Origin of the sequence: Antarcticimicrobium sp. (assembly GCF_029212575.1) — a bacterium.
In the GTDB taxonomy this organism is placed as follows: Bacteria; Pseudomonadota; Alphaproteobacteria; order Rhodobacterales; family Rhodobacteraceae; genus Antarcticimicrobium.
Map to the genome: position 1 here is coordinate 1 of NZ_JARGPK010000066.1, position 57,671 is coordinate 57,671.

General features: G+C 68.6%; 45 protein-coding genes (1 of these 45 running past the window's edge). 18 read left to right on the forward strand and 27 right to left on the reverse strand.

Annotation, left to right across the window (positions count from 1 at the left end):
- Window positions 1-395: 395 nt before the first annotated feature.
- Together P1U75_RS15065 and P1U75_RS15070 are read left to right on the forward strand one after the other, a co-directional pair.
- Entirely contained in the window at window positions 396-1,325 is a 930-nt protein-coding gene (locus P1U75_RS15065) for an MBL fold metallo-hydrolase (protein WP_300244865.1), read from the forward strand.
- 42 nt (window positions 1,326-1,367) lie between these two features.
- A complete protein-coding gene (locus P1U75_RS15070) occupies window positions 1,368-2,039 on the forward strand; it encodes an NnrU family protein (RefSeq protein ID WP_300244866.1) in 672 nt (223 codons plus the stop codon).
- 10 nt (window positions 2,040-2,049) lie between these two features.
- Here P1U75_RS15070 and P1U75_RS15075 read toward each other — a convergent pair whose 3' ends face one another.
- Window positions 2,050-2,715: an SDR family NAD(P)-dependent oxidoreductase gene (locus P1U75_RS15075; RefSeq protein ID WP_300244868.1), complete on the reverse strand. Its 666-nt coding sequence runs from the start codon at window positions 2,713-2,715 to the stop codon at window positions 2,050-2,052.
- Between the two features lie 98 nt (window positions 2,716-2,813).
- Here P1U75_RS15075 and P1U75_RS15080 point away from each other — a divergent pair, with 98 nt between their 5' ends.
- Window positions 2,814-4,037: an MFS transporter gene (locus P1U75_RS15080; protein WP_300244869.1), complete on the forward strand. Its 1,224-nt coding sequence runs from the start codon at window positions 2,814-2,816 to the stop codon at window positions 4,035-4,037.
- Window positions 4,038-4,096: 59 nt separating this feature from the next.
- Here the strand turns inward: P1U75_RS15080 and P1U75_RS15085 are convergent, their stop codons facing one another.
- Complete coding sequence (locus P1U75_RS15085) at window positions 4,097-5,002, reverse strand: rhodanese-related sulfurtransferase (protein WP_300244870.1); 906 nt, start codon at window positions 5,000-5,002, stop codon at window positions 4,097-4,099.
- 105 nt (window positions 5,003-5,107) lie between these two features.
- Here P1U75_RS15085 and pncA point away from each other — a divergent pair, with 105 nt between their 5' ends.
- From pncA to pncB, 3 genes are all read left to right on the forward strand, one after another.
- Window positions 5,108-5,701, forward strand: a complete 594-nt coding sequence (gene pncA / locus P1U75_RS15090; RefSeq protein ID WP_300244871.1) for a bifunctional nicotinamidase/pyrazinamidase — start codon at window positions 5,108-5,110, stop codon at window positions 5,699-5,701.
- Window positions 5,702-5,765: 64 nt separating this feature from the next.
- Window positions 5,766-8,018, forward strand: a complete 2,253-nt coding sequence (locus P1U75_RS15095) for a PAS domain-containing hybrid sensor histidine kinase/response regulator (RefSeq protein WP_300244872.1) — start codon at window positions 5,766-5,768, stop codon at window positions 8,016-8,018.
- 65 nt (window positions 8,019-8,083) lie between these two features.
- Complete coding sequence (gene pncB / locus P1U75_RS15100; RefSeq protein ID WP_300244873.1) at window positions 8,084-9,373, forward strand: nicotinate phosphoribosyltransferase; 1,290 nt, start codon at window positions 8,084-8,086, stop codon at window positions 9,371-9,373.
- Window positions 9,374-9,394: 21 nt separating this feature from the next.
- Here the strand turns inward: pncB and P1U75_RS15105 are convergent, their stop codons facing one another.
- The 8 genes from P1U75_RS15105 to P1U75_RS15140 all read right to left on the reverse strand — a co-directional run bounded on the left by P1U75_RS15105 (window position 9,395) and on the right by P1U75_RS15140 (window position 17,462).
- Window positions 9,395-10,852 (reverse strand): aldehyde dehydrogenase family protein, encoded by a 1,458-nt coding sequence (locus P1U75_RS15105; RefSeq protein ID WP_300244874.1) that lies wholly within the window; start codon window positions 10,850-10,852, stop codon window positions 9,395-9,397.
- 103 nt (window positions 10,853-10,955) lie between these two features.
- Window positions 10,956-12,548 (reverse strand): dipeptide ABC transporter ATP-binding protein, encoded by a 1,593-nt coding sequence (locus P1U75_RS15110; protein WP_300244875.1) that lies wholly within the window; start codon window positions 12,546-12,548, stop codon window positions 10,956-10,958.
- Complete coding sequence (locus tag P1U75_RS15115) at window positions 12,545-13,360, reverse strand: ABC transporter permease (RefSeq protein ID WP_300244877.1); 816 nt, start codon at window positions 13,358-13,360, stop codon at window positions 12,545-12,547. The genes P1U75_RS15110 and P1U75_RS15115 overlap by 4 nt, the downstream gene beginning before the upstream one ends.
- A complete protein-coding gene (locus P1U75_RS15120; protein ID WP_300244878.1) occupies window positions 13,357-14,304 on the reverse strand; it encodes an ABC transporter permease in 948 nt (315 codons plus the stop codon). The genes P1U75_RS15115 and P1U75_RS15120 overlap by 4 nt, the downstream gene beginning before the upstream one ends.
- Window positions 14,305-14,421: 117 nt before the next feature.
- A complete protein-coding gene (locus tag P1U75_RS15125) occupies window positions 14,422-14,826 on the reverse strand; it encodes a cupin domain-containing protein (RefSeq protein ID WP_300244880.1) in 405 nt (134 codons plus the stop codon).
- Between the two features lie 86 nt (window positions 14,827-14,912).
- Window positions 14,913-15,128: a hypothetical protein gene (locus P1U75_RS15130; RefSeq protein WP_300244882.1), complete on the reverse strand. Its 216-nt coding sequence runs from the start codon at window positions 15,126-15,128 to the stop codon at window positions 14,913-14,915.
- Entirely contained in the window at window positions 15,125-15,877 is a 753-nt protein-coding gene (locus P1U75_RS15135) for a COG4280 domain-containing protein (RefSeq protein ID WP_300244883.1), read from the reverse strand. Before P1U75_RS15135 ends, P1U75_RS15130 begins: the two co-directional genes overlap by 4 nt.
- Before the next feature lie 94 nt (window positions 15,878-15,971).
- Window positions 15,972-17,462 (reverse strand): ABC transporter substrate-binding protein, encoded by a 1,491-nt coding sequence (locus tag P1U75_RS15140; protein WP_300244884.1) that lies wholly within the window; start codon window positions 17,460-17,462, stop codon window positions 15,972-15,974.
- A gap of 200 nt (window positions 17,463-17,662) precedes the next feature.
- Here P1U75_RS15140 and panB point away from each other — a divergent pair, with 200 nt between their 5' ends.
- From panB to glpK, 5 genes are all read left to right on the forward strand, one after another.
- Window positions 17,663-18,496 carry a 3-methyl-2-oxobutanoate hydroxymethyltransferase gene (gene panB, locus P1U75_RS15145; RefSeq protein ID WP_300244885.1) on the forward strand — a complete coding sequence of 278 codons (834 nt, stop codon included), beginning with the start codon at window positions 17,663-17,665 and terminating at the stop codon, window positions 18,494-18,496.
- Window positions 18,493-19,344, forward strand: a complete 852-nt coding sequence (gene panC / locus P1U75_RS15150; RefSeq protein WP_300244886.1) for a pantoate--beta-alanine ligase — start codon at window positions 18,493-18,495, stop codon at window positions 19,342-19,344. The genes panB and panC overlap by 4 nt, the downstream gene beginning before the upstream one ends.
- Before the next feature lie 46 nt (window positions 19,345-19,390).
- Window positions 19,391-19,666, forward strand: a complete 276-nt coding sequence (locus P1U75_RS15155; RefSeq protein ID WP_300244887.1) for a type II toxin-antitoxin system RelE/ParE family toxin — start codon at window positions 19,391-19,393, stop codon at window positions 19,664-19,666.
- A 9-nt stretch (window positions 19,667-19,675) separates the two neighbouring features.
- Window positions 19,676-19,972 (forward strand): HigA family addiction module antitoxin, encoded by a 297-nt coding sequence (locus tag P1U75_RS15160; RefSeq protein WP_300244888.1) that lies wholly within the window; start codon window positions 19,676-19,678, stop codon window positions 19,970-19,972.
- Window positions 19,973-20,099: 127 nt separating this feature from the next.
- Window positions 20,100-21,584, forward strand: a complete 1,485-nt coding sequence (gene glpK / locus P1U75_RS15165; RefSeq protein WP_300244889.1) for a glycerol kinase GlpK — start codon at window positions 20,100-20,102, stop codon at window positions 21,582-21,584.
- 25 nt (window positions 21,585-21,609) lie between these two features.
- Here glpK and idi read toward each other — a convergent pair whose 3' ends face one another.
- From idi to P1U75_RS15210, 9 genes are all read right to left on the reverse strand, one after another.
- Entirely contained in the window at window positions 21,610-22,128 is a 519-nt protein-coding gene (idi, locus tag P1U75_RS15170; protein WP_300244890.1) for an isopentenyl-diphosphate Delta-isomerase, read from the reverse strand.
- A 216-nt stretch (window positions 22,129-22,344) separates the two neighbouring features.
- Complete coding sequence (locus P1U75_RS15175; RefSeq protein WP_300244891.1) at window positions 22,345-22,803, reverse strand: cytochrome C; 459 nt, start codon at window positions 22,801-22,803, stop codon at window positions 22,345-22,347.
- Window positions 22,804-22,941: 138 nt separating this feature from the next.
- Complete coding sequence (locus P1U75_RS15180) at window positions 22,942-23,967, reverse strand: P1 family peptidase (RefSeq protein ID WP_300244892.1); 1,026 nt, start codon at window positions 23,965-23,967, stop codon at window positions 22,942-22,944.
- A gap of 110 nt (window positions 23,968-24,077) precedes the next feature.
- Entirely contained in the window at window positions 24,078-24,824 is a 747-nt protein-coding gene (locus P1U75_RS15185) for an SDR family oxidoreductase (RefSeq protein ID WP_300244894.1), read from the reverse strand.
- Window positions 24,825-24,888: 64 nt separating this feature from the next.
- Window positions 24,889-25,308 (reverse strand): alternative ribosome rescue aminoacyl-tRNA hydrolase ArfB, encoded by a 420-nt coding sequence (arfB, locus tag P1U75_RS15190; protein WP_300244895.1) that lies wholly within the window; start codon window positions 25,306-25,308, stop codon window positions 24,889-24,891.
- A 277-nt stretch (window positions 25,309-25,585) separates the two neighbouring features.
- Window positions 25,586-26,215, reverse strand: coding sequence for a queuosine precursor transporter (locus tag P1U75_RS15195; RefSeq protein ID WP_300244897.1), 630 nt, complete (start codon window positions 26,213-26,215; stop codon window positions 25,586-25,588).
- Between the two features lie 94 nt (window positions 26,216-26,309).
- Complete coding sequence (locus P1U75_RS15200) at window positions 26,310-27,191, reverse strand: esterase-like activity of phytase family protein (RefSeq protein WP_300244898.1); 882 nt, start codon at window positions 27,189-27,191, stop codon at window positions 26,310-26,312.
- Entirely contained in the window at window positions 27,164-28,036 is an 873-nt protein-coding gene (mepA, locus tag P1U75_RS15205; protein ID WP_300244900.1) for a penicillin-insensitive murein endopeptidase, read from the reverse strand. The genes P1U75_RS15200 and mepA overlap by 28 nt, the downstream gene beginning before the upstream one ends.
- A complete protein-coding gene (locus tag P1U75_RS15210; RefSeq protein WP_366915052.1) occupies window positions 28,033-29,469 on the reverse strand; it encodes an MFS transporter in 1,437 nt (478 codons plus the stop codon). The genes mepA and P1U75_RS15210 overlap by 4 nt, the downstream gene beginning before the upstream one ends.
- A 105-nt stretch (window positions 29,470-29,574) precedes the next feature.
- Here P1U75_RS15210 and P1U75_RS15215 point away from each other — a divergent pair, with 105 nt between their 5' ends.
- The 5 genes from P1U75_RS15215 (at window position 29,575) to pbpC (ending at window position 40,441) form a co-directional block, all read left to right on the forward strand.
- Complete coding sequence (locus tag P1U75_RS15215; RefSeq protein ID WP_300244903.1) at window positions 29,575-29,862, forward strand: YggT family protein; 288 nt, start codon at window positions 29,575-29,577, stop codon at window positions 29,860-29,862.
- Window positions 29,863-29,980: 118 nt separating this feature from the next.
- Window positions 29,981-32,026, forward strand: coding sequence for a DNA helicase RecQ (gene recQ / locus P1U75_RS15220; RefSeq protein WP_300244904.1), 2,046 nt, complete (start codon window positions 29,981-29,983; stop codon window positions 32,024-32,026).
- A gap of 32 nt (window positions 32,027-32,058) precedes the next feature.
- On the forward strand, window positions 32,059-32,838 hold the full coding sequence (gene yaaA / locus P1U75_RS15225; RefSeq protein ID WP_300244906.1) for a peroxide stress protein YaaA: 780 nt from the start codon (window positions 32,059-32,061) through the stop codon (window positions 32,836-32,838).
- Between the two features lie 104 nt (window positions 32,839-32,942).
- On the forward strand, window positions 32,943-38,390 hold the full coding sequence (locus tag P1U75_RS15230) for an alpha-2-macroglobulin family protein (RefSeq protein ID WP_300244908.1): 5,448 nt from the start codon (window positions 32,943-32,945) through the stop codon (window positions 38,388-38,390).
- Window positions 38,387-40,441, forward strand: a complete 2,055-nt coding sequence (gene pbpC / locus P1U75_RS15235) for a penicillin-binding protein 1C (protein WP_300244910.1) — start codon at window positions 38,387-38,389, stop codon at window positions 40,439-40,441. Before P1U75_RS15230 ends, pbpC begins: the two co-directional genes overlap by 4 nt.
- Window positions 40,442-40,451: 10 nt before the next feature.
- On the opposite strand, the gene P1U75_RS15240 is transcribed toward pbpC, so the two are convergent.
- From P1U75_RS15240 to P1U75_RS15255, 4 genes are read right to left on the reverse strand one after another with little or no spacing between them, the layout of a single operon-like run.
- The gene (locus P1U75_RS15240) at window positions 40,452-42,494 is read right to left on the reverse strand and encodes a hypothetical protein (RefSeq protein ID WP_300244912.1); all 2,043 of its coding nucleotides are present in this window, start codon (window positions 42,492-42,494) and stop codon (window positions 40,452-40,454) included.
- Window positions 42,491-45,271 (reverse strand): DUF4159 domain-containing protein, encoded by a 2,781-nt coding sequence (locus tag P1U75_RS15245; protein WP_300244914.1) that lies wholly within the window; start codon window positions 45,269-45,271, stop codon window positions 42,491-42,493. Before P1U75_RS15245 ends, P1U75_RS15240 begins: the two co-directional genes overlap by 4 nt.
- Window positions 45,268-46,143: a DUF58 domain-containing protein gene (locus tag P1U75_RS15250; protein WP_300244915.1), complete on the reverse strand. Its 876-nt coding sequence runs from the start codon at window positions 46,141-46,143 to the stop codon at window positions 45,268-45,270. The genes P1U75_RS15245 and P1U75_RS15250 overlap by 4 nt, the downstream gene beginning before the upstream one ends.
- The gene (locus P1U75_RS15255) at window positions 46,140-47,147 is read right to left on the reverse strand and encodes a MoxR family ATPase (RefSeq protein WP_300244916.1); all 1,008 of its coding nucleotides are present in this window, start codon (window positions 47,145-47,147) and stop codon (window positions 46,140-46,142) included. The genes P1U75_RS15250 and P1U75_RS15255 overlap by 4 nt, the downstream gene beginning before the upstream one ends.
- A 64-nt stretch (window positions 47,148-47,211) precedes the next feature.
- On the opposite strand from P1U75_RS15255, the gene P1U75_RS15260 reads away from it, so the two are divergent.
- Complete coding sequence (locus P1U75_RS15260; RefSeq protein WP_300244918.1) at window positions 47,212-47,793, forward strand: DUF1285 domain-containing protein; 582 nt, start codon at window positions 47,212-47,214, stop codon at window positions 47,791-47,793.
- Between the two features lie 7 nt (window positions 47,794-47,800).
- Here P1U75_RS15260 and P1U75_RS15265 read toward each other — a convergent pair whose 3' ends face one another.
- The 3 genes from P1U75_RS15265 to P1U75_RS15275 form a co-directional block, all read right to left on the reverse strand.
- The gene (locus P1U75_RS15265) at window positions 47,801-48,502 is read right to left on the reverse strand and encodes a CpXC domain-containing protein (RefSeq protein WP_300244919.1); all 702 of its coding nucleotides are present in this window, start codon (window positions 48,500-48,502) and stop codon (window positions 47,801-47,803) included.
- A 21-nt stretch (window positions 48,503-48,523) separates the two neighbouring features.
- Window positions 48,524-53,626: a hypothetical protein gene (locus P1U75_RS15270; protein ID WP_300244920.1), complete on the reverse strand. Its 5,103-nt coding sequence runs from the start codon at window positions 53,624-53,626 to the stop codon at window positions 48,524-48,526.
- A gap of 127 nt (window positions 53,627-53,753) precedes the next feature.
- Complete coding sequence (locus P1U75_RS15275; protein ID WP_300244921.1) at window positions 53,754-54,782, reverse strand: OmpA family protein; 1,029 nt, start codon at window positions 54,780-54,782, stop codon at window positions 53,754-53,756.
- A 152-nt stretch (window positions 54,783-54,934) separates the two neighbouring features.
- On the opposite strand from P1U75_RS15275, the gene P1U75_RS15280 reads away from it, so the two are divergent.
- Entirely contained in the window at window positions 54,935-56,416 is a 1,482-nt protein-coding gene (locus tag P1U75_RS15280) for a caspase family protein (protein WP_300244922.1), read from the forward strand.
- 3 nt (window positions 56,417-56,419) lie between these two features.
- Here P1U75_RS15280 and P1U75_RS15285 read toward each other — a convergent pair whose 3' ends face one another.
- Window positions 56,420-57,671: the 3' portion of a DUF4384 domain-containing protein gene (locus tag P1U75_RS15285; protein ID WP_300244923.1), read on the reverse strand. The gene runs 272 nt beyond the window's last position; the window shows 1,252 of its 1,524 coding nt (coding positions 273-1,524); the start codon falls outside the window, past its right edge — the gene reads right to left on this strand; it ends in the stop codon at window positions 56,420-56,422.

Below are 57,671 nucleotides of genomic sequence, written 5' to 3' on the forward strand. Positions count from 1 at the left end.
CCGCTGCATCTGCCCCGTGGACCTGAAACACATTCTTCGCCAGATCGAGCCCGACCGTGATAATCTCTGACATGACCGCTCTCCTTTGTCGATCCTCATAGACCCACCTTGGCACATCGATGCCGTCGGGCGGCGGTCACAGCATCAACGCCTTCTGCAGCCGGTTCCGGTTGCTGCGGACCGGCGCAACCGGGGGGGCGGGTCAGGGGCTGGTCAGGATCGCCTCTGGGGCAGGTTCTCGAATAACGCCTTGGCCGCGTCGTCGCGACGCGGGCGATTCCCTTTCCCTGGGCAGGTCCGGTCGCTAAAGCTAACCTCGAACAGCGGCGCCAGTCCGGTTTCGGCACGCGCGGCGTGGTGGTGGCAGGGGGGGGAGACTTATGCCGGGGATACAATTGACAACGGGCGGCCGCATTCGGCTGGGCGCGCTCGGCGCCGTTCTGGCGCTGGCGGCGGCGCCGGCGCTGGCCGATGTGCTCGACATCCAGCCGGTGGCGCCGAACGTCTGGGCGCTGGTCGGTCCGATGCAGCAGCGCGATGCCGAGAACCTGGGCAACAACGCCACCTTCGGCGTGGTCGAGACCGCCGATGGCGTGGTGCTGATCGATCCCGGCGGCTCCTGGGCCGGAGCGGCGATGATCGACGCGGCGATCGACAAGATCACCGATGCGCCGGTCACCCATGTGATCGACACCGGCGGGCAGGATCACCGCTGGCTCGGCAACGGCTACTGGCAGGCGCAGGGCGCGACCGTCATCGCCTCCGAGGCCGCCGTCGCCGACCACAAGAACCGCGGTTCGATGCAGATGACAGCGCTGGCCAATTTCCTCGGCGACAGGCTGGCGGGGACCGTGCCGGCCTATGCGGATGTGCGGTTTGAGGAAAACCACACTTTGGAGGTAGGCGGGCTGAGCTTCGAGATCACCCATGCCGGGCAGGCCCATACCCCGGGCGACAGCTTTGTCTGGCTGCCGGCGCGCGATGTGATGTTCACCGGCGATATCGTCTATATCGACCGGATCCTCGGCGTCGGGCCGCAATCCAACGTCAAAAGCTGGATCTCGGTGTTCGAGGCGATGGCGGCGCATGATCCGGCCCACCTGGTGCCCGGCCACGGCCCGGCGACCACACTGGACCAGGCGCGGGCCGATACCTATGATTACCTCACCAACCTGCGCAGCCGGATCGGCACCCTGCTGGAGGAGGGCGGCGACATCATGGCGGCGCCGGAGATCGACCAGTCGGCGTTCTCCTATCTCGCCCAGTTTGACTCGCTGGCCGGGCGCAACGCCCAGGCCACCTTTGAACAGATGGAATGGGAATAGCGAACAGCGCCGCTTCCTGATCCGAAAGGGGGAGAGCCCGCCATGGGATGGATGGAGTTCATCGCCGCCTTCGCGGTCTTCCTGCTCAGCCACTCGCTGTTGCTGCGCCCGCCGGTCAAGGGGCCGCTGGTGGCGCGCCTCGGCGCGCGGGGCTTCACGCTGGCCTATTCGCTGCTGTCCATCCTGATCCTCGCCTGGCTGATCCGCGCGGCGGGCAACGCGCCCTGGGTCGGGGTCTGGCCCCGGGCGGCGTGGCAAACCCATGCGGCGCTGAGCGTGATGGCACTGGTCTGCCTTGTGCTGGCGCTCGGCCTCGGTCGGCCCAACCCGTTTTCCTTCGGCGGGATGCACAACGAGGCCTTCGATCCCGACCGTCCCGGCGTGGTGCGCTGGGTGCGGCACCCGGTGCTGCTGGCGCTGGCGCTCTGGGCCGGGGCGCATCTGTTGCCGAACGGGGATCTGGCGCATGTGCTGCTGTTCGGGATGTTCGCGGGATTCGCGGCGATGGGCATGGGGCTGATCGACCGGCGCAAGCGGCGCGAGATGGGGGCAGGGCGCTGGCAGGCGCTGCGCGCCCAGGTGGCGCGCGCGCCGTTGCTCGCCCGCCCGCAAAGCTGGGCGATGCTGGGTCTGCGGCTGGCGCTGGGGGTGGCGGGCTATGGCGCGCTGATCGCGCTGCATCCGGGGGTGATCGGGGTCTCGCCGCTGCCCTGACCGGGCGCGCCTACCAGGGGATCGGTTCGCCGGCCCAGTCGAGAAATCCGCCGGTGTCGTCAGGGGTCAGCCCGTCGATCACCCCAAGCAGGGTCTGCGCCGCCTGCGCCGGTGTCACCATGGGGTGACCGCCGGCGAAGCGCCGGGTCAGATCCGTCTCCACCGTTCCCGGATGCAGGCAGATGGCGCAGGCCTGCGGATGGCTGCGCGCCAGTTCGATGGCGGCGCCGTGGATCAACTGGTTCAGCGCCGCCTTTGAGGCGCGGTAGCTGTGCCAGCCGCCCAGCCGGTTGTCACCGATCGAGCCGACCCGCGCCGAGAGCGTGGCAAAGACCGAAGGCCGGTCGCGCGGGATCAGGTGCAGCGCATGTTTCAGCACCAGCATCGGCCCGATGGCGTTGACCGCGAATTGCGCCGCCAGCGCCTGCGCCGTGACCTGCCGGATGGATTTTTCCGGGCAGTGGCCATCGGCGGCCAGAACCCCGCTGGCGACAAGGATCAGGTCCTGCGGCGCGGTGAGCCGCCCCAGCACCCGTTCGATGGAGGTCTCGTCGGTAAGGTCGAGCCCGTCGGCGCGGCGCGACAGACGCGTCACGGCGGTACCGCGCGCCTCCAGCGCATTGGCCAGCGCGCTGCCGAGTCCGCCCGAGGCCCCGATGATCACAGCGTTTTTCATGACGCTCAGCTATGGCGTAACGCGGCTGTGTCAAATCCTGTGTTCGTTGGTGCACGAACGCTCTGGGCAATTCGCGCGGCGCGGTCTAGCGTGCCGCCATGAGCGACAGCGCGGATATTCACGACAGCCGTTATTCCTGGCTGCGGCTCGGCGTTACCCTGGCGATTGCCATGGTGGCCAACGTCGGCATGTGGGCGATCATCGTGATCATGCCCGCGGTGGAGGAGGAGTTCGGCGCCGGGCGCGCCGAGGCCTCCTTGCCCTATACGCTGACCATGGTGGGTTTCGGGGTCGGCAACCTTGTGATCGGGCGGCTGCTGGACCGATTCGGGGTGACGCGGGCGCTGATCGGGGCGGCCGGGATGATCGCGGTCGGCTTTGTGCTGTCGACCTTGATGCCCTCGATCCCCACCCTGGCGGCGGCGCATCTGCTGCTGGGGCTGGGCACGGCGGTGGGGTTCGGGCCGCTGATCGCGGACATCTCGCATTGGTTCATGCGCCGGCGCGGCATCGCCGTGGCGCTGGTGGCCAGCGGCAATTACCTCTCCGGCGCGCTCTGGCCGACGCTGCTGGCCGGGATGCTGGCGGGCAGCGGCTGGCGCATGGTCTACCTGACGCTGGCCGTTGTGGCGGTGGCGGTGATCGTGCCGCTGTCGCTGCTGTTGCGGCGGCGCGTGCCGCTGGAGGCGCAGGCCCATGCCGAGGCCGCCTCGGCGCTGCGGGCGCGCTCTGCCGGGCTGAGCCCGCGTATGCTGCAATACCTTCTGGGATTTGCCGGGATCGCCTGCTGCGTGGCGATGTCGATGCCGCAGGTGCATATCGTCGCCTATTGCGTCGGGTTGGGTTACGGCCCCGCCGTGGGCGCCGAGATGCTGTCGCTGATGCTGCTGGGCGGGGTGGCGAGCCGCGTCGTCTCGGGGCTGGTGGCGGACCGGCTGGGCGGGGTCTTGACGCTGCTGGTCGGCTCGGTGCTGCAATGCATCGCGCTGATGCTCTATCTGCCGTACGACGCGATGGTGCCGCTTTACGTGGTGAGCACGGTCTTTGGCCTCAGCCAGGGGGGAATCGTGCCCTCCTACGCGCTGGTGGTGCGCGAATACATGCCCGCGCGCGAGGCCGGGGCGCGGGTGGGCTTCGTGATGATGATGACTATCCTGGGCATGGCGCTGGGCGGCTGGATGTCGGGCTGGATCTATGACCTGACCGGCAATTACCAGATGGCCTTCCTGAACGGCATCGCCTGGAACCTGCTGAACATCGTGATCATCGGGACGCTGCTGCTACGCTCGCGCCCGCGCGCGCCACGGGCGGCGATGGCCTGAGCTGCCCCGGATCGGGGAGTTTCGGGGGCAAAACGTACAGAACCGGATGGCGTGCGCCTCTATTCCGCCGCGAGGTGCCTTTCGCCCCGCGCGCGGGCCAGCGCGATCTGTTTCTGCCGTTCGCGAAAGCGCATCTTGTCCGCCTCCGAGGTCTCCTCGATGCACAGATGGCAGGAGACGCCGGCCTCGTACTCGGGCCGCGCCTTGTCCTGCGGCAGGATCGGGCGGCGGCAGCCATGGCACAATTCGTGCGGCCCCTCTTTCAGCCCGTGGCCGACCGAAACCCGGTTGTCGAAGACGAAGCATTCGCCCTGCCAGCTGCTGTTCTCTGCCGGCATCTCCTCAAGATAGCGCAGGATGCCGCCCTTGAGGTGAAAGACCTCCTCCACCCCCTGCCCGAGCAGGAAGTTGGTGGATTTCTCGCAGCGGATGCCGCCGGTGCAGAACATCGCGATCCGCTTGTTGTGGAACCGCTCCTTGTTGGCCTCCCACCAGGCCGGGAAATCGCGGAAGCTGTCGGTCTCGGGGTCGACCGCGCCCTCGAAGGTGCCGATCGCCACCTCGTAATCGTTGCGGGTGTCGATCAGCGCCACGTCGGGGCTGCGGATCAGGTCGTTCCAGTCCTGCGGCTCGACGTAATGACCCACCTTGGCGCGCGGATCAACGTCCGGCTGGCCCATGGTGACGATCTCGCGCTTAAGCCGCACCTTCATCCGGGGGAAGGGGGGATGATCGCTGACCGCCTCCTTCCACTCCAGGTCGGAACAGCCGGGCAGCGCGCGGATATGGGCAAGCACCGCGTCGATGCCGGCGCGCGGCCCGGCGATGGTGCCGTTGATCCCCTCGCGCGCCAGCAGCAGCGTGCCCTTGACGTCATGGGCAAGGCAAAGCTCCAGCAGCGCCGGTTTCAGGGCGGCGGGGTCGGGAAAGCGGGTGAAGTGATAGAGCGCGGCAATCGTGTACATGGCGCGGATTTAAGCGGTCGTGTCGGCCTGAGCAAGGGCGCAGATCGGCGCGGCCATTGACTAGGGCGCAGCGGCTTTCTACCCCTTGGGCAAAGGAGAGCGACCATGACCCATGCCCTGATCGTCATCGACGTGCAAAACGACTTCTGCCCCGGCGGCGCGCTGGCGGTGCCCGGGGGCGACGCGGTGGTCGCCCCGATCAACGCGATGATGCCGGAATTCGACGCGGTGATCCTGACCCAGGACTGGCATCCGTCCGGGCATTCCTCCTTCGCCTCCTCGCACTCGGGCAAGGCGCCTTTCGACATGACCGAGATGCCCTACGGGCCGCAGGTGCTCTGGCCCGATCACTGCGTTCAGGGCACGCCGGGGGCCGATTTCCACCCCGATCTGCGGACCGAGGCCGATTTGATCCTGCGCAAGGGGTTCCGGGCGCAGATCGACAGTTACTCGGCGTTCTTCGAGAACGATCACGAGACCCCGACCGGGCTGGAGGGCTACCTGCGCAGCCGCGGGATCGACCGGCTGACCATGGCCGGGCTGGCCACGGATTTCTGCGTGCATTTCTCGGCGGTGGACGCCGCGAAGCTGGGGTTCGCCGTGACCGTGCGGCTTGACGCCTGCCGCGCCATCGACCTCGACCGGTCGCTCGCCGCCGCGCTGAGCGCGATGAAAGAGGCCGGCGTCACCCTCGCCTGAAGGAATTGTTAACGACCGGCGGGCTAACTGGACCGGGGGCAGGTTCAGCCGAAAGGGGTCGGCGATGCAATTCGGGGATGCAGCCGAGGCCGATCCGCTGGCGGAATTCAGGCACCGCAACAGCAAGGAAGGTCTGTTGCTGCGCTACGCGCGCGGGCGCGTGACGAATTTTGGCAGCCGCCAGATCATGACGGTCGCCGGCGGGCTGTTTCTATGGATGATGAACGGGCCGCTGGACGGGTTCGCCGCGCTGCTGATCTCCCTGACCGGCGAAGCGGTGGATTGCCTGTATTTGCGGGGCACCGAGCGACGGCTGAAGGAAGGCGAAGCGCTGGGGCGGGTCTATGCCATCAGCACTGTGACCGCCGGGTTCCAGGCGCTCACCCTTTCGGTCTGCATCGCGCTGGCCTGGTTCGGGGAAACCACCAGCGCGGCGCCGCTGTTTTCCATTGCCTTCCTTGCCGGCGCGGCGATCAACGGCGGGCTGGTGCTGCCCTATCATCGGGCGGCGGGGACGGTGCGGCTGTCGATCTACATCGGTCTTGCCATCCTGCTCTATGTCCTGGCCGCGGCCCTGCGCGGGCCGCCCGACACGCTGTTCTCGATGAACGCGGCGGGAACGCTGATGTTGGGGTTCATGGTGTTCTCTTTCCTCAATTACGCAGTGTCCGGGTTTCACCGGCATCGGGCCAGCACCCAGGCTGTGATCGAGAAGAGCGAGGAACTGAAGGCGCTGAACATCGAGCTTGCCGAGCGCCAGAAAGAGGCGCAAAGGCTGTCGCTGGTGGCGCGCAATGCCCATGACAGCGTTCTGCTGCTCAACCGCGACGGCCGCATCGCCTGGGTCAACAACGCGTTTTCGCGGATCACCGGGTACCTGCCGGAAGAGGCCATCGGCCAGCGCCCCGGCGACCTGCTGAACGGGCCGGAAACCGACCCGGGGGTCGTCGCTGCGCTGAACGACGCCATTGCCCGGGGGATTCCGTTCCGCGGCGAGATCCAGAACCGCACCAAATCGGGCGAGACGATCTGGATCGAGACCAACCAGGTGCCGGTGATCGACGATACCGGCGCGGTGGACGTCATCGTCGCCATCGAGCGCGACGTGACAGCGGCCAAAAAGCACCAGCGCGAGATGACCCTTGCCCGGCAGGCCGCCGAGGACGGCGCACGCGCCAAGGCGGAGTTCCTGGCGACGATGAGCCACGAGATAAGGACGCCGATGAACGGGGTGATCGGCATGGCCGACCTTCTGGTCGAGACCGGCCTGAATGCCGATCAAAGGGTCTATGCGGATACCATCCGCAGCTCGGCGCAGGCCCTGCTGACGATCATCAACGACGTGCTCGACCTGTCGCGGCTGAATGCCCGGCGGATGACGCTGGACCCGGTAGATTTCGACCTCAAGTCCTGCGTGCAGGAACCGGTGCGCCTGTTGCGGCCGCAGGCCCGCAAGAAGGGGTTGTCGCTGCGCTTCGACTACGAGGGGAAGGGCGCGCCGTGGCTGCATGGCGACGACAGCCGGCTGCGGCAGATCCTGATCAACCTGATCGGCAACGCGATCAAGTTCACCAGGCAGGGCGGCATCACCGTACGGGTCGGCTACACGCCGGACGGGGCCGGGGCGGCCTTGCTCCGGATCGAGGTCGAGGATACCGGGATCGGCATCCCCAAGGACAAGCAGGAGCATATTTTCGAGCGTTTCGCGCAGGCGGACGCCTCGACCACGCGGGAATTCGGCGGAACCGGGCTCGGCCTGACGATTTCGCGGATGCTGATCGATCAGATGGGCGGCACGATCACGGTCCGGTCCGAGCCGGGCAAGGGCGCCTGTTTCGCGATCTCGCTCCGGCTTGCCCAGGCCCGGCGCGGCCCCGGGGCCGAGACGCGAGAGGTTCGGATGCCGGATGCGGAGGCCCTCGCCCTGCTGGCGGGCAAGCAGGTGCTCGTGGCCGAGGATGCCGAGGTCAACCGCACCCTGATCGGCAAGTACCTCGACGGGCTCGGCCTGCGCGTGGGGTTCGCGCATGACGGGCTGGAGGCGGTCGAAAAGACCCTGAAATGCCGCCCCGACATCGTCATCATGGACATGTCGATGCCCGAACTCAGCGGTATCGAGGCCACCCGCCGCATCCGCGCCGAGGCGGCGGTCCAGCCGGTGATCGTGGCGCTGACGGCCAATGCCTTTGACTGCGACAGGGCGGCTTGTCTCGACGCCGGGATGGACGCGTTCCTGACCAAGCCGGTGCGCCGGGCCGAGCTTCTGGCCGGGCTGGTGACGGTGGCCGGACGGGTACAGTCGGAGCCGGCGCAATGATTCCCCCTTGGCCCGGGGGGGCGGACTGACGTATCACGGCCGGGCACAAAATTACGAGGCCGGCCTTGGACATCGCAACACGCGTCTATAATCACAAATGGAAGATCGATCCGATCGTCCGTTCGCTGATCGACACCGATTTCTACAAGCTGTTGATGTGCCAGTCGGTGTTTCGCAACAAGCCCGACACCCAGGTCGCCTTTTCGCTGATCAACCGCTCGGACCAGGTGCCCCTGGCCAGGCTGATCGACGAGGGGGAGCTGCGCGAACAGCTCGATCACATCCGCTCGCTCAGCCTGACCCGAGGCGAGAGCACCTGGCTGCGCGGCAACACCTTTTACGGCAAACGGCAGATGTTCCGCTCCGACTTCATGGAATGGTTCGAGGGGCTGCGCCTGCCGCCCTATCACCTGGAACGGCGCGGCGACCAGTACGAGCTGACCTTCGAGGGCAACTGGCCCGAGGTGATGATGTGGGAGATCCCCGCTCTTGCCGTGCTGATGGAGCTGCGCGGGCGCGCGGTGCTCAACGATATGCGCCGGTTCGAACTACAGGTGCTCTACGCCCGCGCGATGACCCGGGTCTGGGAAAAGATCGAGCGTCTGCGCGCGGCCGGCGGCCCGCCGATCGCCGATTTCGGCACCCGGCGGCGGCATTCCTTCCTCTGGCAGGACTGGTGCGTGCGCGCCATGGTCGAGGGGCTGGGCAGCAGCTTTACCGGCACCTCCAACTGCCTGATCGCCAAGAACCGCGATCTGGAGGCGATCGGCACCAACGCGCATGAGCTGCCGATGGTCTATGCCGCGCTGGCCGAGACCGACGCGGAGCTGGCTCAGGCCCCCTACAAGGTGCTCGAGGATTGGCACGAGGAGCACGAGGGCAACCTGCGCATCATCCTGCCCGACACCTTCGGATCAAAGGGGTTCCTGGACAACGCGCCGGACTGGCTGGCCGGCTGGACCGGGATGCGCATCGACAGCGGCGACCCGGTCAAGGGCGGCGAGATGGCGATCGACTGGTGGACATCCCGCGGCGAGGACCCGCGCGGCAAACGCATCATCTTCTCCGACGGTCTTGACGTGGAGAAGATCGTCGATCTCCACGCCCATTTCAAAGGCCGGGTGAAGGTCAGCTTCGGCTGGGGCACGCTGCTGACCAACGATTTCCGCGGTCTGGTGCCGAATGACGCGCTGGCGCCCTTCAGCCTCGTCTGCAAGGCGATCAGCGCCAACGGGCGGCCCACCGTGAAGCTCTCGGACAACCCCGAAAAGGCGATGGGCCCGGAAGATGAGATCGCCCGCTACAAGCGGATTTTCGGGGTGGGCGAGCAGGAGCGCATCAAGGTCGAAGTTTAGGCGCCCCGACGCTTTTCGCCCCTACCCGTGAAACGCCGCCACTGTCTTGAGCTGCGAGAACCCGTAAAGCGCCTCGAACCCCTTTTCGCGGCCGTGTCCCGATTTGCCGACCCCGCCGAACGGCAGCTCGACCCCGCCGCCGGCGCCGTAGTTGTTGAGAAACACCTGCCCGGCGTGGAGCCGTTTCGCCAGCCGCATCTGCCGCGCCCCGTCGCGGGTCCAGACGCTGGCCACCAGCCCGTAATCGGTGCCATTGGCGATCGCCACCGCCTCCTCCTCGGTCTCGAAGGGGATCAGCACCTGCACCGGGCCGAAAATCTCGTCGCGGGCCAGCGGGTGATCCGGCGGCACATCGGCGAAAAGCGTGGGGCGCACATAGGCTCCCGCCGCCGGCGCGTGATCGACGATCCGCCCCTGCGCCGCGATCTCCAGATCGGCGCCCTTGCGGAGAAAGCCTGAGACGATCTCTTTCTGCCGGGCCGAGATCAGCGGCCCCATGCGCAGATCCTCCAGCGCCGGGCCGACGGTGATCGCGCCATAGGCCTCGGCCATGCGGGCCTTTACCGCCTCATAGATCCCGCGCTGCGCCAGGATGCGGGAGGAGGCCGAACAGGTCTGCCCGGCGTTCTGGCAGCCGGCGTTGACCAGGAAGGGCAGCGCCGCGTCGAGATCGGCGTCGTCGAACACCAGTTGCGGCGACTTGCCCCCCAATTCCAGTGTCACCGGCACCACGTTTTTCGCCGCCGCCGCCTGCACCAGCGCGCCGGTGGGGACCGATCCGGTAAAGCTCACATGCTGCACGCCCGGATGCCCCGACAGCGCCGCCCCGGCCTCTGCCCCCAGCCCGGGCACCAGGTTGAGCGCGCCATCGGGCAGCCCGGCCTCCTGCGCGATATGGGCAAAGGCCAGCGCGGTGAGACAGGCCTCCTCCGCCGGTTTCAGCACCGCGGCATTGCCCATCGCCAGCGCCGCGCCGACCGAGCGGCCGATGATCTGCATCGGGTAGTTCCAGGGCACGATATGGCCCGTCACCCCGTGCGGTTCGCGCAGGGTGTAGACGGTGTAGCCGTCGAGATAGGGGATGGTTTCGCCCATCACCTTGTCCGCCGCGCCGCCGTAGAATTCCATGTAGCGGGCCAGCGCCAGCGCGTCGGCCCGTGCCTGGGTCAGCGGCTTGCCCACGTCCATCGCCTCGAGCCGGGCAAGATCCTCCACCCGTTCCAGTACCAGTTGCCCGATCCGGGTCAGGATGCGGCCGCGCTCCACCGCCGTCATCCGGCCCCAGTCTCCCCCGCGCGCGGCCTGGGCCGCGCTCACCGCGGCATCGATGTCGGCGGCCTGCCCGCGCGCGATGCGGCAGATCTCCGCCCCGTCCGAGGGGTTGACCAGCGTCAGCGTCCCGCCCCCGGCGGGTGCCGTCCACGCCCCGCCGATCAGACAAAGCCCGGGATCGAACCAGATCGGGTTTGCATCGCTCATCTCAGGCTCCTTCGACATCGGGCCAGACCGGGCCCTTCTTCTCGTTCCAAATACTCCCGCCGGAGGCCTCGGCGCCGCAGGCGGCGAATTCCCGCGACCGGCCTCACGCCGCCCCGACTTCGGGCAGGGTCGGCGCCGCCGCCAGCAGCGCGCGGGTATAGCCATGCTGCGGCTCGGCAAAGACGCGCGCGGTCTCGCCCTGCTCGACGATCTCGCCCGCTTTCATCACCAGCACCCGGTCGGTCACCGTGCGCACCACGCTCAGATCGTGACTGATGAAGAGATAGCTCAGCTGGTAGGCCGCGCAAAGCTCGGCCAGCAGGTCGAGGATCTGGGCACGCACCGAGACATCCAGCGCCGAAACCGCCTCGTCGAACAGGATCAACTCGGGGCGGATGATCAGGGCGCGGGCGATGGCGATGCGCTGGCGCTGGCCACCGGAGAATTCGTGGATGTATTTTCCGGCGTCCCCGGGCTGCAGCCCGACCGCCGTCAGCGCCTCGGCGACGGCCTCGCGCCGCGCCGCGCCGCGCGGCGGGCTGTCCAGCAGGTGAAACGGCTCGGTCACCAGCCGCTCGACCCGGTGGCGCGGGTTGAACGATCCGAACGGGTCCTGGAACACCACCTGCATGCGCCGCCGCACCGCAAGATTGGGGCGATGGCCGGACCAGACCGGCTGACCGTCCAGCAGGATCTCACCGCCCTGCAGTGGCTCCAGCCCCAGGATCGCGCGGGTCAGGGTGGACTTGCCGCAGCCCGATTCGCCGACCAGCCCCAGCCGTTCCCCCCGGTTGAGGGTAAAGCTCACCGCGTTGACCGCCCGGTGAACCCCCGGATCGCGCATCAGGTGCCGGCGCGGCAGGCGATAGTCGCGCACCGCGCCGCGCACCTCGAGCAGTGGCGCCGGCGGCGGCGGGGCCGGCAGGGTGACCCGGTGGCCCGAGGCCTCGAACAGCATCCGCGTATAAGGGTGGTGCATCCGCGCGAAAAGCTGCCGCGTCGCGCCCTGCTCCACCACCTCGCCGCGCCGCATCACCACGATGCGGTCGGCCATGTCCGAGACCACGGCAAGGTCGTGGGTGATCATCATCAGCCCCATGCCGTAGTCCTGGACCAGCCCCTTGAGCAGGTCGAGGATCTGCGCCTGGGTGGTCACGTCGAGCGCGGTGGTGGGTTCGTCCGCGATCAGCAATTTCGGGCGCAGGGCGATCGCCATGGCGATCACCACCCGCTGCCGCTGGCCGCCTGACAACTCGTGCGGGAACCGCGAAAGTGGAAAGCGGTCCTCGGGCAGGCCGACCCGCTCCAGCACCTCTCGCGCCCGCGCGCGGGCGGCGTCGCGGTCCATCGCCCCGTGGATCAGGATCGTCTCCATCACCTGGTCGCCGATGGTCCGGACCGGGTTCAGTGCCGTCATCGGCTCCTGGAACACCATGCCGATCTCGCGCCCCCGGACGGCGCACATCGCCGCCTCCGATTGCGCCAGCAGATCTCGCCCTTCGAGCATCACATGCCCAGCGACCTTGGCGCGCTCGGGCAAAAGCCGCATCGCCGCCAGCGCCGTCATCGACTTGCCCGAGCCGCTCTCGCCGGTCACCGCCACGATCTCGCCCGGGGCGATCGACAGGCTGACCCGGTCGAGGATCTTCAGCGCGCCGATGCTCAGCGTGAGGTCGGTGATCTCCAGAAGGGTCATCCGCGCGTCACCCGCAGCCGGGGATCGAGCCAGTCGCGCAGCCCGTCGCCCATCAGGTTCAGCCCCAGCACGGTCAGGATGATTGCCACCCCGGGGATCAGCGCCATGTGCGGGGCGAAACTGACCATGGTCTGGGCATCGGCCAGCATCCGGCCCCAGCTGGGCAGCGGCGGTTGCGCGCCAAGCCCGACGTAGGACAGCCCGGCCTCGGCCAGGATGCCGAGGGAAAACTGGATCGTCCCCTGCACGATCAGCAGGTTCAGCACGTTGGGCAGGATATGCTCGGCCGAGATCCGCGCCGCCCCCTTGCCCGCGACCCTTGCGGCCATGATGAATTCCCGTTCCCACAGGCTCAGCGCCGCGCCACGGGTGATGCGGGCGAAAACCGGGATGTTGAAGATGCCGATGGCGATGATCGCGTTGACCGCGCCGGGGCCAAAGACGGCGGTGATCAGGATCGCGATGACAAGGCTGGGAAAGGCAAAGACAAGGTCATTGCCGCGCATGATCAGCTCGTCCGCCCAGGTGCCCTTGCGCGCCGCCGCCGCCAGCCCCAGCGGCACCCCCAGCGCCATGCCGATCCCCACCGCCAGAAGCGCCACCGCGATCGAGGTGCGCGCGCCGACCATGATCATGCTGAACATGTCGCGGCCGAAATGATCGGTACCGAACCAATGCGTGGCATTGGGCGTCTGCAGCTTGTCGGGGATGTTCATCGCCGCGTGGTCGTAGGGCGTCCAGACAAACGAGGTCAGCGCCGCCAGCACCACCAGAGAGGACAGGATCGCGCCGAGGGCAAGATTGCGGCTCATGTCCGGGCCCTCAGCCGGGGGTCGACCAGCGCATAGGCCAGGTCGACCATGAAATTCACCGTGATCACGGCAAAGACCAGCAGCATCACCACCGATTCGACCACGATCAGGTCGCGCGCGCTGATCGCCTGGAACACCAGCCGCCCGAGCCCGGGCAGGTAGAACACCTGTTCGATGATGATCGCGCCGGCCAGCAGGAAGGAAAATTGCAGCCCGATGATTGTCAGCACCGGGATCAGCGCGTTGCGGACCGCGTGCCGCCACAGCGCCTGGCGGCGCGACAGGCCCTTGGCGCGTGCGGTGCGCATGAAATCCTCGCCCAGGATGTCCAGCAGCGCCGAGCGCATGACCCGCGCCAGGATCGCCGCCTGCGGCAGCGCCAGCGCGATGGCGGGCAGGGTCAGCGAATGCAGGCCGGTCAAAAGCCCCTTGTCCCAGCCGGCAAAGCCGCCGGCGCCGAACCAGCGCAGGTTGATGGCAAAGACCAGCACCAGCATCATGGCGAACCAGAAATTCGGCACCGCCACGCCCAGCTGTGTCGCGCCCATCACCACCGCGTCGCCGGGGCGTCCGCGGCGGGCGGCGGCGTAGATCCCGGCGGGACAGGCGATCAGCGTCGACAGCATCAGCGCGTAAAGCGCCAGCGGCAGCGACACCCACAGCCGGTCGGCGATCATCCGCGCCACCGGCGTGCGATAGGTATAGGAGGTGCCGAAATCGCCGGTCACCATGCCGCCGACCCAGGCGAGATAGCGCTCGGCCTTGGGCACATCGAGGCCCAGTTCGGCGCGGAGCGCGGCCACCGTGTCGGGCTGGGCGTTGATGCCCAGCATGAAGGAGGCCGGATCGCCCGGCGCCACCTCGATCACAAAGAAGATCACCAGGCTGGCCACGGCCAGGCTGAGGATCAGCGACAGCAGACGTTTGAGCGAATAGCGCAGCATCCCCGGCACGTTAGAGCGCAATCCGAAAAGTGGGAACCGGTTTTCGGAGCAAATTGCGCGACAGGGAACGGGGCTGACGAGAGCCGTCCAGAGCGATCCGTCCGACCATGCGGGTGGCTATTCCGGCGCGCGCAGATAATCGGCATCGCTCACCTGCTCCAGCCAGTCGGCGGCGCTGTCGCCCTGCTTCTCCTGGATTGCCAGGTGCACCATCGCGGTTTCGGGCGCGGCGCCGTGCCAATGCTCTTCCCCCGGCGGAATCCAGACGCTGTCGCCGGCGCGGATGCGGCGCGGTGCCTCACCCCGCAGCGCGACAAGCCCGGCGCCCGAGAGAATATACAGCGTCTGGCCCAGCGGGTGGGTATGCCAGGCGGTGCGCGCGCCGGGGGCAAAGCTGACGCGCAGGGCGTTGACGCGGGCCGGGCCCGGTGCATCGATCACCGGATCGAAGCTGACCGATCCGGTGAAATACGCCGGGTTCGGGCCTGTGGTCGGGCGGCTGCCCACCGGGTGGATGTCCATCATGCTCTCCTCTGTGCCGGTCGGGCCGGGGGCCCCGTCCGTTTCGAGGCAAGGCTAGGCTGTGCGCCGGGCCGGGTCCAGTGCGCTCAGCGCCCCCGGCGCCGGGCCTCGGCCCGCACGCTCAGCACCAGGATCGCCAGGCAGCCCAGCAACAGAACCGCCCCGCCGATCAGCGGTGCCACATGCGCCCCGGAGATCAGCCCGGCGGTGATCAGGACCAGCGCGCAGATCGCCGTGGTCAGCCGCGCATCGGCCACGAACATGCCAAGAAGCTCGGCCAGGACATCCTTCAGAATGGTCATTTCGCAACCTCCGATTCCGGTCTCCTGACCATCCCGGCCGCGCCCAGCCCGGCGATCAGGAACAGCGGGGCAAAGCCGAACAGGATCAGGTCATGGCCGGGCCAGTCGATGCCCAGCCCTTCGCCGGTCCAGAACACCCCGAAGGCCGAGAGCATCACGCCGACGCCGAATTTGAGCGTGTTTTCCGGCACCTTCGACAGTGGATGATGGGCGATGACGCCCACCACCAGCACCAGCGCGCAGGCCGCCCCGGCCCCCAGCGCGGCGGGCCAGAGCAGCCCGCGCCCGACGCCGACGGCGATCACGATGAACACCACCTCCAGCCCCTCCAGCAGCACCGCCTTGAAGGCGGTGATCCCGGCGATCCAGTCATGCGAGTTTTTCTTGCGCTGAGCTTCGACGGCCTGCAACGCCTCGCTCTCATGCTGAAAAATCGCGTTCTCGTCATGCAGCGGGATGACCCCTGCGGCGCGCAGCGATGCCTTGCGCAGCCAGCCGATGCCAAACAGCAGCAACAGCACGCCGATGACCAGTTGCAGCAGATACAGCGGCACCCGGTCCAGCAACGGCCCCAGCACCAGCACCAGCGCGGTCAGCACCGCCAGCGCTGCGCCAGTGCCCAGCACCGCCGGTTTCCACCCGCGCAACGTTCCGACCACCAGGACGATGGTAAAGGCTTCGACAACCTCGACCGCCGAGGCGAAGAAGGCTGCGCTGACGGCCGGGGCGGCGGTTGACCAAGCAATCATCTGTCCGGGCTCCTTTCACCCCTGTTCTGCGGCGGACTTGGCCGCGAAATGTCAAAGGCCCCGCCGTGGCGGGGCCTTCTGTCGGCTGCCGGGATCACTCCGCCCAGCTCACCGCTGTCAGGTCGGTCGCCTGGGTCGGCGCGTTGGACCACAGCCCCTGCACCCCGGCCTTGGCCACGCTCAGCGCGGCGAGCTGGAACAGGTATCCGTTGACGTAATCGTCTGCGATGATCTTCTGCGCCTGCTGCAGCATCTCGGTTCGTTTGGCCGGGTCGGTGGTGGCGTTCAGCGTCGTCATCAGCTCCTGAAACTCCGGGTTGTCGTACTGAAAATAATACTCCGGCCGGGCGTAGATGCCGATGTCCATCGGCTCGGTATGGCTGACGATGCTCAGGCCGAAATTCTTGCCGCGGAACACGGTTTCCAGCCATTGCGCCCATTCCACGTTGACGATCTCGGCGGTGATGCCGACCTGGGCCAGCTGTGCCGCGATGATCTCGCCGCCACGCCGGGCGTAAGAGGGCGGCGGCAGGTGCAGCGTGGTCTCGAACCCGTCCGGCAGCCCGGCCTCGGCCAGCAGCTTTTTCGACAGCTCAGGGTCAAAGGCCGATTGCCCGGTCAGATCCACATAGGCCGGGTTGTGCGGCGCGAAATGGGTGCCGATCGGGGTGCCATAGCCGAACATGGCGCCGTCGATGATCGCCTGCCGGTCGATGGCGTGGGCGACGGCCTCGCGCACCTTGACGTTGTCGAAGGGGGGCTGCTTGTTGTTGGTCGACAGGATGGTTTCGCCCTCGGTCGATCCGACCAGCACCTGGAACCGCGGATCGGCCTCGAACTGCGGCAGGTTTTCCGGCGCGGGAAAGCCGCTGAACACGTCCACGTCCTCGGCCATCACCGCAGCAAACGCGGCGGTGGGATCGGAGATGAACTTGAACGTCGCCTCGTCAAGCTTGGCGGGGGTGCCCCAGTAATCGGCGTTCTTCTCCAGTACGATCTTGTCGCCCTGCACCCATTCGGAGAACCTGAAGGCGCCGGTGCCCACCGGAGTCTGCTTGATGCCCTCGATGCTCTCGGGCGCGACGATCACCGCGTCACCCCAGGCCATGTTGAAGAGGAAACTGCCGTTCGGCTCGCTCAGGGTGACTGTGACGGTCAGCGGGTCCACCACCGTCACCTCCGCGATTCCGGCGAACAGCGCCTTTTGCGCATTGGCGCTGTCCTCGGCGCGGGCGCGATCGAGGCTGAATTTCACGTCCTCGGCGTCCATCGTGGTGCCGTCGTGGAACATCACCCCGTCATGCAAGTGAAACGTATAGCTCAGCCCGTCGTCGGAGATGTCCCAGCTTTCCGCCAGGCCGGGAACGACCGAGCCGTCGCCCATGAACCGGGTCAGCCCCTCGAACACGTTGGAATAGAGCACCGAGTCGATGGCGCCGGCGGCGGCGCTGGTCGGGTCCAGATGCGGCGGCTCGAGCTGCAACGCCACGGTGATGTCGGATTGCGCCAGCGCCGCCCCGGCGCCGAGCGTGGTGCTCAGCGCGACGGCCGACGCGAGGCCCCGGATGAATCGTACGTGTTTCATGTTGTGGCATCCTTCCTGTTGCCCCGGCCGCTCCGGGGCCCTCATGGGAAGTGTCCCCCCAAATGCCCCCCGTTATCAAGGGATTTGATCGGCGGGCATGTTGGCGCAATCAGGGTGGAACGCCGGGTGAGGGGTTGCTATCCCCCGTTCATCCTGCCGCCCGTGGGTCCTTCCCGGCGGCGCCAGACAGAACGAGGAAGATGAGCGCAACCGCCTCCCCCCCGGCCCTGACAGCCGATGACATCCGCGCCCGCAAGGGCGGCGATCCCGTGGTCAGCCTGACCTGCTACACAACCCCGATGGCCCGCGTGATGGATGCCCATTGCGATTTCGTGCTGGTCGGCGACAGCGTCGGCATGGTGCTGCACGGGCTGCCCTCCACCCTCGGCGTGACGATGGAGATGATGATCCTGCACGGGCAGGCCGTGGCGCGCGGGCTGAGCCATGCACTGATGGTCGTGGACATGCCCTTTGCCAGCTACGAAGAGGGGCCGCAGCAGGCGTTCCGCAATGCCGCGCGGCTGATGGCCGAGACCGGCGCCGGCGCGGTCAAGCTCGAGGGCGGGCGGCACATGGCCGAGACCATCGGCTTTCTGACCGCGCGCGGAATCCCGGTGATGGCGCATATCGGGCTGACCCCGCAATCGGTCAACACGCTTGGCGGCTACAGGGTGCAGGGCCGCGACGACCAGGCGGCGGCGGTGCTGGCCGATGCCCATGCGGTCTCCGATGCCGGCGCCTTTGCCGTGGTGCTGGAAAAGATCCCGGCCAGCCTTGCCGACCGGATCACCGCCGAGGTGCCAATCCCGACCATAGGCATCGGCGCCTCTGCCGGCTGCGACGGGCAGGTTCTGGTGGTCGATGACATGCTGGGGCTGTTTGCGGAGTTCAAGCCGAAGTTCGTCAAACGCTATGCCGATCTGGCGCAGCAGGCCGGGGCGGCGATCTCCGACTATGCCGACGAGGTGCGCGCGCGCCGCTTTCCGGGGCCGGAGCATGTGTTTGCCGACCAGGTCAAGGGCCCCGCGAAATGAGGGCGCCGATTGTCCGCAGGCTGGCGGAAATGCGGGCGCTGACGGCGCGGTGGCGCGCCGCGGGCGAAAGCATCGGCGTGGTGCCGACCATGGGCGCGCTGCACCCGGGCCACCTGTCGCTGGTCGAGGCCGCCAAGGCCGAATGCGACCGGGTCGTCGTCTGGATCTTCGTCAATCCGAAGCAGTTCAACAACGCGCAGGATCTTGAGAATTATCCCCGGACCGAGGTTGCGGATGCCGCTACGCTCGCGCCCTATGCGATCGATGCGGTCTATGCGCCAGACCTGGACCAGGTCTACCCGGAGGGTTTCGCCACCACGGTTTCCGTCGCGGGTCTGACCGACGTGCTCTGCGGCGCGCACCGGCCGGGGCATTTCGACGGGGTCGCCACGGTGGTGAGCAAGATCTTTCTTCAGACCGGCGCGGACCGGGCCTATTTCGGCGAAAAGGATTTCCAGCAATTGCAGGTGGTCCGCCGCATGGCCCGCGATCTGGACATCCCGATCGAGGTCGTCGCCTGCCCCACTGTGCGCGAAGACAGCGGCCTTGCCATGTCCTCGCGCAACCTGCGGCTCTCGCCCGAGGGAAGGCAACGGGCGGCGCGGCTCTATCCGGTGCTGCGCGATGTGGCGGCCGAGCTTGCCGAGGGTAATCGCTTTCCGCCGCTGGCCGAGCGGGCGCGCGCCCGGCGCGCCGAGGCGGGGTTCGACGAGGTGGAGTATTTCGATCTGCGCCGCGAGGACGGCCTGCAGGCGCTCGATCACCCCGACCGCCCCGCGCGCTTGTTCGCCGCCGCCTGGATCGAAGGGGTGCGCCTGATCGATAATATGGCGGTGTCGGCTGTTTGAGGGGGGGGGGTCTTGACGAATGTAAGCAGATTGCTTACATTCCTGAATGATCAAGTCGTTCAGAAACAAGCAGCTCAAGTCCCTTTGGGAGACTGGAAAATCCAGGATCGACGGGCGGCTCCACAACCGCATAAACCGGCGACTTGACCGTCTGGACTCGGCCGAGACACCAGAGGACATGAATCTGCCAGGCTTCGATTTCCACAAGTTGGAAGGCCACAACCCGCCGCGCTACACAGTTCACGTGAACGGGCCGTGGTGCATCACCTTCGAATTCCACGAGGGCGATGCCCATGTGCTGGACTTCGAGCAATACCATTAGGAGCGCCCCATGACCCGCAATCCCCAACGTTGTCCAACCCACCCGGGAGCGATGCTGCGCGAGGACGTGCTTCCCGCCATCGGCATGAGCAAGACCGAGTTCGCGCGGCTCTTGGGGATTTCGCGGCAGCATCTCTATGACATGTTGAACGAGCGCAAACCGGTAAGCCCGGAGGTGGCCGTGCGCCTCGCCAAGCTGCTCGGAGGGGCCGCAATTTCCTGGGTTCGGATGCAGGGGGCCTATGATTCATGGCACGCCGAGAGGAAAGTTGATGTATCGGGCATCACGCCGCTGGAGGCCGCCTAGGTTTTCACCCAGCCGGTGCGATCCGGCTTCGGTCCGTTCTCGGTGCCGCGCGATCCACCAGTGATCGAAGGGCTGGCACCCGCCCGCGCGGCTGATACTCTGCCCGAAAAATCGGGGAGGGCATTGCATGAGTTACATTCTGGCCATCGATGCGGGCACCACGTCGACCCGCGCGATCCTGTTCGATGCGGCGATGCGGCCGGTGCGGACCGCGCAGCGGGAGTTCACCCAGCACTATCCCCGGTCCGGCTGGGTCGAGCATGACCCCGAAGAGATCTGGCAGACCACCGTCGCCGTCTGCCGCGAAGCACTGGAGGGGGCTGGGGCGGCACAGGTGGCCGGGATCGGCATCACCAACCAGCGCGAGACCACGGTGATCTGGGAGCGCGACAGCGGCAAGCCCATCCACAACGCCATCGTCTGGCAGGACCGGCGCAGCGCGCCGACCTGCGCCGAGCTGCGCGCGGCAGGACATGGCGACATGATCAGCGCCCGGACCGGCCTGCTGCTCGATCCCTATTTCTCCGGCACCAAGGTGAAATGGCTGCTCGACACCGTGCCCGACGCCCGTGCCCGGGCCGGGCGGGGAGAGTTGCTGTTCGGCACCATCGACAGCTTTCTGATCTGGCGGCTGACCGGCGGGCGGGTGCATGCCACCGACGCCACCAACGCCGCGCGCACGCTGCTCTATGACATCCACCGCGGGGCGTGGAGCGAAGAGATCTGCGACCTGCTCGGGGTGCCGCTGGCGATGCTGCCGCAGGTTCGCGACAGCGCCGCCAATTTCGGAGAAACCGAATCGTACATTCTGGGACGGAAACTCCCCATTCTGGGGGTCGCGGGCGACCAGCAGGCGGCGACCATCGGCCAGGCCTGCTTTGCCCCCGGCATGATGAAATCGACCTATGGCACGGGGTGTTTCGCGCTGCTGAACACCGGCGAGATTCCGGTCGCCTCGACCCACCGGATGCTGACCACCATCGCCTACCAGCTGGAGGGCAAGCCGACCTATGCGCTTGAGGGGTCGATCTTCATCGCCGGGGCGGCGGTGCAATGGCTGCGCGACGGGCTGGGGATCATCGGCACGGCGGCGCAGTCGGGCGAGCTGGCGGCGCAGGCCGATCCGGCGCAGCAGGTCACATTGGTGCCTGCCTTCACCGGCCTCGGCGCGCCCTATTGGCAACCCGACTGCCGCGGTGCGGTGTTCGGGCTGACGCGCAACTCCGGCCCGGCCGAGTTCGCCAAGGCCGCGCTGGACAGCGTTGCCTTCCAGACCCGCGACCTGTGGGAGGCGATGCGCGCCGACTGGGGCACGCAGGCGCAGGTGGTGCTGCGCGTCGATGGCGGCATGAGCGCCAGCGATGCCGCGATGCAGGGGCTGGCGGATATTCTCGGCGCGCCGGTGGACCGCCCGGTGATGCAGGAGACCACGGCGCTGGGCGCGGCCTGGCTGGCGGGGATGCGCGCCGGGGTCTATCCCGGCATGGAAGGGTTCGCCGCGAACTGGGTGCTGGAGCGGCGATTCGAGCCGCTGATGGGCGCGGACGACCGCGCCGCCGCCTATGCCCGCTGGCAGCGGGCGGTCAAGGCGGCGATGGCGTTCCGGGGCTGACGCGACCCAAAGGCGTGGCTGCCGCTTACCCGCCGGGGCCGAAAATCTCCTCGGCGTGGCGGTCGAGATAAATCCGCAGCCAGGGCGTGAACCGGTCCGGGTGGCGGGCGACCTCGCCGCGAAGATCGTGGTAGTCGATCCAGCGGGTTTCCATCACCTCGTCTGGGTCGGGAGAGACGGCGATATCCTGCGTCACCCGGGCGACGAAGACATCGACCAGCTCATGTTCGGTCAGCCCGCCGCCCACATCGGCGCGGTATTCCAGCCGGTGGCGATACTCCGTTTCCAATCCGGTGATCCCCAGCTCCTCCTGCAGACGTCGCCGGGCGCAATCCTCCGGCGCCTCATTCCAATGCGGATGGGTGCAGCAAGTGTTCGCCCAAAGCCCCGGCGTGTGATATTTCCCCAGCGCGCGGCGTTGCAGCAGGATATCGTCCCCGCGCAGAACGAAGACCGAAACGGCCTTGTGCCGCAGCCCTTTCTGGTGAACCTCGAGCTTGTCCACGGGGGTCAGCGTGCCGTTGACCCAGGCCGGGATGCGCATCACGTTCGCCCCCGGAGGGCCGGAAACGGGTGGGTGAGGCGAAACGGGAGGGGTTTCATGCGGTCACTCTGCTAATGGTCGGGCCGGGTGTGGCCGACAGGGGCGGCCATGCCGCATGCGGCCGCTCCTTACCCGCCCTGTTCCGGGCGGGCAACGACGAGAAGGGCCGCGGCGCTTTACGCCGCGACCCGTTCCGGTTGTCACTGCCGTGACGAATCAGTCGTCGGACTTCTCTTCGGTTTCGCCCTCGGCAGCCGGCTCCGGTGCCGGCGCGACGCTGACCAGATAGGCGTAAACGTCTTCGCCGCCCTTTTTCAGCTTGAAGGTCATCTTCGACTTGGCGCCCTTGTCGTCCAGCGTCTCACGCAGGAAGCCGCGCGGATCCTCGACATAGTGATTGAACGCCTTCTCGTCCCAGACCAGCCCGGCCTCGCCTACCGCTACGATATCGTCGCCATAGCGGAAATCCTCATAGGTGCCGACGGTACGGCCGATCACGCCGAAAAGATTCGGGCCGGTCTTGCCGCCCTTGACGATGGTTTCGCCGGAATCGGAGATGATCGAGTGGCAGGCCTTGCACTTGTTGAAGGTCTTTTCCCCCTTGGCTGCATCTCCCTCGGCCAGCGCCGGGGCGGCGAGCAGACCAACAATCGCTGTGGCAATCAGACGGTTCATGGCTTTTCCTCCTTAGGTATTGGCTTTGGCGATATAGGTATAACGGAGCGACGAGAGTCAATGCTCGCTGTTTCTTACCGTGCGGTTGCGACGCAGCCGGACAAGGGGCGCGAGGGCAGGCGCGCCTGCATCTTCGGGTCAGCGACCCGCCTGCGACCAGCAGGGCAACAGATCGCCCGGCGCGGGCCGCGCGGCATGCACCGCCCGGGCGATGGCGCGGCTCAGGCCCAGGGCGGCGGCGTGGCCGATTCGGGTCAGGTCGCGTTCGGGCCGCGCCATCGCCCGCGCACCGGTCGAGACCGCGAAGACGAGATCGCCATCGCCCGGCGAATGCGCCGGGACCGTCGCCCGCCCGATACCGTCATGGGCGGCGGTGGCCACGCGCAGGCATTGCGCCTTGGTCAGATCCGCATCGGTGGCGACGATGGCGATAGTCGTGTTGGCGCGGTCCTGCGCCGCATCGCCGGCCTGTTCCAGCATGGTCTGCATCTTGCGGCTTTCCAGCACGCGGCCCAGCCCGCAGGCCGGGTCGGGGCCCAGCCCGCCAAACTCGCCATCGACCTCGAAACCGGCGGCCCAGAAATACCGGTCACCGGGGGTGGTGACGCTGCCCATCGGGTTTGCGGCCACCAATGCGCCCACGGTGGTGCCGTCGTCGAGCACGAAGGAGGCCGATCCGAGACCGCCCTTGAGCATCGCCGTCAGCGCCCCGGTGCCGGCGCCTGCGGTGCCGATCCCGAAATCCTCGGAGGCCGCCTCGAACGCCGCGCGGCCGAGCCCGCGATAGGGATTCTCGATCCAATCCTTGTCGCCGCCGTTCAGCAGGTCGAAGAGGATTGCGCCGGGCACGATGGGGATCACCGCCTCTGCGATGCGAAAGCCGCGCCCGCGCGCGCGCAGCGCCTCCATCACCCCCGAACAGGCGTCGAGCCCATAGGCAGATCCGCCCGAGAGCACCAGCGCATCGACTTTGGCCACCGATTTGTCGGGCGCGAGCAGGTCGGTTTCGCGGGTGCCCGGCGCGCCGCCCATGACCTGAACCGAGGCGGTGAACGGATGTGCGGCGGTCAGCACGGTGGCGCCGGATTTCAGCACGTCGTCCTGCGCGTTGCCGACCAGAAGGCCGGGCACGTCGGTGATCAGGTTGCGGGGGCCGGGGATCATGGGCGGAGTCCTTGCAGGTGTTGCTGTGCGTGCGGGCCGTTTGTTGCGCCCCCTATCGGGGCGCGGCGCCTCCGGCGGGAGTATTTTCAACGAGAAGAAGCAGCAGGCAATCAGATGCAACGTCCGCCGTCCACTTCCATTGCCACGCCGGTGATCATGCTGGCCTCGTCCGAGCAGAGGAAGGCGGCGGCGTTACCCAGGTCCTCGGGGGTCGAGAAGCGGCCGATCGGGATGGTGGAAAGGAACTTGGCCCGCATCTCCGGGGTGTCCTCGCCAAGGAAGGATTTCAGCAGCGGCGTCTCTCCCGCCACCGGGTTCAGCGCGTTGACGCGGATGCCCTCGGGGGCAAGCTCGACAGCCATGGTGCGGGTGGCGGTGATCACCCAGCCCTTGGACGCGTTGTACCAGTTGAGCCGGGGCCGCGGGCTGACCCCGGCGGTGGAGGCGATATTGAGGATGGCGCCCGCGCGCCGCGATTTCATGTGCGGCACCAGGGCGCGGGCGGTAAGGTAGATCGATTTCATGTTGACGTTGAAGACGCGGTCGAAATCCTCTTCGCTGACCTCGTCCAGCGGCGTGGGCAAGTGGGTGACGCCGGCGTTGTTCACCAGGATGTCGAGATGGCCGAAAGCGGCAAGCGCGGCCTTGGCCATCGCCCCGACCGAGGCGCGGTCGGAGACATCGACGGTCTGGGCGACGGCGGTGGTGCCCAGTTCTTCGGCCATTGCTTCGGCGGCCTCGCCGTTGATGTCGGCCACCATAACCCGCGCGCCCTCGGCGGTGAACTTGCGCGCGATACCGGCGCCGAAGCCCGAGGCGCCGCCGGTCACGATGGCGGTTTTCCCCTGCAATCTCATGATGTTCCTCCCGTCGCATCTCTGTTTCGGGGCAAGCTTAGGGCGGCCCGGTTACGGGCACAAGCTAGTCGTCCCCGACCTTGCCGCGCAGGGCCTTGACCTCGCCGCGCGCCTTCTTGGTTTCGATCCGGCGGCGGACCGAGCCCTTGGTCGGTTTGGTGGGGATGCGCCGCTTGGGCCGCACCAGCGCCTGGCGCAGCAGGTCTGCCAGCCGGTCGCGGGCGATCTCGCGGTTGCGGGCCTGGCTGCGGGTCTCGTCGCACTGGATCACGATGGCGCCGTCCTTGGTCCAGCGCCGTCCGGCCAGCCGCTTCAGCCGCGCCTTGACCGGCCCGGGCAGCGATGGGGAACGGTCGGCCTCGAACCGCAGTTCGACGGCGGTGGCGACCTTGTTCACGTTCTGCCCGCCGGGCCCGGAGGCGCGGACGAACTGTTCGGTGAGTTCCCAGTCGGCAATCTCGATATCGTCGGTGATGCGCAGCATGGGCACACTCTATCCCGTTGGGGCGCCACGAAAAAGGGGTACGAAAAAGGGCCACCCGAAGGCGGCCCTTTCGAAAGTTTTCGGAGGTGGGGCCGGTTAGATCATCGGCCGATCCACGCAGGCGGGTCATCCGCCAAGGGTTGCCCTAGCTGGCCGCCCCCTGCGCTGTCCCGACACCTCGCTCCAATACCTTTCTTGACACTGGATCACCTCCTGTTCTCTCTGTTTCCGTTGGACTCAGAGTGGCACGGAGGGCGCGAAACGCCAAACAAAATCTTCAGGCAGCGCCGCGGTGCGCGGTGAGGTGCTGAACGATGAGGCGGAAGGGCACCAGCGCGATCAGCGCCAGCGACAGTTTCACCAGCCAGTCGGCCACCGCCAGCGAGGCCCAGAGCGGCACCATCGGCCCCGCGCCCAGCAGCGGCAGCGCCTCGTTGGCCCAGGCCACGTCGTTGGCGGGCTCCAGCCAGGTCAGCTGGGCCGAAAAGGCGATGGAAAAGAACAGGATGGTATCCGCCGAAGAGCCGACAAGCGTCGAGGCCAGCGGCGCGCGCCACCAGCGCCCCTCGCGCAGGGCCGAAAAGATGCTGACGTCCAGCATCTGCGCGACCAGGAAGGCGGTGCCCGATCCCGCCGCGATGCGCAGGGTAACCAGTGGCCCGTATTCGCCGACGATCTGGGTGCCGATCAGCGAGCAGATCACGCCGGTGACGAACCCGGCGAAGACGACCTTGCGCGCGGCATGCGCGCCATAGACGCGGTTCATCACATCGGTGACGAGAAAGGCAAAGGGATAGGTGAAGGCGCCCCAGGTCAGCCATTGGCCGAACAGGACCTGGACGAGGATGTTGGAGGCCACCACGATGGCGGCCATGGCTAGAATGCCCGGAATATGGGTGCGGTTCATGTTTTATGCCCGTTTTGACAAGGTTGCGGCGACTTGGCCCGCCCCGTTCGGACGGACAGGCGGCGTGTAAAGGCTCGGCCACCTCTGCGCAAGGCTAATCCGGCAGGCTGTATTCCACCAGTTCGGTGCGCTGGAGCGACAGGAAGTTGTCGTCGGAGATCATGGTGGCGCGCAGACCCCCGCCCGCATCGCGCCAGACCGAGACCCCTTCGAGGTTGTCATGGGTGCCGGCGGCGGTGGTCAGCAGGGTTTCCTCCTGCTCTGCACCGGCCTCGGTGAGGGTCCAGCGCCGCAACCGGCTGCGAAACCCCAATATGCCGACCGCCCGTTCCAGAACGTAAAGCCGCCCGTCCGGCCCGATGTCGGCGCCGACCGGCTTGAACCGGCCCCGTGCGGGCAGGGTGAAGGCCACCCGCCAGCGGTGTGCGTCGCGGCGATAGACCGGAATGCGCCCCTGGGCATCGCGCCCGTCCTCGGGCAGGGTATAGAGTCGACCCGCCGCGTCGATGGCCAGCGCCTCGAGCGATCGGTTGCCTTTCAGCCCGCGAAACACCTGCGGGGCGTTCAACACGGTTGCGCGCGCGCCGGGCCGCGCGTAGCGGGCGACGCGGTGCACCCCCTCGAACGAGATGTAGATCGCCCCGTCGCGCCCGATCGCCAGCCCCTCGGAATCCGCGATGGGTCCGGACAACGGTCGGCCCCGGCTCGACAAGAGATGCCAATGCGACAACGGCTCGACCCCTTCGATCCGCCCCTCGGCGTCCCGTGTCAGGAGCACTTCGACGACCATCGTCCGGTCGCTCAGCATCGTGGCGCTGAGGCCGTCGGGCGATAGCTGCAGCCCGGAGAACCCGCCCAACCACGCCTCCGGCCGCTGCCAGTCATGGGCGGACAGGAACCGCGCCTTGCCCGCTTCGGTCGGATCGCAAGCGGCAAGCAGCAGGAGGATTATTGCGAGCGCAGGACCGAGGCGCATTGACGGGGCAGGTCGGACAAAACGTAGTCGCGGCGTTTCTTCGGCGGCGGCGCGTTGGGGTCGCGCGGTTTGGGCGGCGGCGGGTTCAGGATGTCGTTCACCCATTTCTGCGCATCGGCACAGCCATCACCGCGCGGCGGCCTGTCCTGGTTCTCGCAGCCGCGCGCGCCGCGCGGGCATTTCAGCCGGACGTGGAAATGGTAATGGTGCCCATACCAGGGCCGGATCTTGCGCAGCCAGCGGCGGTCGCCCTTTTCATCCTTGCACATCTGCACCTTGGCGCCGGGAAAGACAAAGATGCGGGCGACGCGCGGATCCTTGGCGGCGGCGCGCAGCAGCGCGTGATGCTGCGGGCTCCAGTTGGCGTTCACATAGGCGCCCTTGGCCTTGCGCAGCGAGATCGAGGAGAGGCTCTCGCGCGCCTGCCGGCTGAGATCCAGCCGCTTGGCCGGCAACATCCAGATATCGACGTCGAGCCCGATCTGGTGGCTGCGGTGCCCCGACAGCATCGGCCCGCCACGCGGCTGGCTGATGTCGCCGACATAAAGGCCCTGCCATCCCGGCAGGGTGGCGGCGAAGGCGCTGAGGTTCTGGACGTAGTCGATGACCTCCGGATGCCCCCAGTTGCGGTTCCGGCTCAGCCGCATCGCTTGCCAGGTCGGCCCGGTCTCGGGCAGTTGCACCGCGCCCGCGACGCAGCCCCTGGAATAGCTGCCGTAGGGGGCGGGTGGTTGCTTCGAGGCCTCGGTCTTGGCGCCGAAATACTGTTTCGCCAAAGGCTCGGCCCTGGCCTGGGGCGCGGACAGCACCAGGAGCAGGCCGAGACAGGCGAACAGCAACCTCATGCGGGGTAGTCTCCTTGCGGTTTCACCCACCGTAGCAGGATCAGCCCGATCAGGAAAAGCGCGATCAGCGGGGTCACCCCGATCTGTTGGCTGCCGCTGATCAGGGTCACCGCGCCGATGCTCAGCGGGGCGATGAAAGAGGTCGCCTTGCCGGCCAACGCATACAGGCCGAAGGCCTCGGTCATGCGGTCGGGATTGGCCTGGCGCACCATCATCGTCCGGCTGGCCGCCTGGATCACGCCACCCGCCGCGCCGATGACGGCACCGACCGCATAAAAGGCGATGTCGGGCAGGGCCGAGCCCTCGGGCACGGGGAGGCCGAACACGCTGGTCGGGCTGACGAAGACGATGGCGATCGCCACGAGGGTCAGGGCCAGGATACAGGTTGTGATCACCGGCTTGGGGCCGAAGTATTCATCCGCGCGGCCCCCGACCCAGGCAAAGATCGCGCCGAAGATGATCGCCAGGATGCCGAAGATGCCGGTATCGACCACGGTCCAGCCCAGCACGCCGGCGGCATAGATGCCGCCAAAGGTGTACATGCCGTTCAGCGCGTCGCGGTAGAACATCGACGAGCCGAGATAGGCGAACAGCGAGGGCGTGCGCGGCAGGCTGCGGATGGTGCGACCGACGTCGCGTAGGGCGGCGGAAACCGCGCCGCGCGGTGCCTTGCGCGGCGCCGGATCGCGCACCCACAAAAAGAACGGGATCATGAAGACCACGTACCAGATCGCCGTCAGCGGCCCGACGAAACGGGTGCCCTCGCGCGCCGCCGGGTCCAGCCCCAGCGCCGGGGACAGTCCGAAGAAGGTTTTCCCGGTGGTGGCGCTTTCCGCAAAAAAGCCCAGCATCACCACCAGCGCCACCAGCCCGCCGAGATAGCCGAAGGCCCAGCCGTTGCCGGAAATGCGGCCGATCTCCTCCCTGGAGCCGAGATCGGGCAGCATCGAGTTGGTGAAGATGGTGGCGAACTCCATCCCGATCATGCCGACGGCAAAGAGGAAAAGGGTCAGGTAGAGGTTGAAGCTCTCTGGCGCGGCCCACCACAATCCGGCCGCCCCGATCACGTAGAGTGCCGAAAACGCCCAGATCCAGCGCAGCCGGTTGCCCGAGAGGTCGGCCATCGCGCCCAGAACCGGCGCCAGCAGCGCGATCACCACGCCGGCCGCCCCGATGCCGAAGCCCCAGGCCGATTGCGCGGCGCTGCCGTCGCCCATCAGCTCCTTGACGTAGGGGGCGAAGATGAAGGTGATCAGCAGCGTGTTGTAGGGCTGGCTGGCCCAGTCGAAGAAAAACCAGCCCCAGATCCGCTTGCGTGTGGAAATCGCCGTCATGCCCCGCCCCCGAATTTTGTCCCGGATGCTAGGCGGTCTGCCCCGCACGCGAAACAGGAAAGGCGCCGGCGCGATGCAATCTGCGGCCTGTCGCGTCATTTCCGGCACATCATGAAACGGTCATCTATGGTGGCGATCGGACGGCCCCTTGCCCTTTGCGCCTGTCCGCCTTAGGTCGGAGGCGGTTCGAAGAGGGAAAAACCGATGCAGTCGCTGTTTCAAATCCTGATGCTGATCCTCGACGTGGTGTGGTTCTTTATCATCGCGCATGTGATCATGAGCTGGCTGATCAATTTCCAGGTGCTGAACATGCGCCAGCAACTCGTGGCGCAGATCTGGTACGGGTTGAACCGCATCCTGGAGCCGATCTACGGCCCGATCCGTCGCCTGCTGCCGCCGATGGGCGGGCTTGACCTGGCGCCGCTGGCGGTGCTGCTGGCGATCATCGTGCTGCGCATCGTTCTGCAAAACAACATGGCGCTGTTCTTCTGAGGCGCGGCGCGCCTCGTTTTGGCGCAGGTCTTGTGGGTCTGCGGTCTTGTTCCCCGATTCTTAGTGTGTGAAACTGCCTGCTGAGAGCAGACAGAAACCTCAGAACAAGGCCTCCGGCATGCCCGCCTCTTCCTCGCTTTTGCGCGACGTGTTTGGATTCGAGAGCTTTCGCACCGGTCAGGAGGAGATCGTCGAGGCTGTCGCCGCGGGCGAGAACGTGCTGGCGATCATGCCCACGGGGGGCGGAAAATCGCTGTGTTTCCAACTGCCCGCCCTGCTGCGCGAGGGGGTCACGGTGGTGATCTCGCCGCTGATCGCGCTGATGCGCGACCAGGTGCGCGGATTGCAGGAGGCCGGGGTCGAGGCCGGTGCGCTGACCTCGGGCAACACCCAGGAGGAAACCGACGCGGTCTGGGCGGCGCTGGAGGCGGGGCGGCTGAAACTGCTCTACATGGCGCCCGAACGGCTCGCCTCGGGGGCCGCGCTGGCCATGCTGCGGCGCGTCGGGGTCAGCCTGATCGCGGTGGACGAGGCGCATTGCGTCAGCCAGTGGGGCCATGATTTCCGCCCCGACTACCTGCGCATCGGCGATCTGCGCCGCGCACTGGGCGTGCCTCTGGCGGCCTTCACCGCTACGGCGGACGCCGAAACGCAGGAAGAAATCGTCCAGAAACTGTTCGACGGGGAGCCGCCGCGCAGCTTCCTGCGCGGATTCGACCGGCCAAACATCCATTTGGCCTTTGCCGCCAAGGACGGACCACGCCGCCAGATCCTCGAGTTTGCCGCGGCGCGCCGGGGTCACTCCGGCATCGTCTATTGCGCCACGCGGGCCAAGACCGAGGCGCTGGCCCAGGCCCTGCGCGAGGACGGCCACAGCGCCTGCCACTACCACGGCGGCATGGAGGCCGAGGACCGCCGCGTGGTCGAGGGCCGGTTTGCCCGCGAGGACGGTCTGATCGTGGTTGCCACCGTCGCCTTTGGCATGGGCATCGACAAGCCGGATATCCGCTGGGTCGCCCATGCCGACCTGCCGAAAAGCATCGAGGCCTATTACCAGGAGATCGGCCGGGCCGGGCGCGATGGCGCACCGGCCGAAACCCTCACGCTCTACGGGCCCGACGACATCCGCCTGCGCCGCAACCAGATCGACGAGGGGCTGGCCCCGCCCGAACGCCGCGCCGCCGATCACGCGCGGCTCAACGCGCTGCTGGGTCTGGCCGAGGCGCTGGGCTGCCGCCGCCAGGCGCTGCTGGGGTTTTTCGGGGAAGAGACCGCGCCCTGCGGTTATTGCGACCTTTGCGACAGCCCGCCCGAACTGTTCGACGGCACCACGCCGGTGCGCATGGCGCTTTCGGCGATCCTGCGCACCGAGGAATGGTTCGGTGCCGGCCATCTCACCGACATCCTGACCGGGACCGAGACCGACCGGATCCGCCAGCGCGGCCATGACGCCCTGCCGACCTATGGCGTCGGCAAGGACTATGACAAGCGGCAATGGTCCGCGATCTTTCGCCAGATGATGGGCCGCGATCTGGTCCGCCCGGACCCGGCGCGGCACGGCGCGCTGCGCATGACCGATGCGGCGCTGCCGATCCTGCGCGGCGAGGGCACGATCACCCTGCGCCGCGACGTGATCCGCAAGGCGGCGGCGCAGCGGCGCCCGGCGGTCAAGGCGCTGGTCTCGGACGAGGACGCGCCGCTGTTGTCCGCGCTCAAGGCCAGGCGCCGCGCGCTCTCCGAGGCGGCCAAGGTGCCCGCCTATGTCATCTTTCCCGACCGCACCCTGATCGAGATGGCCGAAACCCGGCCCGCGAGCCTAGACCAGATGGCGCGGATCAACGGGGTGGGGGCGAAAAAGCTCGAACGTTACGGCACGGCGTTCCTTGAGGTGATCAACGGGGCCGTGACGCCGGCGCACCCGGCACGGCGCAAGCTGGCCGGGCGCGAGGCCGGGAGCCTTTTTGACCGGTTGCTGGAGGCGCAGGCGGGGCTGGCCCGGGGCGCGGCCGGCATCGACAAGCCGATGAGCTGTTCGGCGGCGGAACTGGCCAAGCTGGCGCAGCAGCGTCCGACCGAAGAATCCGCGCTGGTGCGACTTCTTGGCGAGCGGCGGGCGGAACGGTTCGGCCCGGCCTTTCTGGACGTGCTGCGCGACGCGGGCTAGATCAGGCCAAAATTACATCTTGGGGATAGAATATGTTGGTTGTGATCTCGCCGGCGAAAAAGCTGGACTGGCAGGAACGCGAAATCGAGACGACCGAACCGGCATTTGCGGGGGATGCGGCTGAGCTGGCCGAGGTCGCGCGGGGATTGACGGCGCAAGACCTGCAAGACCTGATGAAGATCAGCGCCGATCTGGCGACCCTCAACCGCGACCGGTTCCGCGATTTCGTCGATATGCCCGGCGCGGATGTTACCCGCCCCGCCGCGCTGGCCTTTGCCGGTGACACCTATCAGGGGCTGGAGGCGGCCTCGCTCGATCCCGAGGAATTGGACTGGGCACAGGATCACCTGCGCATCCTGTCCGGTCTTTACGGTATCCTGCGTCCGCGCGACGCGATCCAGCCCTATCGGCTGGAAATGGGCAGCCGGTTGAAAACGCTGCGCGGCAAATCGCTTTATGATTGGTGGGGTGACCGGATTTCCCAGGCACTGAACGATCAGGCCGAGGCCATCGGCACCGACGTGCTGGTCAACTGCGCCAGCCAGGAATACTTCGGCGCGGTGGACCTCAAGGCGCTGAAGCCGCGGGTGATTGCCCCGGTGTTCATGGAGGATAAAGGCAGCGCGCCGAAGATCGTCAGCTTCTATGCCAAGCGGGCGCGCGGCGCGATGGCCCGCTATATCGTCCAGAACCGGCTGACCGATCCCGACAGCCTGCGCGATTTCGAGACCGGCGGTTATGTCTATCGGCCCGAGGTGTCGGCGCCCGACAGGCCGGTCTTCGTCCGCCCCTATGATGCTGGAAGGGCCTGACGCGCGCCCGCTCCGGTCGGGCTGATCCCATCGGTCCGTCACGGGAATCGTTGCCAAATCCCCGCTCTCCGTGCGAGCCTTGCGGCACAGCACGGAGTGATTTCATGGAACGGTTTATGCGCGCGGCCCTTGGCCTTGTTTTCGCGATCATTTGGGGCGTGACCGCGCAGGCCCAGGAGGTCATCCCCGAATTTCGCTTCGTCGTCACCGACGACATGGATTTCTACGGCGCCGATCTCGACGCGCTGTTCGATACCGATCTGCCCAGTTGCCTGCGCGCCTGTTCCGCCAACCCGCGCTGCACCGCCTTTACCTACAACACCCGCTCCAACGCCTGTTTCCCGAAAATCGGCGTGAGCGAACGCACGCCCTATGCCGGGGCACTCTCGGCCGAGAAATTCGTCACCCCGGCGGCAGTCCGCCAACTCGGCGCGACCCGCGCCGTCGATCTGGGTTTCCTGAGCGAGAGCGATCTGACACAGGCCGCCGGGCGGGCCCGCGACCTGGGGCTGCAGCACCGCGCCGGCGGGCTCGACGTCGAGGCGGCGCTCGATGCCGGGCGGGGGCGGGCGGCGGCGGGCGATCCCCTGCGCGCCTCGGGCTGGATCGGGGCGGCGGTCTCGCTCACCGACATGGGGCCGCTCTGGACCGAATACGCGCGGCTGCTGCTCGACATCCGCACCGACAACAGCGGCCGCCGGCGCGATTACGAGGCGCGGGCGCAGGACGCGGCGATCAACGGTTACTTGCGGGCCGGAAGCGACGGCGCGCGGGTCACCGCGCTGGGCGTGCTGGCCGAGGCGCTGGAGCGGCGCGATGGCGGGCGCGACATGATCCCGGCTCTGCGGCTGGCCAGCGACATCCAGCCGCGCGACGAGATCCTCGCCGCGCTTGATTCCGCAATCGGGAAATACGGGTTCCGCATCACCGACAGCAGCGTCGAGAGCGATACCGACGCGCCGCGCATCTGTGCGCAGTTCTCCGAGGACCTGGTCAAGGCGGGGGGCGATTACGGCCCCTTCCTGCGCCTGCCCGAGGCGGGGCTGGTGGTGCAGGCCGAGCAGCGGCAGCTTTGCATCGACGGGGTCGAGCACGGCAAGCGTTATCGCGTGACCTTCCGGCGGGGCCTGCCCGCAGCCAGCGGAGAGGTGCTTCAAAAGGACATCGAGCTGACCCATTACGTACAGGATCGTAGCCCGAACGTACGTTTCCCCGGCCGCGCCTACGTGCTGCCGAAATCCGCCGATGCGGCGCTGCCGGTCGAGACGGTGAATGTCGACAAGCTGGAGCTGACCCTGCGCCGGGTCAGCGACCGCAACCTGATCCGCGCGATCCAGCAGGAGTATTTCGCCCGCCCCCTGTCGCATTGGCAGGAAGAGGATTTCGCGGGCAGCGTGGCTCAGCAGGTCTGGACCGGCACGGCGGAGGTGGGCAACGAGCTGAACAGCGACATGACCACGCGCCTGCCGATGGCGCAGGCGATCGCGGGGCAGGGGCCGGGGATCTACGCACTGACCGCGAAGGTGCCGGGGGCCGATCCCTATGACGATCCGGGCGCGACGCAATGGTTCGTGCTTTCCGATCTGGGGCTGTCCACCCTGTCGGGCAGCGACGGGCTGCATGTGCAGGTTTCGGGGCTGTCGGAGGCGCAGCCGCGCGCGGGGATCGAGGTTTCGCTGATCTCGCGCGCCAACGCGGTGCTGGCGGTGGCGCAGACCGGGGCGGATGGCCTCGCGCTGTTCGACGCAGGGCTGACCCGTGGCACCGGCGGTGCCGCGCCGGCGCTGGTGGTGGCGCGGCAGGGCGAGGAGGATCTGGCGTTTCTGTCGTTGACCGAGCCGGCCTTCGATCTTTCTGACCGCGGGGTCGAGGGGCGCGCGCCCGCCGGTCCGGTCGATGTGTTCCTGACCACCGACCGCGGCGCCTATCGCGCTGGCGAGGTGATCCACGCAACCGCACTGTCCCGTGACGACACCGCGCAGGCGATCGAGGGGCTGCCGCTGATCGCGATCCTCAGCCGCCCCGACGGGGTGGAGTACAGCCGCCATATCTCCGACGGGGGCATGGCTGGCGGGCATGTGTTTTCCTTCCCGGTCGGGGTGACCGCGCCGCGCGGCACCTGGCGGCTGGACATCAAGGCCGACCCGGATGCCCCGGCGCTGGCCAGCCAGGTGCTGCTGGTCGAGGATTTCCTGCCCGAGCGGATCGATTTCGACCTGAGCCTGCCGGAGGCGCCGCTGCGCGCGGGCGATACGCCGCCGCTCTCCATCTCGGCGCGCTATCTTTTCGGGGCGCCGGGGGCGGATCTGAGCGTCGAGGGGCAGGTGGTGCTGCGCCCGGCCAAAACGGTTGCGGAATGGCCCGGCTATCGCTTTGGCCGCCATGATGCCGGCGCGCGGGCGCAGAGCAGCTATTTCGGCACCCTGCGCACCGATGCACGCGGGGTCGTCACGGTGCCGGTGGAGCTGCCGCGCCCCGAGGCCGGGGGGCAGCCGCTGGAGGCCGAGGTGATCGCGCGGGTCTCCGATGGCTCGGCCCGCCCGGTGGAACGCCGGTTGAGCGTGCCGGTGCGGCCCGACGGGCCGGTGATCGGGATCAAGCCGAAGTTCGAGGATGTGGTCACCGAGGGGACCGAGGCCGGGTTCGAGCTGATCGGGCTGGCCGCCGACCTGACGCCGCAACCGATGCAGGTGCGCTGGACGCTGAACCGGATCGAAACCCGCTATCAGTGGTATCAGCTCTACGGCAATTGGAACTGGGAGCCGGTGACGCGGCGCAGCCGTATCGCCACCGGCGAGGCCCTGCTGGGCGCGGCGCCTGTGTCGGTCTCCTCCCCGGTGGAATGGGGCGAATACGAGTTGGTGGTCGAGCGCACGGATGGCGCCTATGCGGCCGCTTCGGTGGATTTCTATGCCGGTTGGTACGTTTCGGCCGATGCCGCCGCCACCCCCGACCGACTCGAGATGTCGCTTGATCGGGAAAGCTATGCCGTGGGCGAGACCGCAAACCTGCGGATCGTGCCGCGCATGGCGGGCACCGCGCTGATCACGGTGATGGGCGATCGGGTGATTTCCCGCCAGGCGGTCACGGTCGATACGGGCGAGAGTGTCATTCCGCTCGAGGTGACGAAGGACTGGGGCACCGGTGCCTATGTCACGGCCACGGTGATCCGCCCGATGGACGTGGCCGCCGGGCAAAACCCGGCCCGCGCGCTTGGCCTTGCCCATGCGGCGGTCGATCCGGGCGACAAGGCGCTGCGGGTCGCGATCGACGCGCCGGAGCTGACCCGGCCGCGCGGCACCCAGCGGCTGCGCGTGACGGTCGATGGCGCGGCGGCGGGCGAACAGGCCTGGCTGACGCTGGCCGCTGTCGATCTGGGCATCCTGAACCTGACCGGTTTCGACAGCCCCGATCCGCAGGGGCATTATTTCGGCCAGCGGCGGCTCGGGGTGGAATTGCGCGATGTCTATGGTCGGCTGATCGACGGCATGAACGGGGCGATGGGTACGGTCCGCTCGGGCGGCGATTCCGACAGCGGTCAGCGGATGCAGTCACCGCCGCCGACGCAGGACCTGATGGCAGTGTTCTCCGGCCCGGTGCAGGTGGGAGAAGATGGCGCGACCCTGGTCGATATCGACCTGCCCGATTTCAACGGCACCGTGCGGCTGATGGCGGTGGCCTGGACGCGCGGCGCGGTGGGCCAGGCCGAGGCCGACATGCTGGTGCGCGATCCGGTGGTGGTCACCGCCAGCCTGCCGCGGTTCCTCGCCCCCGGCGACGAGAGCCGGATCCGGCTGGAGGTGGTGCATGCGGATGGCCCGGCGGGGCAGATGACGCTGGACCTGACCGCGCAAGGGCAGGGGATCGCGCTGGGCGATGACCCGGCACCGTTCCAACTGGCCGAGGGCGGCAAGGCGGTTTTCGAGGTGCCGGTGCGCGCGCGCTCTGTCGGCGACCCGGAGATCACGCTGGTGCTGACCACGCCCGCCGGCCAGACCCTGACCCAAAGCCTGCGGCTGCCGGTGCGCGCCAATGATCCGCAGGTGGCGCAGACGCGGCGGTTCTCGCTGGGGGCGGGCGACCGGTTCCTGTTCAGCGACGATGTCTTTGCCGGGATGAAACCGGGCACCGGGCGCGCGATCCTCTCGGCCGGGCCGCTGGCGCGGTTCGATGCGCCGGGCCTGCTGGCGCGGCTCGACCGCTATCCCTATGGCTGCACCGAACAGGTGACCTCCAAGGCGCTGCCGCTTCTCTACCTGTCCTCGGTGGCGCAGGCCTCCGGGCTGGGCAATGGCCCGGCGGTGGACAAGCGGATTGCCGATGCCATCGCGCAGGTGCTGACCCGGCAGGCGCCGAACGGTGCCTTCGGGTTGTGGCGGGCGGAATCGGGGGATTTCTGGCTGGACGCCTATGTCACCGATTTCCTGTCCCGCGCGCGGGCCGAGGGGCATCCGGTGCCCGACCGCGCCCTGCGGCAGGCGCTGGACAACCTGCGCAACCGGGTGAACTACGCCCCCGATTTCGATGCCGGGGACGAGGCCGGCGGCAGCATCGCCTATGCGCTGATGGTTCTGGCGCGCGAAGGCGCCGCCGCGATGGGCGATCTGCGCTATTACGCCGACGTGAAGGGGGGCGATTTCGCCACCCCGCTGGCGGCGGCGCAGCTGGGCGCGGCGCTGGCCGCCTATGGCGATCAGCCGCGCGCCGACGCGATGTTCCTGCGTGCCGCGCGGATGATCGAGACCCGGCCCGAAACCGGCCGGTTGTGGCGCGCCGACTATGGCACCGGGCTGCGCGACGCGGCGGGGCTTCTGGCGCTGGCCACCGAGGCGGGCAGTTCGGCGGTGGACGCAGATGCCCTGACGGCGCGGATCACCCGCGCCGATCTGCGCCCCTCGACGCAGGAGGCGGCCTGGTCGCTTTTGGCGGCGCATGCGCTGATCAAATCGCCGGAGAAGTCCGGGCTGCGGGTTGACGGTGCCCCGGTCACGGGCCCCTTCGTGCAGATGCGCGAGGATGGGGCCGGGGGGCCGGAGGTCGAGATCACAGCCGCCGACGGCCGCGCCACCGATATCACGCTGACCACGCTGGGCGTGCCCGAGGTGGCGCCCGGGGCGGGCGGCACCGGCTATGCCATCGCGCGGCGGTACTACACCCTCGAGGGGGTGCCGGTCGAGGGCCGCGACTTTACCGTGGGCGAGCGGTTGGTCGCGGTGATCGAGGTGCGCCCCTTTGAGGACAGCGGCGCGCGGCTGATGGTGGACGATCCGCTGCCGGCGGGGCTGGAGATCGACAACCCCAACCTGTTGCGCTCGGGCGATGTGCGGGCGCTGGACTGGCTGCGCCCGACCGAGGCCGAGCATGCCGAGTTCCGCAGCGATCGGTTCCTTGCCGCGGTCAATCTGCGCCAGGCCGAGACCGTGACGCTGGCCTATATCCTGCGCGCGGTGACGCCGGGCGTGTTCCACCATCCGGCGGTCTCGGTCGAGGACATGTACCGCCCCCGGTACCGGGCGCGCGGTGACACCGGCCGCGTGACCATCCGCGAATGAAGGTGCGACTGAGGGCGGGCGCGCTTTTCGCGCTGGCGCTGCTGCTGTTCGCGGCGGCGGCGCTGCGTGACGGCGTTGAGGCCTGGATCGAGGCGACGGAGCTGCCGGTGATGCTCTCCGAGACATCGGTCGAGGTGCGCGACCGCGACGGCGTGCTGCTGCGCGCCTACCCGGTGGCTGATGGGCTGATGCGGCTGGCCCCGCCGCCGCTGGCGGGTGTCGATGCGCGCTACCTGGACATGCTTCTGGCCTATGAGGACAAGCGGTTTCGCAGCCATTCCGGTGTCGATCCGCTGGCGATGGCGCGGGCCGTGGTGCAGGCGCTCTGGCATGGCCGCGCGGTCTCGGGGGGATCGACGCTCAGCATGCAGGTGGCGCGGCTCTTGGAGGATGGCGGCACCGGGCGCTGGTCCGGCAAGCTGCGGCAGATCCGGGTTGCGCTGGCGCTGGAGCGGCGGCTGGACAAGGACGCGATCTTGTCGCTTTACCTGACCCATGCGCCCTATGGTGGCCATCTGGAGGGCGTGCGCGCCGCCACGCTGGCCTGGTTCGGGAAGGAACCGGCGCGGCTGACCCCGGGTGAGGCGGCGCTGCTGGTGGCGCTGCCGCAATCGCCCGAAACCCGTCGCCCCGACCGGCATCCGCAGGCCGCCCGCACCGCCCGCGCGCGGGTGCTGGCGCGGATGCGGACGCGCGGCGTGATCACGGCGGAACAGGCGCAGACGGCGGCGCGCGCGCCGCTGCCCGGGGCGATGCAGCCGTTTCCGATGTTGGCGCCGCATCTGGCCGATGCGCTGCGCGGCGCCGATCCGCTGGCGCCGCGCCATGACGTGACGCTGAAGGCCGGGGTGCAGGAACGGATGCAGGCGCTGGCGGCCCGGGCGGCGCAGAAGGCCGGGCCGCGGGTCTCTGCCGCGCTCGTGGTTGCGGATCACCAAAGCGGTGAAATCCTCGCTTCGGTCGGGTCGCCGGCCTATGCCGAGGGGGGGGGGCGACAGGGGTTCGTCGACATGACCCGCGCGCTGCGCTCGCCCGGATCGACGCTGAAACCGCTGGTCTATGGCCTCGCCTTCGACCAGGGGCTGGTTCATCCCGAAACCCTGATCCACGACGGGCCGGTGATGTTCGGCCGCTACGCACCGCATAATTTCGACGGCCAGTACCGCGGCGATCTGCCGGTGCGGGCGGCGTTGCAGATGTCGCTGAACATCCCGGTGATCAAGCTGACCAACGATCTCGGCCCGGCGCGGGTGATGGACGCGCTGCGCCGCGCCGGGGCGCGGCCGCGCCTGCCCGGCGGCGCGCCCGGCCTGGCGGTGGCGCTGGGCGGGGTCGGCACCACCCTGCGCGACCTGGTGCAGCTTTACGCGGTGATCGCGGCGGGCGGGCAGGGGCCGCTGCTGCGCGCGCGGCAGGAGGCGCCCTTTGCGCAAACGCCGCGGGTGATCTCGCCCGCCGCCGCCTGGCAGCTGGGCGATATCCTGCGCGGGCTGGCGCCGCCGCCCGGCGCGCCCGCGCATGCGCTGGCCTACAAGACCGGGACCTCTTATGGCCACCGCGATGCCTGGGCGATCGGGTTCGACGGACGCCATGTGATCGGGGTCTGGATGGGGCGGGCCGACGGCACCCCGGTGCCGGGGGCCTTTGGCGGCGAGCTGACAGCGCCGGTGCTGTTCGAGGCCTTTGGTCGGCTGAAGCCGGAGGTCGAACCGCTGCCCGCGCCGCCGCCCGAGACGCTGATCCTGACCACCGCCGAACTGCCGGTTCCGCTGCGGCGCTACCGCCCGCGCGGCGCGGCGCTGGTGCTCTCGGGGGGGCCAAAGCTGACCTTTCCGCCCGATGGCGCCCGGCTGGCCGCGGGCGACGGGCGGATCACGCTAAAGCTGAATGGCGGCGTGGCCCCGTTCACGGTTCTGGCCAATGGCGCCCCGGTGGCGACCGCGCTGCCCGCGCGGGAGCTTGTCATTCCCAGCCCGGGCAGGGGGTTTTCGACCCTGGTGGTGGTGGACCGCGACGGGCGCAGCGACCGGGTGACGGTGCAACTCGACTAGCGCCGGGCGCCTACCGCCGCCCCTCGCGCAGCCAGCCGCCGACGATCAGCGCCGAGGCCAGCACCAGCACCAGCCAGACCGGCAGCAGCGGCGTCTGGCGCACGTCGCGGGTCTCGTAGGCGCCGCGCGGCGTCAGCCCGATCCAGTCGCGCCCCGAGGCCGGGCGCCCCGCGCGCACGTCGCGCAGGCGCGGCAGCCCGTCTTCCAGCCGCAGGATGCCGCCGCGCAGGGGGTCGATCACCGGCTCCAGCACCGCGCCGGTAGCGATGGTCTGTTCGAACTCGCGCGGGGCGGCGGGGCCGAGCCCGATCACCGCCCGCTGATCCCCTTCGGCCAGCCGGTAGAGGCCGATCTCCGGCCCCTGGTAGCGCGCCTCGAACCGGCCCGGGGCGACCTCCTGCAATGCCAGCTCCTCGGTGCCGCCGTCCGGGCGGATCACCGTCACCGGCCCCACGCCATCGCCGAGGGTGCGGCGGATGATGCGCATGCGCTGGCCGGTGGCCTCGGCCCAGAGCGCCTCTTCCTCCAGCTCCGGCTCCTTCATCATCCAGTGCGCCAGCCGCCGCAGCAGTTCGAGCTGCGGCCCGCCGCCCTCGTAACCGCGGCCCCAGAGCCAGGCGTGGTCGGAGGCCAGCAGCGCAACCCGCCCCTCGCCCACCCGGTCGAGGATCAGCAGCGGGCGGTCGTCATACCCGGTCATCACCACGTCGCCGGCCTCCGGCTCGACCTCGATCTGGCGCAGCCACGATCCCCAGGTTTCCCCGTCGCCCAGATCGGCGGTGACCGGGTGGCGCGCGCCCAGATCGGTCACCGTCGGGCGATAGCGATCCTCGATCACCCGGGCGGTGGGCCGGGCCGGCAGCACCGGCGCCAGCGGCGAGCGATAGATACTGTCGGCGGTGGCGAAATCGGGGCCCGCCGCGACCAGCACCGCGCCGCCGCCGGAGACGTAATTGGCCACGTTGTCGAGATAGATCGCAGGCAGGATGCCGCGCCGCTGGTAGCGATCGAAGATGATCAGGTCGAAATCGTCGATCTTCTCCAGAAACAGCTCGCGGGTGGGAAAGGCGATCAGCGACAGCTCGTCCACCGGCACGCCGTCCTGTTTCTCGGGCGGGCGCAGAATGGTGAAATGCACCAGGTCCACGGAACTGTCGGATTTCAGCAGGTTGCGCCAGGTGCGGCCCCCCGCGTGCGGCTCGCCCGAGACCAGCAGCACCCGTAGCCGGTCGCGCACCCCGTTCATCTGGATCAGGGCGCTGTTGTTGCGGTCGGTCAGCTCGCCCGCCGCCCCGGGGACCGAAAAGCGGATCACGTTGCGCCCGCCGTGGGGCAGGGTGATGGGCAGCTCGATATCGCGGCCGATCGGCACGTCGAAGCGTTCGGGCGGCGCACCGTCGACGGAGATGTCCAGCGGCGCGGTCGCCGCGCCCTGTGGCGCTGCGCCGCTGTCCTCGATGCGCAGGGTCAGGGTGACAGGTTCGCCGATGATGGCGAAGGCGGGCGCGTTGCGCACCGACAGGCGGCGGTCCCAGTCGCCCGCGCGCCCGGTCAGCAGCAGGTGCAGCGGCGCGGGGAGGTCCGGCGCGCGCTCGATGTCGTGCACCCGCCCGTCCGAAAGCGCGATGATCCCGGCGACGCGGGCGCGCGGCTCTTCGGCCAGCGCGGTGGCGAGCGCGGTCATCAGCTCGGTCCCCGCATCGTCGCCGCCGTCGCCCACCTGCAGCCGGCGCAGCTCGGTATTCTCGCGCGCGGCGATCCGCGCGGCCAGCGCCTCGCCGGCCGCCTGCATCTGCGTCGGACGGTCCGACAGGTGCTGGCTGGCGCTGTCGTCCTCGATCAGGATCACGATGTCGCTCAGCGGGGCGCGGTCCTCGATCTGGTATCCGGGTCGGGTCAGCGCGCCGAGGATCAGCAGCGCCGCCAGCAGCCGCAGCCCCCAGCCGGACAGGCCGCGAACCAGCGCCAGCGCCACGGCGGCGGCAGAGAGCGCGGCCAGACCGAACAGGACCGGCCAGGGCAGCAGCGGATCGAAGATGACGGTTCCGGTCATTGTCCCAGCCTGTCCAACAGCGCGGGCACGTGGACCTGATCGGATTTGTAGTTGCCGGTCAGCACGTGCATGACCAGGTTGACGCCAAAGCGCAGCGACAGCTCCCGCTGCCGCTCGCCGGAGAAGCCGCGCCCCACCGGCAGCAGCGGCCGGCCGTCACGATCCACCGCCCAGGCCCCGGCCCAGTCGTTGCCGCCGATCACCACCGGCGTCACCCCGTCATTGAGGTTGCGGAACGGCATCCCCTCGATCTGCTCGGCATCGGGCGGGGCGGCCTCGACCCAGATCCGCCCGCGCGCATGGCGGCCGGGAAAATCCTGCAACAGGTAGAAAGCGCGGGTCAGGACATGGTCCTGCGGCACCGGCTCCAGCGGCGGGATGTCGAGCGGCGCGGCCAGCGCCTGCAGTTTGCGTCCGTTGGGACTGGCGGCGCCGAAGCCGGCGATATCGGCATCACGGGTGTCGAACAGGATCATGCCGCCGGAGCGGAGATAGGCGTTCAGCCTGGCATAGGCTTCGCCGGAGGGCTGCGGTTGTTCCGGGGTCACCGGCCAGTAGAGAATCGGGAAGAAGGCCAGTTCGTCACGCTCCAGGTCGACGCCGATCGGCGGCGCCGGTTCTATCGAGGTGCGAAAGAACAGGGTGTCCGAGAGGCCGCGCAACCCGGCCTGCGCAATATCGTCCAGCCGCGCATCGCCGGTCAGCACATGGGCCAGCGTCAACTCGCTGGCGGCGGCGATGGCGAATTCGGTGTCCTCGCCCCCGACCGGTTGCGCGGCCAGCGAGCCTCCGGCCAGACCGCTCAGCAGCAGTACCGCCAGCGCGACCACCCCACCACGCATCGGCCACAACCGCCCGCCCAGCGCCAGCGCGGCCAGCACATCGGCCGCCAGCAGCGCCAGCGCCAGCGCCAGAAGTGGTCCGCCCAAGGGCTGTTCGGGGCGCAGCGTCAGCCGTTCCACCGGCACGCCTTCGGGCCATTCGGCAGGGCTCAGCGCGGCGGCCTCGCCCAGCACGTTGCGCGCCAGCCGCCGGTCGCCGCTGTCATAGACCCCCGGCCGCAACCCGGGGCCGAGCGGCGCCTCGGCCAACGCCGGACCGGCGACGCCGGGCAGGGTGCCGGCCTCGCGCAGGGTGCCGAAGCCGTCCATCACCTGGACCGGGCGCCAGGTGGTGCCCTCCAGATCCGCCGCCTCGGGCGGTTTGGCCGAGGAGGAGACCGCCAGCCGCTCCAGCATCTGCACGAAGAGACCGGAGAGCGGCAGCGTCGACCATTCGGCATTGGCGGTGACGTGGAACAAAACCACCTGCCCCTGTCCCAGCGGTTTGCGGGTGACCAGCGGCGTGTCGTCGCTGAGCGCGGCGATCACCCGGTCGGCCAGCACCGGGTCGGGCTGTGCCATCACCTGGGCACTGACCCGCACATCACCGGGTACCGGCAGGCCGGCAAAGGGCGAGTCGGCGGGGAAGGGGGCCAGCGTTTTCGGCTCGCCCCAGCTCATCGCGCCGCCCACTGTGCGCCCGCCGCTGCGCAGCCGCACCGGCATCAGCGGGTGTTCCTCGGTCCGGGCGATATCGCTGGCGGCAAGCCGCGGCCCGGCGAACCGCAGCAACATGCCGCCGTTTTCGATCCACTCGGTGAGCGCCACCTCCTCCGGTTGCGACAGGGTGGCGACATCGGCCATCACGATCACGTCGGGGTTGGCCGGCAGCAGGTCGAGCAGCGCGCCGTCGAGCAGGTCGGCGGTGGGCGCCAGCGCCTGTTTCAGGTAGTGCAGCGGCGACAGAAGCTCGAGCCCCTCGCGGTCGCCGCGCCCGGCGATCAGCGCCACCTCGCGCCGCCGCAACCGGTCGTCGGCCAAGGTCACCGCCCCGGCCGAGCGTTGGCCCTGGATCTCGAACCTTGTGATCCGCGCCCGCAGCTCGGCGGGCAGCGAGAGCGCTGCCGTCGTTGTGGTCTCGCCGGTATCGAACCGCCCCGGCACCGTGGCGAGCACCCGCGCCGTACCGGCCGGATCACGGCCCTGGGCCAGCACCGTCACCTCGCGCGCTGCGCCGGGGTCGGAGCGATGCAGCGTCAGTTGAACCGCGCCATCGGAGAACCCGACGGGGCCGATCCCCAACACCGGCTGGCCGGTCTCGACCACGCGCAGCGCGCCCTTGTTCCGCAGCGCCGCGAGCAGCGGCGCGCGCCCGGGGTAGGTCAGCCCGTCGCTCAGCCAAAGCGTGTCAAAGCCGCCCTCCGCCGCGGAGACCGCCGCGCGCGCGGTTTCGATCTGCGCCTTTGTGGGCTGCCAGGGTTCGGGCGCAAGCCCCGCCAGGCGGCTGCGCCAGATGTCCGCCGACTGGAATTGCAGCGGCCCCGGCGCGGTCAGCGGCAGCAGCGCCACCGGGCGGCCGCCGCGCCCGGCCTCGGCCAGTTGCGCATCGAGCAATTCCATCCGCACGGCCCAGCGCGGCGCACCGGCCCAGGTCGCGTCGAGCACGACCAGGAGCGGCCCGCTGCCCGCGCGCTCCTGCTGCGGGTTCAGGACGGGTCCGGCCAGCCCCAGGATCAACGCCGCGACGGCCAGCATCCGCAGCAGCAGCAGCCACCAGGGGGTGCGGTCCGACACGCTCTCGTCATCCCTGAGCCCGAGCAACAGCGCCACACCGGGGAACCGCCGCCGCACGGGTGCGGGCGGCACCGCGCGCAGGATCAGCCAGAGGACCGGCAGCGCCAGCAACCCCAGCAGCAGCCAGGGCGCGGTGAAGCCGATCCCGCCCAGCACGGTCATGCGGCGCCCCCATCGAGCGCGCGGTAGAGCCACAGAAGCGCCGATTGCGCGTTCTCGCCGGTGTGGTGCTGGCCCAGCCGCCAGCCGGTGGCACGGCAGAGCGTGGCGAGCCGGTCACGCCGCGCCGCCAGCCGCGCCTTGTAGCGATCGCGCAGCTCTCCGGCCTTGAGCGTCTCGTGCCGCAGGGTGCCGCCGACGCTTTCAAAGATGGTGCGGCCCTGGAAGGGAAAGCTTTCCTCGGCCGGATCGAGCACCTGCAACAGAACCCCGCGCACGCCGCGGTCGGCGGCCTTGGTGAGCGCCCGCTCGACCTCTTCCACACCGCCAAGGAAATCCGAGAGGAACACGGCGCGGGCGTGGGGGATCATCGCCCTGTGCTCGGGCGGGGCGTAATCGGTGGCGGCGTCCAGCGAAAAGGCCTCGGCCAGACGCAGGATCTGGTTGCGGCCGCGCCGGGGCGGCAGCGCGGTGCCGGTCAGCCCGACCCGTTCTCCGCCGCGCACCATCAGGATCGCGAGCGCCAGCCCGAGCAGGCGCGCGCGATCCGCCTTGCGCGGCAGCGCGTCGGCGGAGGCATAGCGCATCGAGGCGCCCTGATCGACCCAGAGCATCACCGATTGCGCGATCGGCCATTCGCGTTCGCGCACGAACTGCTGGTCGCCCCGGGCCGAGCGGCGGTGGTCGATCATCCGCCGGCTGTCGCCGGGCTGCGCCGGGCGGTATTGCCAGAAATCATCCCCCAGCCCGGCGCGGCGCCGGCCATGTTCGCCCAAAAGGACGGTGCCGGCCAGATGGTCTGCCCGTGCCAACAACGGCGGCAGACGGGCGGCCTCGGCCTCGGCGCGAACGCGCAGGTCGGGGGTTTCTGTCACGCCGCGGCCTCGCTGCGGGTCAGGGCGGCGGCGGTGCTTTCGATCAGTTCGGGCAGGCTGTCGCCGCGCGCCCGGGCGGCGAAGTTCAGCGCCATGCGGTGGCTCAGCACCGGGCGGGCCATGTCGATCACGTCTTCGGCGCTGGGCGCCAGCCGCCCCTGCAACAGGGCGCGCGCGCGGACCGTCAGCATCAGCGCCTGCGCCGCGCGCGGCCCCGGCCCCCAGGCCACGGTCTCGGCCACCCGGGCCGCGACGCCCGTTTCCTCGGGACGGAAGGCGCGCACGAGATCGAGGATCAGATCGACGACCGAGTCGCCCACCGGCATCCGCCGCAGCAGGGTCTGCGCCGCGAGCAACTCCTGCGCGGTGAACACCTGCACCGCCTCGTCCTCGGTCGCGCCGGTGGTGGCCAGCAGGATGTCGCGTTCGGTCTGCCGGTCGGGATATTCCACGTCGACCTGCACCAGGAACCGGTCGAGCTGTGCCTCGGGCAGCGGATAGGTGCCCTCCTGCTCGATCGGGTTCTGGGTGGCCAGCACGTGGAAGGGCGCTGCGAGCTTGCGATCCTCGCCCGCCACGGTGACGGTGCGTTCCTGCATCGCCTGCAACAGCGCCGATTGCGTGCGCGGGCTGGCCCGGTTGATCTCGTCGGCCATCAAGAGCTGGCAGAAGATCGGGCCGGGCACGAAGCGAAAACTACGGCTGCCATCGGCGCCGGTATCCAGCACCTCCGATCCCAGGATGTCCGCCGGCATCAGGTCCGGCGTGAACTGGATGCGGTTGCCGTCCAGCCCCATCACCGTCGAGAGCGTCTCGACCAGCCGGGTCTTGCCCAGCCCGGGCAGCCCGATCAGCAGGGCGTGGCCGCCGCAAAGCAGCGCGGCCAGCGTCAGGTCCACCACCCGCTCCTGGCCGATGAAGCGGCGGGTGATCGAGGCCCTGGCCTCGGCCAGCTTGCCTTCAAGCGCCTCAATCTCGGCGACCAGATCGTCAGGATCGGACATGACATTCCTTTCAAGGGTCATATGTTAGGTTAGACTATAGCGCGCAACGGGAATGGCAAAACAGATGAGCGGACAAAAACCTGTGACACCTTCGCCGGAGGGCATCGCCGACGCGATGCGTGCCAGCAAAACGCGCGGTTTGCCGCCGGTGCACCTGTGGAATCCGCCGTTCTGCGGCGATCTGGACATGCGTATCGCCCGCGACGGCACCTGGTACTATCTCGGCTCGCCGATCGGGCGGCCGGCGCTGGTGAAGCTGTTTTCCTCGATTCTGAAGAAGGAGAACGGCAAGTATTTCCTTGTCACCCCGGTCGAGAAGGTGGGAATCACCGTCGAGGATGCCCCCTTTGTCGCGGTGGATGTCGAGGCAGAGGGCGAGGGCGCCGCACAGACCCTGCGGTTCACCACCCATGTGGGCGATGAGGTGACCGCCGGCCCCGACCACCCGATCCGGGTGGAGCGCGACCCGAAGACCGCAGAGCCCGCGCCCTATGTCCTGATCCGCGCCAACCTCGAGGCGCTGATCGACCGCAAGAGCTTTTACCGCTTGGTCGATCTCGGGGTGCATCACGATGGCTGGTTCGGGCTGTGGTCCTCGGGCGTGTTCTATCCGGTGATCCCCACGGCGGAACTGGACGCGGCCTGAACGGACCTCACTCGGCAGCGGCCCGCCCCTCGCCCATGAAGAGCTTTTGCATGTCCACAAAGGGGCCGTCGGCCAGTTGCGCGCGGATCGGGGCCCAGGCCTCGGGCGCCTCATCGATGGCGTCGTAGAGCGTGCGATCGGCGGCGAACCCGTTCATCGGCACCTCCTGCTCGGTCAGGATCCAGGCGAAATTCAGGGCGTCGCCCTCGACCGAGGTCACCCGCAGCTCCCGCCCCGGCCCCATGTCGGCCTGCGGCAGCCGCCGCATCAGGTCGAGCTTGAGTAACTCGACCGTGGTATCGTCCAGCCCCGCCGCGCGCAGCACCAGCTTTTCCACCAGCGCCGGCCAGCCGAACACCAGCCGCACGTCGAGGCCTTCGCCGATCTCGCGCGCCGAAGGCAGGGCGCGCGACCCGTAGGAGGTTTCGAACACCTCTGTGATCGCATCCTCGACCTCGATGTAATCGGGCATCATCCGGCCGGGAAACACCGCGATCCACAGCCCGGCGCCGACCTCGAGATAATTGAACTGCGGCTCCATCCGCACGATCTCGCCGCAGTCGGGGCAGGGCACCGTCTGGAACGTGCCGTCGAGGATCGCCTCGCGCAGGTCGGGCCGGCGGTCGGCGTTGACGCTGTCGCATTCGTCAAAGGCGATATCGGCGCCGCAGGTCGGGCAGGCGATGGCGGTGGATCTGAACAGGGACATGGCACGCGGTCCTTTCGGGGATCAAAGGTCTTCCAGCCAGGCGATGGCCGGGTGATTGTCCTTGAGCTTGCCGCTGTGAAAGGCGGCGTAAAGCTCAGAGAACCATTCGGCGGGCGCGCGGAACTGATAGCCGGTCACCCCCTTGGCCCGGGCCGAGGCAAGGTAGCTGACCCAATCGCCCTCCATCGCCTCGTGATAGGCGCGGTTGCCGATGGTACAGGCATCGGCCGAGACCTTGGTTTGCCACGGTGCGTTGCCCTCGCGTGCCCGGTCGACCCAGATCTCGCAATCGCGGCGGCGGCGATCCCATTCCTCGGCGTCGCAACCGCGTGGTTCCGGCACCGGCGGGGATGAGCCTTCGCCCATGATCATGTATTCGGCGACATAGGTGGGATCGAAATCGAACTTGCCCGCCACCGCCTCCGCCACCTTTCGGACGTCCGAGCGATAGTGGCGCCAGCCGCCAAAGGTATCGTTGTCCTCGCCCAGGTGCCCGGTCATGAAGCCGATCTTGTCGTCGACCGCATGGGCCACCTCGTGCAGCGTGTTCCAATTGAAGAAGCTGACCGGCTCGTCCTCCTTGGTCCGGTACAGGTCGTCCTGCGGGCCGAGTTCGGCCTCCTGGCTGATGCCGTAGATCGCACTGGTCTTGGCCTCGCCCTCGTGCATGGCGACGACCTTCGCGACATATTCGAAATACGAGCCGTCCTGCACCCCGCCGCGATGGGAGAACGACAGGAAACTGTCGTTGTCCAGCGTGTCGCTGCCGGGAAGGGCGGCCATCACCTCGTAGAACCGGCGCAGGTTGGGCGCGTCGCGGTCCATGTCGGTATCCTCGGTGATCTCTTTCACGAACTTGCCGCTGCCGTCGGGTACCCAGCGCTTGTTCGACAGGGTCAGATCGCAGCCGAACCGTTCCTTGAAGGCGACGGCGATGACCTTGCGCTGGATGTCCGGCTCCAGCGTGTTGATGATCCGGTCCAGCGCCTTGGTGCTTTCCACGTCCCCGAGAAAGGCGCGGATATCCTCGGGCGTGGGCACCTCGTTGGCGGCGAGCTTGAGCCGCAGTTCCGCCGCCGGGATCTGGGCGCGGGCCTTTTTCAGCTCGGCCGAGGCGCCCTTGTAATCCTGTGTAGCGGCCTTGGTTTCGGCCTCGTCCAGAGCGGCATGGACCAGGGCGATGTCGGGTTTCATCAGGTGCCGGTCGCGGTGCTTTTCCAGCCGGCTGTTCAGATCGAACCGGATCTGGTTGCGCTCGGCCACATAGGCGGCATGGGTGTCGAGCTCGGTGCGCAGGGCGCGCAGCGCCGAGATCGCCTGTTCCACGGTGTCGGTGCTGGCGCCGCGCCGGGCACGGTCGCGCCGGGCCTCGGCCATCGCCGCCTCGACCTGTGCCAGTTCATCCTCCACCGCGTCGCGCCGGGCGGCGTATTCGGGATGTTGCGCCAGCGTCGCGGCCAGCCCGCGCGCCAGTTCGGCGGCATCGCAAAGCTGGTCGAACTGCCCCATCTCCGAGGCGATGCCGCGGCAGTGATCGACCGCCTCGCCGACCTTGGCGCGGGCGGTCTCGAAGCTCTCCTCGACGCTGTCGCGGGCCTCCTGCAGCGCGGCCTGCACCCCGTCCAGCAGGGACTTCACATAGAGCGCCGAGGGGCGGCCGCGCAGCTGTTTGAAGGTGGCATCGGCGGCCTTGATCGACATTTTCAGATCGTCGGTGTCATCGGCGCCGACTGCCTTGATCGTGTCCAGCACCTCGCCAAAGGCGGCCTGCCCGTCCAGTGTCGCATCGGCAGTGGCACAATCCGAGACAAGCTCCTGAAACAGAGTGGTGGCCATGCGGAAATCGAACGCCGCCGCCTTGGCCAGCGCGTTGTCGCGCTTGCCCTCCAGCCTTGCGAACAGCGGCGCGATGGACGCGGTGTCGCGCGCGGCAACCTCTTGCAGCGCAGCCAGTGCTGCCTCGCGCGCGGCGACATGACGCTCGAACAGGTCGACCTCGTCCTCCAGCGCGTCGCAGGCGGCGACAAAGCCGTCGAGCTTGCGCAGGGCGCCGGCGAACTGATCCCGCGAGGCGTCCTTGATCGCGGCGTCATGGCGTGCCTTCAGCCCGGCGATGCGGTCGTGCGTCGGGCCCATCGCCGCGTCGTCGCGGTCCAGCAGCGACCGGATCGCGGTGTCGGCCTCTCGCTGGGCGGTCTGGTAGGCCGGGTAATCGGCGATTGCCTTGACCACCCGGTCGATCAGATAGGCGGTCCGCTCGATCTGGACATAGGCGGCGCGATAGGCGTGCTGCGCCATCAGGCGGTCGACGCCCTCGATGATCTCGGTCAGGCCGGTGATCTGGCTGGTCAGCGCGGGATGCGCGAATGCCTTTGCGCCGGTGTCGGTGTAGCGGCGTTTGTACGATTTCGTCGCGTCTTTGTAGTTTTCGGCAAGGTCGATGTAGGGCTGCAGCAATCCGTCGCCCTCCCTGGCCAGCGCCTTGACGCGGGCGGTGTCGCGCGCGACCAGGGCCTCTTCCATGCCGGTCTTGATCCGGTCGAGCCGGTCGATTTCGTCGCCCAGGCCGGGCGCGACATCGGATTTGCGCAGTTTCTTCAGAACGTATTTGAAATTGTCGCGGTTCGGTTTGTAGAGGGTCTCATAGACATCGCGGACCTGAACGGCGATGCCGATCTGCTTGTCCGCCTCGGCCAGTTCATCCAGTGCGCCGGCATAGTCGCGGGCATCGGCCAGCCGCTCGGCGGCACGTAGCCGGGTCTTGATCTCGTCCAGCTCGGGATCGAGGCTCTTGTCGACATTGTCACTCTTGATCACGCCTCGGTCGCGCTCGGTCTGCGCGGCCCTGTCCCGGTAGAGCAGGCTCATGTTGACCTGTGTCGCCACCTCCTTGCAGGCGGCGATGCCCTGTTGGACGCATTGCTTGGCGGCGGCCGGGTCGGCGGCCATCTGCGCGCGGCCGGATTCGGCGGTGCGGGCCGCGTCCTCCAGCCGGTCGGTGAACAGGTTATCGGCGTCGAAATTGGCCACCGCGCCCGCCACCTTCTGGAACTCGCCCAGGGCGGCGTCGAAGTCCCCGGCGAGGTTGGCGGTGTCCTGCATCCCGTCGATCTGGTCGGCGATCTCGGCGGCGCGGGTGCCTTTTTCCAGCTCTATCGCGGCATGGACCAGCAGCCGCACGGCGCCGCCCCAGTCGCCCGACTGGGTCGCCGACTGGGCGTTGGCCATGCTCTGCTGGGCGGTGGCGATGGCCTCGGCGGCCTGTTCACCACCGGTGGCGCCGCCCTGCAGCCGGGTGATCTCGGCTGTCAGATCCGCGTGTCGCTGCAGATAGTCCTGTGCCTGGTCGGCCAGCGTCATCTTTTCGGCATGCTGGTCCTTGAGCGCGATGGCGGCGGCCAGGGCGAGGCCGAAATCCTTGTCGGCACCGGTGGTATAATCCTTGATCCGCCGGTCATCATCCTTGAGGCGCTGGTAATACTCCTCGATCGCCCCCCGCCCGCCGGGGCCGAGCCGGCCCCGGGTTTCGCGGCGGCGCGCGGTGAACAGCGGGAATTCGGTGTTGAACTCGGTGATCCGGGCAATGGTCCTGTCGAGGGCCTTGATGTGGCCGGTCATCGCCTTGAACCTGTGCGACCCGCCCAGCAGGTCGCCGCCCATGACCAGGTCCTCGGCCTCTCGCAGAGAGTCGCGCATCAGGTCGATCTTGTCCGCGACCTTGTCGGTGACCGCCGCATCCATCGCGCCGTAGGCGGTGATCTTGTCATCGACCTTGGTGAAGTTACGGTTGTAATTATCCAGCGCCACCGACAGGCGGTCATAGACCGCGACCGCCGCCGGGATCGCGTCGAGCTTGCGCACGGCCTCGGCCATATCCTCGCCGTCGCGGGCCGCCTTTGCCTCGGTCATCAGGGCCAGCGCGGCCTCGATGGCGGTCTTGATCTGCGGCACCCCGTTGAAATTTCCCGGCGGCGGCAGCGCGTCCAGCATGGCCTGCCGGGTCGCCTCCATGGCGAGGTAGCGACCATAGTCGTCGGCCAGGTCCAGCAGCGCCACGGCGCTTGCCAGATGCGGCTGCAGATCAATGCGCGCGCCGGCGAAATCGCCGCCATCGACCTTGGCTTGCGCGCCCGCGTGGGCGGCGGCGATCGGATCGAACTTCGGCTTCACATAGGTCGGCTCGTCCTTGTGCGCATGGCCGGTGATCATGTCCCATGTCCGCAGGAACCGGCGTTCAAGGTCCTGCCAGGCGGTCTTGTCGTCGATCCGGGCATCGACCGCCGCGGCGGCGGCATCATAGGCGGTGCGGGCGACGGCTGCCCGTGCCGGCAGTTCGGCCGCGCCGACCTCGCCCGCCGCATCCAGGCGCCGGTCAACCCGGTCGAGAAGGGCCTCGATATCGCCGGGGATCGCGACGGCGGTAAACGCCCGGGTCGCCCGGTCGCGCAGTTGCAGCAACGCGTTGGAAATCTCGGTCAGATCGCGCCGGGCCTCCTGCACGGTGTCGGCCAGCCCCTCCTCGGCGCTTTCCCGGACCTCTGCCAGCACCTCGGCGCGCAGCTCGAACGGGTTGACGGTATCGGCCGCGTCGAGCAGCCCCGACAGCCGGTCGAGCGCCTTGACCGCCCCGTCCAGATCCTTGAGCGAATCCGTCTCCAGCCCGCTTTGATATTTTTCCTGCGCAAATCCCCAGACCAGGAGGATGTCGTCCTGGTTGTCGAAGGCCATCGCGTCGGGCCCGTCCCTGAGCGAGCCGAGCATCGCCTCGACCCGGTCGTGCACCGCATCGTATTTCTTGCCGGCCTCCTGCTGTTGCAGGCGGATCCAGGCGGTGGTGTTGACCTGATCGAGATGCGCCAGCCCGCCGTCGAAATCCGGCTTCTTCGGGTTGGCCTCGATGATCTGCTCGGCGCGGGCAAGCTCTGCCAGCAGGTCGGCGCGAATGCCGCCGTCCTCGATCTGCAGGATGCGTTCCTCGACGACCTCCCGGCGGACGTTGAACGCCCCGAATTCGCGTGCCGCCGCTTCGCGCCGCTTGCGGGCCTTCTTCTTGCCGATGCGTTTCGGCATGCGGATATAGGTGTTGATGAAATCGATCTGTTCGGGGGTCAGGCCTTCGGGCATCGGCGAGGCTCCAAATCAACCGCCGTCCTCCGGTTCGGAGGCCGACGCGAAAAAAAATCGAAAAAAGCGATGAATCAGACTGGCCCGGTCCGGTGATTCGGCGCAAGCACGCGCTGCACTTGCCCCGCTACTGCGCGACCGCGAATTCGATCCGGCGGTTCAGCGCCTTGTTCGCCGGGCTGCTGTTGGGCACCCGCGGCTTGCTTTCGCCGTGGCCCAGGGTGTGCAGCCGGGCCGGGTCGATGCCGCGGTCGGCCAGCGCCCTGGCCACGGCGTCGGCGCGGGCGCGGCTGAGCCTGAGGTTGGCCCCGGCGGCGCCGTCGGAATCGGTGTGCCCGGCGATCTCGATGCGCAGGCCCGCACAGGCCTTTGCGATCGCGCTCACCCGGTCCAGCGCCGGGGTGCTTTTCGAGGCCAGCCGGGCGCTGCCGGGGCCGAAAAAGATGCCGCCGGCGCGCGAGGCGGCGTCGAGCCGCTCAGAACACTCCTTCGGGTCGGCGCCCGCCGGCAAGGCCGCTGCGCCCTGCACGTCCGCCCCGGGCGCGCCGGCTTCGAACACCAGCGAAAAGCTGATCACGCCCACCGGCACCACCGACACCTCGGCGGCCTCTTCCAGCTTGGCGATGCCCTGCGCCATGCCGAATTTGGTCGCCGAAACCGGGATCGGCAGGACCGAGGCGACCTGAACCCGGTCCTCTGCCAACAGGGTCACCGCAACCCGCGCGGTGCCGCTTTGGGTCATGCCGTGCAGCGAGAGCGCGTAGTTCAGCTCGATCTCCTTTTGGCGCCGGGTCGGCAGATCGGCGAGGCGCGCGGCGTCGAGCTGCGCGGTGATCACCGCCTCGGGGTGCAGGAAGGTTTCGAACAGCATGAACCGCAGCCGCACGTTGCGCAGGTCGATGTCGGTCTCCACCGAGTCGAGCAGCACCCGCAGCTGTGCCTTGCCCTGTTCGGTGACCAGGCCGCTGAGCGTGGTGAAGCGGCTCGTCTCGGCCGTGTCGCCGTTCTTGATCGACAGGAACCGAAGCTCCGAGGCATCGGGATCCAGCCGCCAGCCGCCGTGGAACGGGCCACCTGCCTGGGCATGGGCGATCGAGGCCAGCGCCAGCAGCGGCAGGATCACGATCGTTGCGCAGAGGCGAAACAGGGCTCTCATGCCATCCTCCCTTGGCGGGCAGTGCCGGTGTCTCCGGCCAGACTAACTGCAATCTTGCCGGATGCCGATGAAAAAGCGATAGTTTCGTTACATTTGGTCCCGAACTGATATGGTCCGCGAGGGCAGGGGTCGGGCAGGAGCGGATTTTCCGAATGCGATTGAAAAAGCGCCTCTTTGTGCTGTCGTGGTTGGTGGCCGTCCTGCTGGTCGTGGCGATCGGGCCGGCGCGGGCGGAGCAGCGCCTTGCGCTGGTGATCGGCAACTCCGAATATGGCCGGGTGACCGCGCTCGACAACCCGGTGAACGACGCCCGGCTGATCGCCGCCGCGCTGGAGGGGCTGGGCTTCGAGGTGACGCTGATCCCCGATGCCAATCAGATCGCGATGAAGCGCGGTATCGCCCAGTTCGGCCGCGCCCTGCGCGAGGCGGGCAAGGAGGCCACCGGGCTGTTTTACTATGCGGGTCACGCGGTGCAGAGCTTTGGCACCAACTACCTGCTGCCGGTGGACACCGATCTGGCCGACGCGGCGGATCTCGACCTGGTGGCGGTCGAGGCGCAGTCAGTGCTGCGGCAGATGTATTCGGCCAGCAACCGCACCAATATCGTGATCCTCGATTCCTGCCGCAACAACCCGTTCTCGAACCTGCCGGTGTTCAACGACAACGGGCTGGCCGAGATGCAGGCGCCCACCGGCACCTTTCTGGCCTATGCCACCGAACCGGGCGGCGTGGCGCTGGACGGGATGGAGGGCAACAGCCCGTTCACCCGGGCGCTGGCGCAGCACCTGCGCGATCCCGGCCTGCCAATTGAGCAGCTGTTCAAGCAGGTGCGGATCCAGGTGCTGTCCGAAACCGGCGGCCAGCAGACGCCCTGGGATACCTCGTCGCTGACCAGCGATTTCTTCTTTTCCCGCGCCGCCGCGCCGCCCGACACGCTGGAGGAACTTCAGGTCTGGCGCAGCGTGCAGGCCTCGGGCGAGCCGGTGCAGCTGATGCTGTTCCTGCGTGCCTATCCGAACGGGGTCTATGCCGACGAGGCGCAGCGTCTGCTGGACGCGGTGATGGAGAACGAGCTGATCACCGGCAAGGCCAACGCGGCGGCGCCGTCGCGCGCCGGACCGTCGAAGTCCGAACAGGCGATGCTCGAAAAGGCGCAGCAGTCGGGATCGGTGGGCGAGTACCGCGGGTTCCTGGAGCGGTTTCCGAACAGCGTCTATGCCGAGTTCGTGCAGCAGGAGATCGCCGCGCTGCAACAGGGGGCTGCGACCGATCCCGAAGGACCGCCCGCCGCCAAGCCTGATACGCCGGACGCGGGCGCCGCCGCCCCCGGCGCCGAAGCGGGCCCGGTGACCTTTGCCAGCCCGCTGGTCTCGGACGATCCGGCGGTGTCGGGCAAGACCATGGCCGAGCTGATTGGCGCCAGCCCGTTGTTCCCGCCGGTCGAGGGGCTGCCCGACAGCTATTGGAAGGACAAGACCTGCGCCAGTTGCCACCAGTGGTCCAGGGACCGGCTGTGCGATCAGGGCCGGACCTATCTGGAGGCCTCCAAGACCCGCTCGCTCGACAAGCAGCACCCTTTCGGCGGGGTGCTGAAACGGGCGATGAAAAGCTGGGCCGCCGGGGGCTGCCAGTAGCCTCTATTTCTCGGACGTGCGGACAAAGAAATAGACCCACTCGCCCTTGAACCCCGGGTTGCGGGCGCGCGCCTCGGCGACCCGGCCCTTGAGCCAGTCAAGGTAGGGCGCCGCCGGTTCGGTCAGCGGCCGCAGCCCGTCGTAAAGCGGGTCGGAGGCGGCGAAGGCCACCGCGATCTCCTGCCCGAAGGGCGGGCCGATCAGCAGACGCAGCCCGGTCTCCCCGGCCGATTTCGCGCCGATCTGCAGGGCGCCTTGCGCCTCTGACCGGCGCAGTTCGGCGTAGTCGTTCGGTACCAGGTGCAGCACGTTGCCGCCCGCGTCGAAGTAATCGACATAGATCCACGCGGGGTAATCCGGCGCGGTCAGATCAAAGGACAGGGGATCGCCCGCGACATAGGAAAACACCCGCGCCTGCGTGCCCGCCCCGATCAGCCGGGGGTTGGTGATCTGGTCGGTGGATTGCGGCAGGCCGACCCCGGCGATGCCGGTCAGAGCGCCGCATTGCGGGCGCGGCAGCACCAGGATGTTGTCGGAAACCGCAATGTCGGCGCCCATCCGGTCGCGCAGGGCGGCCAGCACCGGCGCGCGCATGTCGGTCTCGGGTACATGGCCGTTGACCTGCAGCGTGGCGCTCTCGGGATCGAAGGCGACCTGGAGCCGTCCGCAGGGCACCCCGGAGAGCAGCCCGGCCACCCCGTCGCGCAGCGCCTGCGCCCCGGCGCCGGCCGCGTCCGGGCGGACAAAGCTCTGGAACGCGGCGAGCGAGACCGGATCGACCTCTCCGTCGCCACCCTGGAACGCCAGCGCGGCGGTCATCCTCTCGGGTTGCGGCGTGGCGGGTTCGGCGCGGGTCCCCTGGGCGCGCCCCGCCGCGAGCGGCCGGGCTTCGGGCGCCTGCTGCGTTGCGGCCTGGGTCGACGCGGCGGCGGGGGCGGCGGGCACTGCCGCCGGGGTTGTCGGGATCAGGTCGGCGGCAAGGGCCACCGCGGGCTGTATCCGGGCTGTTGAGGCGGGCCGCACCACCGCCGGGCGCACTTCGGCGGGCGTGGCGGCGAGGCCGGACAGTGGCGCATCGACAGGGCGGGCATCCTCTGCGGCAGCCTGTGCTGCGGTGACCCGGGTTGCGGTGGCGGCCGGTTCCACCGCCGTTTCGGGCCGCACCGACCCGGCGGCAAGCTCAAGCGGCGCGGCGTCGGCGGCCCGTGCCGCGTCCACCGGGACCGGGGCAGCCAAAGCCGCCTCTGTCCGGGCC

What these genes read in the sequence shown, in the direction of transcription:
- P1U75_RS15070 (WP_300244866.1), top strand. Translation starts at nt 1,368, where the DNA reads ATGGGATGGATGGAGTTCATCGCCGCCTTCGCGGTCTTCCTGCTCAGC.
- P1U75_RS15075 (WP_300244868.1), bottom strand. Translation starts at nt 2,715, where the DNA reads ATGAAAAACGCTGTGATCATCGGGGCCTCGGGCGGACTCGGCAGCGCG.
- P1U75_RS15080 (WP_300244869.1), top strand. Translation starts at nt 2,814, where the DNA reads ATGAGCGACAGCGCGGATATTCACGACAGCCGTTATTCCTGGCTGCGG.
- P1U75_RS15085 (WP_300244870.1), bottom strand. Translation starts at nt 5,002, where the DNA reads ATGTACACGATTGCCGCGCTCTATCACTTCACCCGCTTTCCCGACCCC.
- pncA (WP_300244871.1), top strand. Translation starts at nt 5,108, where the DNA reads ATGACCCATGCCCTGATCGTCATCGACGTGCAAAACGACTTCTGCCCC.
- P1U75_RS15095 (WP_300244872.1), top strand. Translation starts at nt 5,766, where the DNA reads ATGCAATTCGGGGATGCAGCCGAGGCCGATCCGCTGGCGGAATTCAGG.
- P1U75_RS15105 (WP_300244874.1), bottom strand. Translation starts at nt 10,852, where the DNA reads ATGAGCGATGCAAACCCGATCTGGTTCGATCCCGGGCTTTGTCTGATC.
- P1U75_RS15110 (WP_300244875.1), bottom strand. Translation starts at nt 12,548, where the DNA reads ATGACCCTTCTGGAGATCACCGACCTCACGCTGAGCATCGGCGCGCTG.
- P1U75_RS15115 (WP_300244877.1), bottom strand. Translation starts at nt 13,360, where the DNA reads ATGAGCCGCAATCTTGCCCTCGGCGCGATCCTGTCCTCTCTGGTGGTG.
- P1U75_RS15120 (WP_300244878.1), bottom strand. Translation starts at nt 14,304, where the DNA reads ATGCTGCGCTATTCGCTCAAACGTCTGCTGTCGCTGATCCTCAGCCTG.
- P1U75_RS15125 (WP_300244880.1), bottom strand. Translation starts at nt 14,826, where the DNA reads ATGGACATCCACCCGGTGGGCAGCCGCCCGACCACAGGCCCGAACCCG.
- P1U75_RS15130 (WP_300244882.1), bottom strand. Translation starts at nt 15,128, where the DNA reads ATGACCATTCTGAAGGATGTCCTGGCCGAGCTTCTTGGCATGTTCGTG.
- P1U75_RS15135 (WP_300244883.1), bottom strand. Translation starts at nt 15,877, where the DNA reads ATGATTGCTTGGTCAACCGCCGCCCCGGCCGTCAGCGCAGCCTTCTTC.
- P1U75_RS15140 (WP_300244884.1), bottom strand. Translation starts at nt 17,462, where the DNA reads ATGAAACACGTACGATTCATCCGGGGCCTCGCGTCGGCCGTCGCGCTG.
- panB (WP_300244885.1), top strand. Translation starts at nt 17,663, where the DNA reads ATGAGCGCAACCGCCTCCCCCCCGGCCCTGACAGCCGATGACATCCGC.
- panC (WP_300244886.1), top strand. Translation starts at nt 18,493, where the DNA reads ATGAGGGCGCCGATTGTCCGCAGGCTGGCGGAAATGCGGGCGCTGACG.
- P1U75_RS15155 (WP_300244887.1), top strand. Translation starts at nt 19,391, where the DNA reads ATGATCAAGTCGTTCAGAAACAAGCAGCTCAAGTCCCTTTGGGAGACT.
- P1U75_RS15160 (WP_300244888.1), top strand. Translation starts at nt 19,676, where the DNA reads ATGACCCGCAATCCCCAACGTTGTCCAACCCACCCGGGAGCGATGCTG.
- glpK (WP_300244889.1), top strand. Translation starts at nt 20,100, where the DNA reads ATGAGTTACATTCTGGCCATCGATGCGGGCACCACGTCGACCCGCGCG.
- idi (WP_300244890.1), bottom strand. Translation starts at nt 22,128, where the DNA reads ATGCGCATCCCGGCCTGGGTCAACGGCACGCTGACCCCCGTGGACAAG.
- P1U75_RS15175 (WP_300244891.1), bottom strand. Translation starts at nt 22,803, where the DNA reads ATGAACCGTCTGATTGCCACAGCGATTGTTGGTCTGCTCGCCGCCCCG.
- P1U75_RS15180 (WP_300244892.1), bottom strand. Translation starts at nt 23,967, where the DNA reads ATGATCCCCGGCCCCCGCAACCTGATCACCGACGTGCCCGGCCTTCTG.
- P1U75_RS15185 (WP_300244894.1), bottom strand. Translation starts at nt 24,824, where the DNA reads ATGAGATTGCAGGGGAAAACCGCCATCGTGACCGGCGGCGCCTCGGGC.
- arfB (WP_300244895.1), bottom strand. Translation starts at nt 25,308, where the DNA reads ATGCTGCGCATCACCGACGATATCGAGATTGCCGACTGGGAACTCACC.
- P1U75_RS15195 (WP_300244897.1), bottom strand. Translation starts at nt 26,215, where the DNA reads ATGAACCGCACCCATATTCCGGGCATTCTAGCCATGGCCGCCATCGTG.
- P1U75_RS15200 (WP_300244898.1), bottom strand. Translation starts at nt 27,191, where the DNA reads ATGCGCCTCGGTCCTGCGCTCGCAATAATCCTCCTGCTGCTTGCCGCT.
- mepA (WP_300244900.1), bottom strand. Translation starts at nt 28,036, where the DNA reads ATGAGGTTGCTGTTCGCCTGTCTCGGCCTGCTCCTGGTGCTGTCCGCG.
- P1U75_RS15210 (WP_366915052.1), bottom strand. Translation starts at nt 29,469, where the DNA reads ATGACGCGACAGGCCGCAGATTGCATCGCGCCGGCGCCTTTCCTGTTT.
- P1U75_RS15215 (WP_300244903.1), top strand. Translation starts at nt 29,575, where the DNA reads ATGCAGTCGCTGTTTCAAATCCTGATGCTGATCCTCGACGTGGTGTGG.
- recQ (WP_300244904.1), top strand. Translation starts at nt 29,981, where the DNA reads ATGCCCGCCTCTTCCTCGCTTTTGCGCGACGTGTTTGGATTCGAGAGC.
- yaaA (WP_300244906.1), top strand. Translation starts at nt 32,059, where the DNA reads ATGTTGGTTGTGATCTCGCCGGCGAAAAAGCTGGACTGGCAGGAACGC.
- P1U75_RS15230 (WP_300244908.1), top strand. Translation starts at nt 32,943, where the DNA reads ATGGAACGGTTTATGCGCGCGGCCCTTGGCCTTGTTTTCGCGATCATT.
- pbpC (WP_300244910.1), top strand. Translation starts at nt 38,387, where the DNA reads ATGAAGGTGCGACTGAGGGCGGGCGCGCTTTTCGCGCTGGCGCTGCTG.
- P1U75_RS15240 (WP_300244912.1), bottom strand. Translation starts at nt 42,494, where the DNA reads ATGACCGGAACCGTCATCTTCGATCCGCTGCTGCCCTGGCCGGTCCTG.
- P1U75_RS15245 (WP_300244914.1), bottom strand. Translation starts at nt 45,271, where the DNA reads ATGACCGTGCTGGGCGGGATCGGCTTCACCGCGCCCTGGCTGCTGCTG.
- P1U75_RS15255 (WP_300244916.1), bottom strand. Translation starts at nt 47,147, where the DNA reads ATGTCCGATCCTGACGATCTGGTCGCCGAGATTGAGGCGCTTGAAGGC.
- P1U75_RS15260 (WP_300244918.1), top strand. Translation starts at nt 47,212, where the DNA reads ATGAGCGGACAAAAACCTGTGACACCTTCGCCGGAGGGCATCGCCGAC.
- P1U75_RS15265 (WP_300244919.1), bottom strand. Translation starts at nt 48,502, where the DNA reads ATGTCCCTGTTCAGATCCACCGCCATCGCCTGCCCGACCTGCGGCGCC.
- P1U75_RS15270 (WP_300244920.1), bottom strand. Translation starts at nt 53,626, where the DNA reads ATGCCCGAAGGCCTGACCCCCGAACAGATCGATTTCATCAACACCTAT.
- P1U75_RS15275 (WP_300244921.1), bottom strand. Translation starts at nt 54,782, where the DNA reads ATGAGAGCCCTGTTTCGCCTCTGCGCAACGATCGTGATCCTGCCGCTG.
- P1U75_RS15280 (WP_300244922.1), top strand. Translation starts at nt 54,935, where the DNA reads ATGCGATTGAAAAAGCGCCTCTTTGTGCTGTCGTGGTTGGTGGCCGTC.